53 protein-coding genes (1 of these 53 only partly in view) are annotated in these 56,013 nt (G+C 59.4%); 28 read left to right on the forward strand and 25 right to left on the reverse strand.

The features are described 5' to 3' along the window. Positions 1-79 precede the first annotated feature (79 nt). Positions 80-673: a nitroreductase family protein gene (locus KGB28_RS13625; RefSeq protein ID WP_223445823.1), complete on the reverse strand. Its 594-nt coding sequence runs from the start codon at positions 671-673 to the stop codon at positions 80-82. Between the two features lie 164 nt (positions 674-837). On the opposite strand from KGB28_RS13625, the gene KGB28_RS13630 reads away from it, so the two are divergent. Continuing rightward, on the forward strand, positions 838-1,287 hold the full coding sequence (locus tag KGB28_RS13630; RefSeq protein WP_095945369.1) for a YcgN family cysteine cluster protein: 450 nt from the start codon (positions 838-840) through the stop codon (positions 1,285-1,287). A gap of 35 nt (positions 1,288-1,322) precedes the next feature. Beyond that, a complete protein-coding gene (locus KGB28_RS13635) occupies positions 1,323-2,552 on the forward strand; it encodes a hypothetical protein (RefSeq protein WP_223445825.1) in 1,230 nt (409 codons plus the stop codon). Positions 2,553-2,665: 113 nt separating this feature from the next. Here the strand turns inward: KGB28_RS13635 and KGB28_RS13640 are convergent, their stop codons facing one another. From KGB28_RS13640 to KGB28_RS13655, 4 genes are all read right to left on the reverse strand, one after another. Next, positions 2,666-3,043, reverse strand: a complete 378-nt coding sequence (locus KGB28_RS13640) for a DUF2892 domain-containing protein (RefSeq protein ID WP_223445827.1) — start codon at positions 3,041-3,043, stop codon at positions 2,666-2,668. A 79-nt stretch (positions 3,044-3,122) separates the two neighbouring features. Continuing rightward, positions 3,123-3,593 carry an RNA methyltransferase gene (locus KGB28_RS13645; RefSeq protein ID WP_150724345.1) on the reverse strand — a complete coding sequence of 157 codons (471 nt, stop codon included), beginning with the start codon at positions 3,591-3,593 and terminating at the stop codon, positions 3,123-3,125. 222 nt (positions 3,594-3,815) lie between these two features. Then, positions 3,816-4,187 (reverse strand): YajD family HNH nuclease, encoded by a 372-nt coding sequence (locus tag KGB28_RS13650; protein WP_007898702.1) that lies wholly within the window; start codon positions 4,185-4,187, stop codon positions 3,816-3,818. Positions 4,188-4,237: 50 nt separating this feature from the next. Next, positions 4,238-4,924: a spermidine synthase gene (locus KGB28_RS13655; RefSeq protein WP_223445830.1), complete on the reverse strand. Its 687-nt coding sequence runs from the start codon at positions 4,922-4,924 to the stop codon at positions 4,238-4,240. A 95-nt stretch (positions 4,925-5,019) separates the two neighbouring features. Between KGB28_RS13655 and KGB28_RS13660 the strand changes: the two genes are divergently transcribed. Continuing rightward, positions 5,020-5,310, forward strand: coding sequence for a hypothetical protein (locus KGB28_RS13660; protein ID WP_150724347.1), 291 nt, complete (start codon positions 5,020-5,022; stop codon positions 5,308-5,310). Here the strand turns inward: KGB28_RS13660 and KGB28_RS13665 are convergent. Next, positions 5,307-5,780: a cyclic nucleotide-binding domain-containing protein gene (locus KGB28_RS13665; protein ID WP_150724348.1), complete on the reverse strand. Its 474-nt coding sequence runs from the start codon at positions 5,778-5,780 to the stop codon at positions 5,307-5,309. The genes KGB28_RS13660 and KGB28_RS13665 overlap by 4 nt on opposite strands. Before the next feature lie 201 nt (positions 5,781-5,981). After that, the gene (locus tag KGB28_RS13670) at positions 5,982-8,036 is read right to left on the reverse strand and encodes a S9 family peptidase (protein ID WP_223445831.1); all 2,055 of its coding nucleotides are present in this window, start codon (positions 8,034-8,036) and stop codon (positions 5,982-5,984) included. Between the two features lie 1,269 nt (positions 8,037-9,305). Between KGB28_RS13670 and ltrA the strand changes: the two genes are divergently transcribed. The 4 genes from ltrA to KGB28_RS13695 all read left to right on the forward strand — a co-directional run bounded on the left by ltrA (position 9,306) and on the right by KGB28_RS13695 (position 12,961). Next, positions 9,306-11,003: a group II intron reverse transcriptase/maturase gene (gene ltrA / locus KGB28_RS13680; RefSeq protein WP_223445833.1), complete on the forward strand. Its 1,698-nt coding sequence runs from the start codon at positions 9,306-9,308 to the stop codon at positions 11,001-11,003. 95 nt (positions 11,004-11,098) lie between these two features. Then, positions 11,099-11,596, forward strand: a complete 498-nt coding sequence (locus tag KGB28_RS13685) for an MFS transporter (RefSeq protein WP_223445835.1) — start codon at positions 11,099-11,101, stop codon at positions 11,594-11,596. Positions 11,597-11,628: 32 nt separating this feature from the next. After that, entirely contained in the window at positions 11,629-12,405 is a 777-nt protein-coding gene (locus KGB28_RS13690; protein WP_223445837.1) for a class II glutamine amidotransferase, read from the forward strand. A gap of 13 nt (positions 12,406-12,418) precedes the next feature. Further along, positions 12,419-12,961 (forward strand): DUF2937 family protein, encoded by a 543-nt coding sequence (locus KGB28_RS13695; RefSeq protein WP_150724352.1) that lies wholly within the window; start codon positions 12,419-12,421, stop codon positions 12,959-12,961. Between the two features lie 44 nt (positions 12,962-13,005). Here KGB28_RS13695 and KGB28_RS13700 read toward each other — a convergent pair whose 3' ends face one another. Beyond that, positions 13,006-15,117 (reverse strand): TonB-dependent receptor, encoded by a 2,112-nt coding sequence (locus KGB28_RS13700; RefSeq protein ID WP_223445839.1) that lies wholly within the window; start codon positions 15,115-15,117, stop codon positions 13,006-13,008. 220 nt (positions 15,118-15,337) lie between these two features. On the opposite strand from KGB28_RS13700, the gene KGB28_RS13705 reads away from it, so the two are divergent. Then, a complete protein-coding gene (locus KGB28_RS13705; RefSeq protein ID WP_223445841.1) occupies positions 15,338-15,574 on the forward strand; it encodes a hypothetical protein in 237 nt (78 codons plus the stop codon). A 16-nt stretch (positions 15,575-15,590) separates the two neighbouring features. Here the strand turns inward: KGB28_RS13705 and KGB28_RS13710 are convergent, their stop codons facing one another. Continuing rightward, complete coding sequence (locus KGB28_RS13710; RefSeq protein ID WP_223445843.1) at positions 15,591-16,520, reverse strand: LysR family transcriptional regulator; 930 nt, start codon at positions 16,518-16,520, stop codon at positions 15,591-15,593. A 146-nt stretch (positions 16,521-16,666) separates the two neighbouring features. On the opposite strand from KGB28_RS13710, the gene KGB28_RS13715 reads away from it, so the two are divergent. The 4 genes from KGB28_RS13715 (at position 16,667) to KGB28_RS13730 (ending at position 20,403) form a co-directional block, all read left to right on the forward strand. Beyond that, positions 16,667-17,953, forward strand: coding sequence for an MFS transporter (locus tag KGB28_RS13715; RefSeq protein ID WP_223445845.1), 1,287 nt, complete (start codon positions 16,667-16,669; stop codon positions 17,951-17,953). Between the two features lie 73 nt (positions 17,954-18,026). After that, positions 18,027-18,779: a 5-oxoprolinase subunit PxpA gene (locus tag KGB28_RS13720; protein ID WP_223445847.1), complete on the forward strand. Its 753-nt coding sequence runs from the start codon at positions 18,027-18,029 to the stop codon at positions 18,777-18,779. After that, positions 18,776-19,480 (forward strand): 5-oxoprolinase subunit B family protein, encoded by a 705-nt coding sequence (locus KGB28_RS13725; RefSeq protein ID WP_223445849.1) that lies wholly within the window; start codon positions 18,776-18,778, stop codon positions 19,478-19,480. The genes KGB28_RS13720 and KGB28_RS13725 overlap by 4 nt, the downstream gene beginning before the upstream one ends. Beyond that, positions 19,477-20,403 (forward strand): biotin-dependent carboxyltransferase family protein, encoded by a 927-nt coding sequence (locus tag KGB28_RS13730; RefSeq protein ID WP_223445851.1) that lies wholly within the window; start codon positions 19,477-19,479, stop codon positions 20,401-20,403. Before KGB28_RS13725 ends, KGB28_RS13730 begins: the two co-directional genes overlap by 4 nt. 117 nt (positions 20,404-20,520) lie before the next feature. Here the strand turns inward: KGB28_RS13730 and KGB28_RS13735 are convergent, their stop codons facing one another. Together KGB28_RS13735 and KGB28_RS13740 are read right to left on the reverse strand one after the other, a co-directional pair. After that, positions 20,521-21,699, reverse strand: a complete 1,179-nt coding sequence (locus tag KGB28_RS13735) for a vWA domain-containing protein (RefSeq protein ID WP_008049176.1) — start codon at positions 21,697-21,699, stop codon at positions 20,521-20,523. A gap of 12 nt (positions 21,700-21,711) precedes the next feature. Continuing rightward, positions 21,712-22,557 carry an AAA family ATPase gene (locus KGB28_RS13740; protein ID WP_007984829.1) on the reverse strand — a complete coding sequence of 282 codons (846 nt, stop codon included), beginning with the start codon at positions 22,555-22,557 and terminating at the stop codon, positions 21,712-21,714. A 206-nt stretch (positions 22,558-22,763) separates the two neighbouring features. On the opposite strand from KGB28_RS13740, the gene KGB28_RS13745 reads away from it, so the two are divergent. Both KGB28_RS13745 and KGB28_RS13750 read left to right on the forward strand, forming a co-directional pair. Continuing rightward, positions 22,764-22,994 (forward strand): DUF4160 domain-containing protein, encoded by a 231-nt coding sequence (locus KGB28_RS13745; RefSeq protein WP_191624905.1) that lies wholly within the window; start codon positions 22,764-22,766, stop codon positions 22,992-22,994. After that, the gene (locus tag KGB28_RS13750; RefSeq protein ID WP_223445853.1) at positions 22,982-23,482 is read left to right on the forward strand and encodes a DUF2442 domain-containing protein; all 501 of its coding nucleotides are present in this window, start codon (positions 22,982-22,984) and stop codon (positions 23,480-23,482) included. Before KGB28_RS13745 ends, KGB28_RS13750 begins: the two co-directional genes overlap by 13 nt. On the opposite strand, the gene KGB28_RS13755 is transcribed toward KGB28_RS13750, so the two are convergent. After that, complete coding sequence (locus tag KGB28_RS13755) at positions 23,479-24,555, reverse strand: DUF748 domain-containing protein (protein WP_223445855.1); 1,077 nt, start codon at positions 24,553-24,555, stop codon at positions 23,479-23,481. The genes KGB28_RS13750 and KGB28_RS13755 overlap by 4 nt on opposite strands. 130 nt (positions 24,556-24,685) lie before the next feature. Here KGB28_RS13755 and cysK point away from each other — a divergent pair, with 130 nt between their 5' ends. Beyond that, positions 24,686-25,660 (forward strand): cysteine synthase A, encoded by a 975-nt coding sequence (gene cysK, locus KGB28_RS13760; RefSeq protein WP_223445857.1) that lies wholly within the window; start codon positions 24,686-24,688, stop codon positions 25,658-25,660. A gap of 265 nt (positions 25,661-25,925) precedes the next feature. Next, entirely contained in the window at positions 25,926-26,864 is a 939-nt protein-coding gene (locus tag KGB28_RS13765) for an aspartyl/asparaginyl beta-hydroxylase domain-containing protein (protein WP_223445859.1), read from the forward strand. A gap of 314 nt (positions 26,865-27,178) precedes the next feature. Here KGB28_RS13765 and KGB28_RS13770 read toward each other — a convergent pair whose 3' ends face one another. After that, entirely contained in the window at positions 27,179-27,349 is a 171-nt protein-coding gene (locus KGB28_RS13770; RefSeq protein ID WP_191624906.1) for a hypothetical protein, read from the reverse strand. Here KGB28_RS13770 and KGB28_RS13775 point away from each other — a divergent pair. Next, positions 27,348-28,211, forward strand: coding sequence for a DMT family transporter (locus tag KGB28_RS13775; protein ID WP_223445861.1), 864 nt, complete (start codon positions 27,348-27,350; stop codon positions 28,209-28,211). The two genes, KGB28_RS13770 and KGB28_RS13775, sit on opposite strands and share 2 nt — an antisense overlap. Before the next feature lie 116 nt (positions 28,212-28,327). Here KGB28_RS13775 and KGB28_RS13780 read toward each other — a convergent pair whose 3' ends face one another. Continuing rightward, positions 28,328-29,236 carry a DMT family transporter gene (locus KGB28_RS13780; RefSeq protein WP_223445863.1) on the reverse strand — a complete coding sequence of 303 codons (909 nt, stop codon included), beginning with the start codon at positions 29,234-29,236 and terminating at the stop codon, positions 28,328-28,330. A gap of 159 nt (positions 29,237-29,395) precedes the next feature. Between KGB28_RS13780 and aceK the strand changes: the two genes are divergently transcribed. From aceK to KGB28_RS13795, 3 genes are all read left to right on the forward strand, one after another. Further along, on the forward strand, positions 29,396-31,114 hold the full coding sequence (gene aceK, locus KGB28_RS13785; RefSeq protein ID WP_223445865.1) for a bifunctional isocitrate dehydrogenase kinase/phosphatase: 1,719 nt from the start codon (positions 29,396-29,398) through the stop codon (positions 31,112-31,114). A 179-nt stretch (positions 31,115-31,293) separates the two neighbouring features. Then, positions 31,294-35,205 (forward strand): ATP-dependent RNA helicase HrpA, encoded by a 3,912-nt coding sequence (hrpA, locus tag KGB28_RS13790; RefSeq protein WP_223445867.1) that lies wholly within the window; start codon positions 31,294-31,296, stop codon positions 35,203-35,205. A gap of 357 nt (positions 35,206-35,562) precedes the next feature. After that, positions 35,563-36,684, forward strand: a complete 1,122-nt coding sequence (locus KGB28_RS13795; RefSeq protein WP_223445869.1) for a beta-ketoacyl-ACP synthase III — start codon at positions 35,563-35,565, stop codon at positions 36,682-36,684. A gap of 246 nt (positions 36,685-36,930) precedes the next feature. On the opposite strand, the gene KGB28_RS13800 is transcribed toward KGB28_RS13795, so the two are convergent. After that, positions 36,931-38,262 carry a putative porin gene (locus KGB28_RS13800; RefSeq protein ID WP_223445871.1) on the reverse strand — a complete coding sequence of 444 codons (1,332 nt, stop codon included), beginning with the start codon at positions 38,260-38,262 and terminating at the stop codon, positions 36,931-36,933. Positions 38,263-38,542: 280 nt separating this feature from the next. Here KGB28_RS13800 and KGB28_RS13805 point away from each other — a divergent pair, with 280 nt between their 5' ends. Further along, the gene (locus tag KGB28_RS13805; protein WP_223445873.1) at positions 38,543-39,667 is read left to right on the forward strand and encodes a GNAT family N-acetyltransferase; all 1,125 of its coding nucleotides are present in this window, start codon (positions 38,543-38,545) and stop codon (positions 39,665-39,667) included. A gap of 11 nt (positions 39,668-39,678) precedes the next feature. Here the strand turns inward: KGB28_RS13805 and aqpZ are convergent, their stop codons facing one another. The 5 genes from aqpZ to KGB28_RS13830 form a co-directional block, all read right to left on the reverse strand. Beyond that, positions 39,679-40,377 carry an aquaporin Z gene (gene aqpZ, locus KGB28_RS13810; protein ID WP_046043691.1) on the reverse strand — a complete coding sequence of 233 codons (699 nt, stop codon included), beginning with the start codon at positions 40,375-40,377 and terminating at the stop codon, positions 39,679-39,681. Positions 40,378-40,690: 313 nt separating this feature from the next. Continuing rightward, a complete protein-coding gene (locus KGB28_RS13815) occupies positions 40,691-42,523 on the reverse strand; it encodes an ABC transporter ATP-binding protein (RefSeq protein ID WP_223445875.1) in 1,833 nt (610 codons plus the stop codon). Between the two features lie 94 nt (positions 42,524-42,617). After that, the gene (locus KGB28_RS13820; RefSeq protein ID WP_223445877.1) at positions 42,618-43,181 is read right to left on the reverse strand and encodes a peptidylprolyl isomerase; all 564 of its coding nucleotides are present in this window, start codon (positions 43,179-43,181) and stop codon (positions 42,618-42,620) included. 3 nt (positions 43,182-43,184) lie between these two features. Next, positions 43,185-43,988 (reverse strand): alpha/beta fold hydrolase, encoded by an 804-nt coding sequence (locus tag KGB28_RS13825; RefSeq protein ID WP_223445879.1) that lies wholly within the window; start codon positions 43,986-43,988, stop codon positions 43,185-43,187. 14 nt (positions 43,989-44,002) lie between these two features. Then, positions 44,003-44,926: a LysR family transcriptional regulator gene (locus KGB28_RS13830; RefSeq protein WP_008018223.1), complete on the reverse strand. Its 924-nt coding sequence runs from the start codon at positions 44,924-44,926 to the stop codon at positions 44,003-44,005. Positions 44,927-44,975: 49 nt separating this feature from the next. On the opposite strand from KGB28_RS13830, the gene KGB28_RS13835 reads away from it, so the two are divergent. The 4 genes from KGB28_RS13835 to KGB28_RS13850 all read left to right on the forward strand — a co-directional run bounded on the left by KGB28_RS13835 (position 44,976) and on the right by KGB28_RS13850 (position 49,016). Continuing rightward, the gene (locus tag KGB28_RS13835; protein ID WP_150724377.1) at positions 44,976-45,290 is read left to right on the forward strand and encodes a 3-phosphoglycerate kinase; all 315 of its coding nucleotides are present in this window, start codon (positions 44,976-44,978) and stop codon (positions 45,288-45,290) included. Positions 45,291-45,520: 230 nt separating this feature from the next. Beyond that, positions 45,521-46,120, forward strand: coding sequence for an FMN-dependent NADH-azoreductase (locus tag KGB28_RS13840; protein ID WP_223445880.1), 600 nt, complete (start codon positions 45,521-45,523; stop codon positions 46,118-46,120). 353 nt (positions 46,121-46,473) lie between these two features. Further along, complete coding sequence (locus KGB28_RS13845; RefSeq protein WP_223445882.1) at positions 46,474-47,340, forward strand: carboxylate/amino acid/amine transporter; 867 nt, start codon at positions 46,474-46,476, stop codon at positions 47,338-47,340. A 197-nt stretch (positions 47,341-47,537) separates the two neighbouring features. Then, entirely contained in the window at positions 47,538-49,016 is a 1,479-nt protein-coding gene (locus KGB28_RS13850) for a S41 family peptidase (RefSeq protein ID WP_223445884.1), read from the forward strand. Between the two features lie 193 nt (positions 49,017-49,209). Here the strand turns inward: KGB28_RS13850 and KGB28_RS13855 are convergent, their stop codons facing one another. Then, positions 49,210-50,097: a LysR family transcriptional regulator gene (locus KGB28_RS13855; protein ID WP_223445885.1), complete on the reverse strand. Its 888-nt coding sequence runs from the start codon at positions 50,095-50,097 to the stop codon at positions 49,210-49,212. A gap of 158 nt (positions 50,098-50,255) precedes the next feature. Between KGB28_RS13855 and KGB28_RS13860 the strand changes: the two genes are divergently transcribed. Continuing rightward, a complete protein-coding gene (locus tag KGB28_RS13860) occupies positions 50,256-50,900 on the forward strand; it encodes a hydrolase (protein WP_008018228.1) in 645 nt (214 codons plus the stop codon). A gap of 146 nt (positions 50,901-51,046) precedes the next feature. On the opposite strand, the gene KGB28_RS13865 is transcribed toward KGB28_RS13860, so the two are convergent. Then, on the reverse strand, positions 51,047-52,345 hold the full coding sequence (locus KGB28_RS13865) for a mechanosensitive ion channel family protein (protein ID WP_223445887.1): 1,299 nt from the start codon (positions 52,343-52,345) through the stop codon (positions 51,047-51,049). Positions 52,346-52,536: 191 nt separating this feature from the next. Here KGB28_RS13865 and KGB28_RS13870 point away from each other — a divergent pair, with 191 nt between their 5' ends. Continuing rightward, complete coding sequence (locus KGB28_RS13870) at positions 52,537-53,877, forward strand: DEAD/DEAH box helicase (RefSeq protein ID WP_223445889.1); 1,341 nt, start codon at positions 52,537-52,539, stop codon at positions 53,875-53,877. A 62-nt stretch (positions 53,878-53,939) separates the two neighbouring features. On the opposite strand, the gene KGB28_RS13875 is transcribed toward KGB28_RS13870, so the two are convergent. Continuing rightward, entirely contained in the window at positions 53,940-54,218 is a 279-nt protein-coding gene (locus KGB28_RS13875; protein WP_223445891.1) for a hypothetical protein, read from the reverse strand. 176 nt (positions 54,219-54,394) lie between these two features. Continuing rightward, positions 54,395-55,129: a DUF899 domain-containing protein gene (locus tag KGB28_RS13880; protein ID WP_223445893.1), complete on the reverse strand. Its 735-nt coding sequence runs from the start codon at positions 55,127-55,129 to the stop codon at positions 54,395-54,397. 194 nt (positions 55,130-55,323) lie between these two features. On the opposite strand from KGB28_RS13880, the gene KGB28_RS13885 reads away from it, so the two are divergent. Further along, on the forward strand, positions 55,324-55,716 hold the full coding sequence (locus tag KGB28_RS13885; RefSeq protein ID WP_223445895.1) for a transcriptional regulator: 393 nt from the start codon (positions 55,324-55,326) through the stop codon (positions 55,714-55,716). 136 nt (positions 55,717-55,852) lie between these two features. On the opposite strand, the gene KGB28_RS13890 is transcribed toward KGB28_RS13885, so the two are convergent. Then, positions 55,853-56,013, reverse strand: the final stretch of a protein-coding gene (locus tag KGB28_RS13890; RefSeq protein WP_223445897.1) for a DUF6279 family lipoprotein. The gene runs 709 nt beyond the window's last position; only the last 161 of its 870 coding nucleotides appear in the window; the start codon falls outside the window, past its right edge; it ends in the stop codon at positions 55,853-55,855.

The raw sequence follows: 56,013 nt of genomic DNA on the forward strand, positions 1-56,013 counted from the left end.
GTGTATCAGTCGACAATTACAGTGACTGATACACCGCATTCGCGAGCAAGCCCGCTCCCACATTGGTATGTGTAGTGGCTTAGAGGGTGAAATCACCTTCAGCCGCCAACTCGCTCAATGGACGACGCGGGCTGGGTTCTTCACGGGCTTGCAGGTAATCCGCCAGGCTCGCCTTGTCCCCCAGCTTGCCCACCGCGACGGCCGCGTGCAGGGCGTAGCCTTCAGGAATGTTCAGCTCCTTGCGGGTCAGCTCCTGGTCAAAGCCGGCCATGCCGTGGGTATGCCAGCCGCTCAGGCTCGCTTGCAAGGCCAGGTGGCCCCAGGCGGAACCGGTGTCGAAGGTGTGCCACAGGGCCGGGGTTTCTTCGGTGGCGCCAGGCGCGGTGAAGGTGGTTTTCGAAATCACGATCACCAGGGCCGACGCATGTTGCGCCCAGCTGCGGTTGAATTCGTTCAGCAGACCCAGGTAACGCTCCCAGTTCGGCGTGTCGCGACGTGCGTAGAGGAAGCGCCAGGGTTGCGAGTTGTAGGCCGAGGGTGCCCAGCGGGCGGCTTCGAAGAAGCTCAGCAGGGTTTGCTCTGGAATCGTTTCGCCAGTGAAGGCGCGGGGCGACCAGCGATCGGTGAACTGAGGGTGAATGGCGTAATCGGCAACGCGTGGGTTGGCACTCATCAAGAGATTCCTGGCTACGTTTGAAAGTGGGAGCGACGCAAAACCCTACTTGGCAGCGCAAAAACTGACAAGCCCGTTCTACCGACAGTCGCCAATGCTTGGCCCAAAGGGCTTCGGGCACTAGACTGGCGGCCTTTTCACCACCTGATGTCGATACTCGAACCATGGCCGCCAAAGTAGAACCGTTCTGGATACGCAAGACCCTCGATCAACTCGATCAGGAGGAATGGGAGTCGCTGTGCGACGGCTGTGGATTGTGCTGCCTGCAAAAGCTTGAAGACGAAGACGACAACAGCGTCTATTACACGCGCATCGCCTGCAAGTTGCTGGACCTGAAAACCTGCCAGTGCAAGGACTATCCCAACCGTCGTGACTCCGTACCGGACTGTATCCAGCTCACGCCGGGCAAGGCCGACGAATTCAAATGGCTGCCACCGACCTGCGGCTATCGCCTGGTCAGCGAAGGCAAGGACCTGCCGTTGTGGCATCACCTGGTGTGCGGTGATCGCGATGCCGTTCATCACGAGCGGATCTCCCAGTCCGGGCGCATGCTCGCCGAAGGCAGCGTTCCGGAAGATGATTGGGAAGATCACCTGATTTTCCGCGCAGGCTGATTGCCTGGGGTTCAACATTTCACGAAGGAGTGTGTATGGCTGTGGGATGGCGGCAGGCGTGGATCCTTGGGTTACTGGCCGTGAATTCGCCCGCATGGGCTGCGAACAAGGTCAATCTGGATTACCACGTGCGCCTGTTGCCGCAGAGCGATCAGGCCGAAGTGCGCCTGACGCTCGCCCAGGGGGCGACGGTACGCAGCCTGGATTTCAACCTCGGTGACGGCAGCCGCTACAGCGACTTCAAGGCTGACGGCCAATGGCAGCTGACCCCCGGTAAAACGGCGCGTGGTGTCTGGCGTCCGGCCGCCGACAAGGCCAGCCTGACCTACCGAGTGAACATCAACCACGGGCGCAAGAGCGGCAGCTTCGACACGCGTATGACGCCACACTGGGCGTTGATGCGCGGCGACGATCTGGTGCCGGCTGCCATGCTCGATCAACAGGACGGCATCGAACTGGTTTCACGCCTGGAGTTCGAACTGCCCGGTGGCTGGAAAAGCGTTGAAACCGCGTGGCCACGAATCGGCCCGAATAGATTCCGTATCGACAACCCTTCCCGACTGTTCGACCGGCCCACGGGCTGGATGCTCGCCGGCCAGCTCGGCAGCCGCCGTACTCGTCTGGGCGAGACCGAAGTCACTGTCGCCTCGCCGCTGGGGCAGGGCATGCGTCGTATGGATGTGCTGACGCTGCTGACCTTCGTCTGGCCGCAAGTGCAGGCGCTGTATCCGCGACACCCGGGCAAACTGCTGATCGTCGGGGCCAATGATCCAATGTGGCGCGGCAGCCAGTCGGCGCATGAGTCGATCTACCTCAACAGTCACCTGCCGTTGGTCAGCGAAAGCGGCAGCAGTGCCTTGGTCCGTGAGTTGGCCCAGATGTTCGGGCGTGTCAACGGCACCCAGCGCAGTGACTGGATCCGCGAAGGCTTTGCCGAGTATTACGCCATCGAACTGGTGCGCCGGGCCGGCGGCATGAGCGATGAACGCTACGAGAGCCTGCACGGCAAACTGGTCAGGAACAGCCAGAAAGTCACCACGCTGCGCGGTGAGCAGATCAACCCGGCACAGGTGGCCAGGGCGGTGGCGTTGCTGCAGGAACTGGACCGCGAGATTCGCCTGAAAACCCATAACAAGCGGTCGCTGGACGACGTGTTGCGCGGGGCGATGCGGCTGGGGGATATCGATACCCAGGCGTTTGTTCAGCTCAGCGAGAGCGTGATCGGTGGTTCTTCAAAAGTGCTCAGTACCGAATTGATTCAGTAATACCGCCATTCGCGAGCAAGCCCGCTCCCACATTTGATCTGTGCCAGACACAAAACCAATGTGGGAGCGGGCTTGCTCGCGAAGAGGCCAGTGGCTTCAGCGCAAATCCCGATTCAAACCCCGGTCTTCGGCGACTCCAACGAATCATTGCCGGTAACGGTGGCGGTTTTGGTCGCCGCCTCGGCATTGGCCTTCAACTGGCTCAGTTCTTCACCCGCCCGCTGGATTTTCGCCCGCACGTTGTTCATGTCCTGACGGCCTTTCTCCAGCAGGCTTTTTGCCGAACTGTGACCGGTAATACCGCGCGCCAGCGCCACACCGCCGATGGCCATCTGGATCAGGCCAAAGACCCCGCCACGCCGCAGCCCCTTGCCCACCATCACCACGCCGCCAGCCAGGGAACCGATGCGCTCCCAGCCCTGCACGTTCTGCTCGGAAGAGCTCTGGAACGGGGTGGATTCGATACGCTCGACGCGTTTGAGTTCGCTCATGGTCTGTCTCCAGGCTTCAGGGATCGATAGTCAAGCTGACAGCCGTGGCGGGCAGCTCGTTCAATCGGATGTGCGGCGATTAGCGGAATTTTGGCCCGGAGCGGGTATTGAGCCCCTTGGACATGCGGTCGTAGAGCACGACGTTGACCGTGGCGGCCAGGTTCATGCAACCGGTGGTCGGAATGTAGACCACGTCTTCGCACCAGTCGCGAATCTCTTTATCCAGCGATCCGTCTTCCGGGCCAAAGATGTAGAGCGCGCGATCCGGGTGGGTGTATTCCGGCAACGGGCGGGCGCCGTCGACGAGTTCCACGGCGACGGGCACACAGTTGAGGGGCAGGATTTTCTTCAGGTCGTCGATGCCGATCAGCGGGATGTCGTAATGCACGCGCTTGGTATCGGTGACGAAGTCGGCGGCGCGCTCATAGCGCTTGCCGGTGTAGAACACCGACGCCACGCCGTAACAGCCAGCGGCGCGCATCACCGAACCGACGTTCTCCGGTGATTTGGGGTTATACAAACCAATGCAGCTGTACCGTTTGTCTGCCACGAGCGGGGTGCCTTTCGGAAAAAAAGCGCGATTATACGGGGATTGTGGCAGGGGTGCTCAGGTTGGAGATCTGTGGCGTCAGGGCTATTGCTATCGCGGGCAAGCCCGCTCCCACAGGTTCTCTGGTGTACACAAAATTTGTGAACGACAGAGACTTCTGTGGGAGCGGGCTTGGTCCGGGCGGCGATCCGACGAAGAGGCCAGATCAGGCTCTGAAGATTTCTAATCTTCCTTTTTCATCAACCCAGCCAACGCCGCAAACGGGTTGTGCGTGGCCTTGGCGATTTTCGGCGTGCTCAGCGAGCCTTCGTCGAAATACTGCTGGTCGGTGTAACGCGAGTGCTCGTTATCGTGGCAGTACAGGCACAACAGCTCCCAGTTCGAGCCGTCCTGCGGGTTGTTGTCGTGGTTGTGGTCGCGGTGGTGCACGGTCAGTTCGCTCAGGCGCTTGCCGGAGAACTCACGGGCGCAGCGGCCACAGACGTGCGGGTACATCTTCAGGGCCTTGTCGCGGTAGCCCATTTCCTTGTCGCGCTGGTTGTCGGCGAGGATGCGATCCAGCTTCGAAGTGTTGGTCGGGGTGGACGAACTCATGGGTTCACCTTTGTAAAAAGACTAATGACGGTTATAGGGTGAAGTTTAGCCTAGCCCTTGAGCTTCTCGGCAATCCAGATGGTGTGGCGGGTGCCCTTGTTGCCGTGGGCGAAGACCTGCACTTCCTCGGCCTTGAAACCCGCCTTCTTCAGTTTGTCGGAAAATTGCCGGTCGGCGCTGGCCGACCAGACGGCCAGCACGCCTTTTGGTCTCAGGGCCTTGGCGCAGGCGCTCAGGCCGCCGGCAGAATACAGCCAGCTGTTGGCTTTCTGGGTCAGGCCTTCGGGGCCGTTGTCGACGTCGAGCATGATCGCATCGAAGCCCTGGGGCTCGGCTTGCAGCACTTTGGCCACGTCTTCCATGCGAATCACGGTCCGCGGGTCTTGAATCGGGTTTCCGGCTTTCTCGCCGAGTGGCCCGCGATTCCATTCCACAACGCCAGGCACCAATTCAGCGACCACCACTTCGGCGGTCTTGCCCAGGTGCTTGAGCGCCGAAGCGAGGGTGAAACCCATGCCCAGGCCGCCGATGAGCACCCGTGAATTCGGTCGGCCGGCGACCTTGCGACACGGGATCTCGGCCAGGGCATCTTCGGAACCGTGCATGCGCGTGTTCATCAATTGTCCGCCATCGCCACCCTGGATCTTGATGACGAAATCCTCGCCGTATTCGAACAGGCACAGGGCACCGCCGTTTTCAGGAATGGGGGTGGTGTCCAGCAGAACGAAACGTTTCATGGGGCTCACTTGAAGAAAATTGGCAGAACTCGGGAGGGCAAACAGACGCAGTTGGGAGTAGCCTGTTTATGACGACAAGGTCAACGGAGCCATTGATGAAGCGCACCATTCTAACGGTCATTGCCCTGGCCGCGCTCTCGATAACTGCAGTGCAGGCTCAACAGCTGCAATCGATTCCCGTCAGCCCCGCGCCGATACCCGGTTCACCCGGCACCGCGACGCCCACGCCGTACCCGCAAATCAGCCCGGCACCATTGCCTAAAGTCGGCCCCGGCAGTAGCGGTCCGCCGTTGGTGCCGATTGAAATGCCGAGCCCGCCGACCAAAGACCAGCCCGTGCCGGGGATTGAGCCGAACCTGCCGAAACCCAAGTCGCCGGGCGGCTAGACCTGCTGCGAAAGCAGTTGGCCGTCGGCCATGCGCAGGCGTTTGGAGAGAGACACGGCGAGGGCGCGGATGATCTTGGCGGCGATTTTCGGTGCGTCGTTGAGCATCTTTTCCAGCGAGTCCTTGCCCAGGTTGAGCAACTGGCAGTTGCTCGCAGCCACGCAACTGGCCGAGCGCCGTTCGCCGTCGAGCACGGCCATTTCGCCGAAGGAGCGGCCGCTGCGCAAGGTGGCGATGGTGACTCGTTGCCCGTCAGCGGTGGTTTTCTGCACAGCCACCTGACCGGTGTGGATGATGCACATGAAACTGCCCGCATCGCCCTCCTGGAAGATCTCTTCGCCCTGGGCAATGGTGCTGATACTGAAGTAGCCCGAAGCCGCGGCGAAGTCCGCCGGCAGCAGTTGATTGAACAGGCCGCAATCCATCAGCCAGTCGCGAATTTCGTTGTTCAGAAAGGTTGGTTCAGACATGTCGTTACGGTCTTTTTTGTGATTGTTGCTGACTTGAATTCACCGCAAATCCCCTGTGGGAGCGGGCTTGCTCGCGAAGGCGGTGTGTCAGTCAACATCTCTGCTGAATGTTACGGCCCCTTCGCGAGCAAGCCCGCTCCCACAGGTGTTGTATCGGCTACCAGTGTCCGGAATTAAGACAGGCACGCCGCGCCAGGATCCTCAGGCAATGCCCAAAACCTTGAACAAAAATGCATATTCGAGTGCTACGTCACGCAATCCCTGATATCGACCGCTCATCCCGCCATGCCCGGCACCCAGCTCAGTCTTGAGCAGCAGGGGATTGCTGTCGGTCTTGGTCGCGCGCAATTTCGCCACCCACTTGGCCGCTTCCCAATACTGCACGCGGCTGTCGTTGTAGCCGGCGATCACCAGGGTCGCCGGATAAGCTTGTGCGGTGACGTTTTCGTACGGGGCGTAGGCCTTGATCCGATCATGGACGTCCGGTTCTTCAGGGTTGCCCCACTCGTCGTATTCCGTCACGGTCAATGGCAGGTCAGGGTCGAGCATGGTGTTGAGTACGTCGACGAACGGCACTTCGGCGATGGCGGCGCCAAACAGCTGCGGCCGTTGATTGAGCACTGCGCCGATCAGCAAGCCACCGGCGCTGCCGCCACTGATCGCCAATTGCGGTGCAGTGGTGAAGCCTTGGGCGATCAGGTGTTCGGCGCAGGCGATAAAGTCGCTGAAGGTGTTGTGCTTGTGCTCCTGCTTGCCGGCGCGATACCAGGCTTCCCCCAGTTCGCCGCCGCCACGCACGTGGGCAATGGCAAACGCCATGCCGCGATCCAGCAGGCTCAGGCGCGCATGGGAAAACCACGGGTCGAGGCTTTCGCCATAGGCACCATAACCGTAGAGGTACAGCGGCACGGGTTTGCCCAGGTCTGTGCGTTTGATCACCAGGCTGATGGGCACTTGCGTGCCGTCCGGCGCAGTGGCCCACAGGCGCTGGCTGACGTAGGCGTCGGCATCGAACGGGCCGAGCACCGGGGTTTGCTTGAGGACTTTCTGCGCACTGGTCGCCAGTTCAAGCTGGCGGATTTGCGCCGGACGGTTCAACGCTTCGTAGCGCAGGCGAATCCGGTCGCTTTCGAATTCCAGGCTGTTTTGCACGTGCAGGCTGTAGGCCGCATCCGGTAGTTGCACGCGATAAGGCGCCAGGCCTTGCGGGTGAACTTCAATGACCGGCAAGCCGCCTACCCGCAGGCTGAGGGTCATGGCCCCGGTGTTCAGGCTGATGCCGTCGATCATCACCGTGTCGCTGTGGGGGATCAGGTTCTGCCAGTCGGCTTCGGTCGGCGCGGCACCGGTATCGACGGCCGTGTACAAGGCGAAATTGATGCCGTCACGGTTGCTGCGAATGAACCAGGTCCATTGACCGTCGAGTACACCGTGGTCGACGTCGTACTCATGCTCCTCGACCCGTGGCGCGATGCAGGTAAAGGCTTGCAGCGGCTGGTTGGCGTCGAGGACCCAGGCTTCGCTGGTGGTCTTGCTGCCCACGGACAGCAGCAATTGCTGCTCGGAGCTTGAACGGTAGCAATGCATGAAGAAGCGTCCGTCCGGCTCATGGAACACTTCTTCGGCCGCCGTGCCGTCCAGTCGATAGCGATACAGCTTGTGTGGACGATGGGTATCATCCAGTTCGCCAAAGAACAGCGTCAGGCTGTCGTTGGCCCAGGTCATGCTGCCGTCGCAGTCCTGGAATTCCAGCTCGCTGACGCGGCCGTCGGACAATTCCTTCACGAACAGCGTGTAAATCTCGTCGCCACTGGAGTCGATGCTGTAGGCCAGACGCTGGTGGTCCGGGCTGATGCTGAACGCACCCAGGGAAAAGAAGCCGCCCTTGGCCAGTTCGTTAGGGTCCAGCAGCAACTGTTCGCGGCTTTCGTCGAGGGTCAGGCTGTCATCGGCCGGACGCGGGCAGCGGTAGTGCCGGGCGTACTCATCGCCCGCCGTGGTGCGGGTGTAATACAGATACGGTCCCCACGGCGAGGGCAGGGACAGATCGGTCTCGAGAATCCGGCCCTTGATCTCTTCGAACAGGGTTTCACGCAGCTCGGCCTGGTTGGCGGTTTGCGCTTCCTGATAGCTGTTTTCGGCCTTCAGGTAGTCGAGCACTGCCTTGGTGTCGCGCTCTTGCAGCCAGGCATACGGGTCGGAGCCATCAGCCATGTGGGCAATCGGAGCGTCGTGAATGTTGGCGGATAGGGGCATGAAGGGCTCTCGAACAGTGTACGGAATAGGGGCTGGCAACCTGTGGGAGCGGGCTTGCTCGCGAAGGCGTTGGGTCAGTCAATATCATTGTTGAATGATAAGCCGCATTCGCGAGCAAGCCCGCTCCCACATGGATAGCGCCCAACAGTCAGGCATTGATGCAGCCTGATGGGCGAAAAGCCGTTATCATAAGCGCCTCTGTGCGACACGCGTAGCGTGTCTCCAAGACTTCGAGGTGTAGAGTCATCTTGAAGGGCTTCCGAAAGGAAGCCAAGAGCTTGGGTACCCAACCCCAAGAAACAAAACCCTCCCAGAAGTCCAATGCCTTCAAGGACTTGCCGCAGCGGCGGTGGCAAACTCAAGGTCGATTAGCGCTCGGTAGCTCGACCGCAGTACCAGATTTTCCGGTACTGGAGTGCCTACTACACATCAGCCCTGTTCAGGGCTAAACCCATGCGGGAGAGAATCCCCGCTGGGGTTCCCTCCTGCTTTTGAAACAGGAGGTAACAATTTCTTTGGGCATGCTGCCTCGGCAGTCCCTGCTCACATCAAACCGGAGACATGAGCGAAAGCTCTGTCTGTCATTGTCCATCTACCTTGCTCGCAAGGTGGCAGCGGACTCGTTGTGCGACCAACGATAGCCTAGGAAGACATGCGTCACTGGTAACGGTGAGGTGTGAAGCTCTTCTCACAATGTAGTCCCCGTCAGGGTGTGCTTTTGCCGCGAGGTAAAGCATAGATACTCGGAGCAGTGCCGGGTTGAGACGCTAGGCTGGTTGGTATGGGTAACGTAAGTGAACTGCTGATAAACGCCGTAATTATGAACAAGCCAAAACTGCTGTCAGGCTTGAGCCAAAAGGCACGTGGTCGGATACCTCTGTAGAGGCTTGAGGTACGTCGTCATAGGACCATCGGTGAAAAGGCAGGCCCTAAACCAATCGTGTGATAGGCAGGGAACGTGGTAAGCCCGTATGGCCGCCTTCGGGCAGGTGAACCGCAAGGGGATCTGTTGGCTGTGCGGGTATGGGATCGCAGAGAAAGCGAAAGCCGGGCTGTAATGGCTCGGATAGGGGTTGGGACATTACCTCACGGGAAACCGGGCAGACTTCTGCGTGGTCTTTCGTCGCATGAACTCTGACTGAACCTGTCTCAATGATCTTAGAGACCCGCAGTATTGGGCCTCCTACTAATCCAACCCTGACGGGAGCGTCCATTCCCGTCAGGGGATGCGTACGTCTTCTGCTCGGGGAAACTTGAGAGGAAGGCAGCATGATAGAGCACAGCCAAATGGCCGTGCCTGCGCTTTCCGGCACTCCGCAACAATGGCATGACATCGATTGGTGTCGTGTTCAGCGGAATGTTCGGGCAATGCAGGTGCGGATTGCGAAGGCTTGTCGGGAAGGCAAATGGCGCAGGATGAAAGCCCTGCAACGGATGCTGACCCGCTCTCGATCGGCCAGATACTTGGCCGTACGGCGAGTCACTGAAAACCAGGGTAAGCGCACGGCGGGAGTCGACCGCGTGCTCTGGGATACACCCGACGCAAAATGGAAAGCGGCAAATGGGTTGAAGCGTCACGGATATAAGCCACGACCTTTACGGCGTGTGTTCATTCCGAAGTCGAATGGGAAGGAACGCCCTTTGGGTATCCCAACCATGACTGACAGGGCTATGCAGGCGCTGTATTTGCTGGCTCTGGCCCCCATTGCAGAAACCAAGGGCGATCCGAATAGCTACGGCTTCAGGATCGAACGCTCCACGGCGGATGCGATGGGTCAGTTGTTTGTTTGCCTGTCCAAGAAGGTCTCGGCCCAATGGATACTGGAGGCGGACATACAAGGCTGCTTTGATCACATTAATCATGACTGGATGCTCGCCAACGTCCCTACGGACAAAGCGATTCTTCGGAAATGGTTGAAGGCTGGCGTGATTCATAAAGGCCAGCTACAGGCAACGGATGCTGGTACGCCACAAGGCGGGATTATCTCGCCTACCTTGGCAAATATGGCGCTCGATGGTCTGGAAACACAGCTCAAGCAGTATCTGGGCGTGACAAGGGCCAGAAAGCTGAAGATCAACGTGGTGCGGTATGCGGATGATTTTGTGATTACTGGAAACTCGAAAGAGGTACTGGAAAGCGAAATCAGACCTTGGGTGGAGCAATTCCTGGCAGTACGCGGGTTGCAGTTATCCCCTGAGAAAACACATATCGTCCATACCGATCAAGGCTTCGACTTTCTGGGTTGGAATTTCCGTAAGTACGACGGGAAGCTTCTGATCAAACCGAGTAAGAAGAACGTCAAGGCGTTCTATCACAAGGTGAAGGAGGTCATCGACGCCAACAAGATGGCGAAGCAGGAGTATTTGATTCGATTGCTCAATCCCATCTTGAAAGGCTGGGCGCTGTATCACCAGCCTGTAGTAGCCAAGCAGGCCTACAGCCGCATGGATAATTTGTTGTTTTATGCTCTATGGCGTTGGGCAAAGCGGCGGCACCCGAACAAGTCACTGCAATGGATCGGGAAGAAGTATTTCCGAACTCAAGGAAGCAGAAGTTGGGTGTTTGCCACCACGATGTTGGAGGAAAACGGGACAAAAAAGGAGGTCGCTCTGTATTCGCTTGCGAGTACACCGATCGAACGACACAGGAAGGTTAGTGGGGAGTACAACCCCTTCGACCCTTCCATGGAGGAAATGGGCGAGAAGCTGCGGACGGCACAGATGCTGAAAAAGCTGAAGTATCGCAAACAGATTCTCAGTCTCTATCAAAGTCAGAAAGGACTGTGTCTGATGTGCAAACAACCGATTACGAAGGAAACGGGATGGCATGACCATCACATTATCCACCGCACTCATGGCGGTAGAGACACCCTGGATAACCGGGTACTATTGCATCCTATTTGTCACCAACAGCTTCACAGCCGTGGATTGACAGTGAACAAACCGGCTCCGCAAGGGGCTTTCTAAAGACTTGAGCCGTATGCGTTGAAAGGCGCACGTACGGTTCTTAGGGGGAGGCAGGCCAGTAATGGCCTGTCTCTACCCGACTTGCCTGCCTTGCCATGGACACCATGACCGAGAACGACTATCTGATCGCTTGGGGCCTCTACGCCTTCGCCGCTTTGGGCTGCCTGTTGGTGTGGATGCGCTTGACCCGCTGGATGTGGCGTTGGCTGCGTGAGCCATTGCGGCTGGCGATGGTCGTGCTGCTGTTCAGCCCGACCATCATCGACCCGGTCAAGGATAAAGTCGCACCGGCCATCGCCATTACCGCGCTCGACCTGCTGTTCAAGGTCGGCAATAACGCCTGGCGGGCGATTTCCGATCTGTTGATGTACGGCATGATCGCGTTCGGCCTCTATCTGGTGCTGGTGGCGATCCGTTTCCCCATCGAGCGCGCCTCGAAGGCCCGCAAGGAGCGTGAGGCTGTCACCCAAGCCGCCATGCGTGCCGACGAGCCTGAGGATGATCAACCGTTCGGCGGTGCCGGCGATGATCGTTACGGTCGTCCACCCGTGCCGAGCAGCCCTCAGCGGATGCGAGTCGAACCCCGTCTGTAACCTTGCCCCTGCGATTGAGCGAGAGTCCGAGCATGTGTGAGTTATTGGGCATGAGCGCCAATGTCCCGACCGATATCGTGTTCAGCTTCACCGGGCTGATGCAGCGCGGCGGACGCACCGGCCCGCACCGCGATGGCTGGGGCATTGCCTTCTATGAAGGCCGTGGGCTGCGGTTGTTCCAGGACCCGGCGGCGAGCTGCGAGTCGGAAGTCGCGAACCTGGTGCAGCGCTATCCGATCAAGAGCGAAGTGGTGATCGGGCACATCCGCCAGGCCAACGTCGGCAAGGTTTCCCTGTCCAACACGCATCCGTTCGTCCGTGAGTTGTGGGGACGCAACTGGTGTTTCGCCCATAACGGCCAGTTGGCGGACTTCCAGCCGGCGGCCAGTTTCTATCGCCCCGTGGGTGATACCGACAGCGAAGCGGCGTTCTGTGATTTGCTCAACCGTGTGCGTGCGGCGTTCCCCGAGCCGGTCGAGGTCGAAGCATTGCTGCCGGATCTGGTGGCCGCTTGCGCCGAATACCGCAGCAAAGGCGTATTCAACTGCCTGCTCAGCGACGGCGACTGGCTGTTCTGCTATTGCTCGACCAAGCTGGCGCAAATCACCCGTCGCGCACCGTTTGGCCCGGCGCGCTTGAAAGATGTCGACGTGATCGTCGACTTTCAGGCCGAAACCACGCCTAACGATGTGGTCACCGTCATCGCCACCGAACCCCTGACCGAAAACGAAACCTGGACCCGTTACGAACCGGGTCAATGGAGCCTGTGGCGACGCGGCGAATGCGTCAGCCAGGGCCAGACCTCATAAGGATTCAACCCCCATGTTGCTCAGTTATCTACGGCTGGTGTTGTTTGCGGCGGGCCTGTTGATCGGTGTCCAGGTGCCGGGCTTCATCAGCGATTACGCCAAGCGGGTAGAGGCGCATCTGATCGAGGCGCAAGCCGGGTTGAGTGGCTTTCAGAACACCGCCAATCAGTTCTTCAAGGGTGACATGCAGGCCCTGGTGGCCCACTACCGCGCCAGCGAAGACCCGATCTTTCGCAGCGATGCCGACAGCCTGAGCAACCTGCTGACCCGTCAGGTGGCGTTGGACAAGCAATTCCAGGCGATGCAGGGCCCGTGGTACATCCGCTTCCTGCAAGTGGTGCTGGCCGCCGATCCGGATATCCGCAAGGAAACCTGGAATGGCTACAGCTACCAGATCCTGTTGACGCCCGAGGCGATGGTCTGGGGCATGAGCGGCGCGTTGCTGCTGTCGTTCGGGATCGAGTGCCTGTTCCGTCTGATCGACTGGGTGGTGCTGGGCGGCAAGCGTCTGCGCCAGAGCCGGCCGATCGAAGAGCGGGATTTACGCGGCTTATAACACCGGCGAACGTCAAGGAGCCGGCAAGCCGGCTCCTTGCTTGATTACCAATCGATCGAATAGGTCATGCTCAAGGTACGGCCTTCGGCGTTGGGGAATGGCGCTCTGGCGTTGGCCTGGGCGAACAGGTTGACGTACGTGCGGTCGGTCAGGTTGTACACCCCGCCTTCCAGGCGACCGACCGGCAAGTACACGGAGCCGAGCAGGTCCACCAGCGTATAGCCTTCGATGTCGCGCCCGTTGTTGTCCTTGGCGGCAGCGTCGTAACTGGACAGGTGCATGCCTTGCAGACGCAGGGAGTAGTCGTCTTCGGTGTAGCCGACGAACAGCGTGGTTTTGGCCGGTGAAATGCGTGTCGCCGGCAGATCGATCCATTTCCCGTTCTGCTGGGTCTCGCCTTTGGCCCAGGCATAGGTGCCACCCACCGACCATTGATCGGTCGCGCGGTAGGTCAGGCTGTTTTCGATGCCGCGAACCCGCTCCTTCTGGTTGATCAGACGCAAGACACGGTCATTGGCATCGTAGAACTGAGTCACGTCCGAGGTGTTTTCATAGACGGTGACGTCGGCCTGCCACCGGTCCCAGTCACCGCGCCAGCCCAGCTCGTAGCTGTCGACCTTGATGGCCTGGGCGTTGAGGCTCTGGATGTCGAAAGTGCTGTTCACGTCACGCAAGAAGCGCTGGATGTCCGGCAGCGAAAACCCCTGGCTGTAATTGGCGAAGACGTCCTGATGTTCGCTCAGGTGATAGACCGCGCCCAGGTTATAGAGCGTGGCGTCGTATTTGAGGGTGTCACCGGGCAGGATGGCACGTACGCCGGTCTGGACGATCTGACCGTAGGCGATGCTGTCGGAAACCTCGCTTTCGATCCATTCGCGGCGCACACCGCCACGCAAGGTCCAGTCACCGATGTCCCAGGACATCTGCCCGAACAGCGCCTTGGTGGTGGTTTCGATATCCGGGCCCAGCTCGTAAGTGGTGCCAGTCTTGGTGTAGGTCAGCCCTTTGAGGGTGTATTGGTCACCGCGCTGGCGGGAGCGTTCGTGATCATAGTCGGCGCCCCAGACCAGGTTGCCCGTGGCACTGCCAATGGCCGGCAACGGCGTGTCGATAGCCGCACGCAGGCCATACACATCCTGCACGCTGTTGTTGTCGGCGATCCCGGCCTTGCCCCGCGACAGGTCCGGGAAGAACAGCGCGTCGGCCCGGCGCCAGTAGCTTTCCAGTTGCAGGCCCTGACCGTAGAAGTCGTTGTCGGTGTAGTTGAGGTTGGCCGCCTGGTTATGGGTGTAGGGCTGGTCGTCGAGTTTCAGTCCTTTGACCGCCTCGGCCTCTTGCAGGTTTTTCGGGTTTTTTGTGTAGTCAGTGTCCTGCTGGTCCTTGTAGTCCTGCAGCGACAGGCTGAGTTTTTTATCGGCATCCAGTTCGTAACCGAAACGACCTTGCAGGTCATAGGTGTCGGTGTCCATGTTGCTGCCCTGGGACGTGTCCTGAGGGATGCGATTGCCATTGCCGTCGTACTGATCGTTGCGCTGGGTCAGGTCGGCGGACACGTACCAGTCCAGGGCATCCTTGCGCCCGGTCGCACTCTGAAAGGCCTCGTAGGCGAAACCCTTGCTGTTGAGGTTGTTGCCAGTGGTCAAGCCCAGTTTGCTGCTGTAGGCAAGGTCCTGCCCCTGGTTGCGCTTGGTGATGATGTTGATGATGCCGCCCGAAGCACCGGCGCCATAAATGCTGCTGGCGCCGGAAACCACCTCGATGCGTTCGATACTGGCCGGTGCGATGCTGTTGAGCTGGCGGAAGTTGTCACGCGTGGCGTTCTGCGACACGCCGTCGATCAACACCAGCATGTTGCGCCCGCGCAGGGTCTGGCCGAAGTTGCTCATCCCGCCGCTGGACGGCGCCAGGCCGGGAACCAGTTGCCCCAGGATGTCGGAGACCCGACGCCCGGCGCCACTCTGTTGGCGGATCTGTTGTTCGTCGATCACCTGGACCGAGCCTGGAATCGAGGCAATGGTCGCTTCGCTGCGCGTCGCGGAAACGACGGTGGCCTGCATGTTCAATGTGCCCGGTTGCTGGTCGGTGTCCTCGGCCCAGGCCTGGGCGCTGACGGAGCCGAGCAACGGAATCAGCAAGGAAAGTTTGGTTCGGGTCATGAGTTGGTCTTTTTCTTAGTCGTGACAAGTGTGGGTAGACAAGATTGCGGGGGCTGGCGCGAAGGAGAATGAGCGCACCCAGCGGATCCCGATGGCGGCTAGAGCAACCGGCTGACGAGAAACCCCAGCCATTCGTTAGCCAGTGCCGTGGCCGCCAGCGTCAGGGCGCAGAGCCAGGCAACGCCCTCGATGAGGCGCAAGGTGTAAGCCGGATCAGGTGTTGGAAGCAGCGTGGCGCGGCGGGCGCCAGGGCATTGCTCAAATGGTCGAGGGTGATGCGGCGGGACTGGAAGGCAGGAGTGCCGAGGGCTTGGCTCCAGTAGGAGAGCAGTTGCTGCTGTCTTTGCGTGAAAGCGCGCATCAAGTCCGATTCCTTCTGGACAGTGGTTTAGCTGAATGCGCGCAGAGAATACATTTTCAAAATATTAATGCAAATGATAGTAATTGCTTCTTGTGATATAGGAAGCTCATTTTCAGAGTCTGGCCAGGGGTTTGCTCAAGACCATGTAGCGCTCTCCCACCTTCCGCGCATACTCCTCCAGCACCTGCTGACACAACGCCACAATCTCCTCGACCCACTCAACGCCTACCCGCCACGACACCACCACCTGCAAGTCGGGTGGTCGCTGATCGATGTCCAGCAGGGTCAACTCCCTCCGTGCCAGCTCTTCGGCCACCAGCACCGGCGGCAACGCGCCGATGCCAAAGCCATCGCGCAGCAGCCGGGTAATCGCCGACACCGAGTTCACGCAGTTCAGACGTGGCGTCGTCACGCCATTGGCCTGCATCAGGGCGAGCACTTCCTGATGCGGGTGAGAGTTTTTCGAGTAGGTAATGATCCGCTCTTTCGCCAGGTCGGCGACGCCTGAATACTCACGGTTGTACAGGGAATTGCTGGCGACAATCCAGCCCATGGGGTGGCTGGCCAGTTCCAGGCTGCGCACGCTTTCCTGGCGCAGCAGGTCGGTTTGCAGGATCACGTCGAGAAAGCCTTTTTGCAGCTGATCGCAGAGGTTGAGCGAGGTATCGGCCACCAGCTCGATTTCCACCAGCGGGTAGTGATCGGTCATCTGCGCCACCAGCGGGCTGAGCCAGGTATGGATCACCGTGTCCATCACGCCGATGCGCACCCGTCCGGCCTTGCTCGAACGGGTCTCGATCGACTGCTTGAGTGCCTGCATGGTGTCCATCATCTGCTCGGCGTAATCAAGCACTTTCAGGCCTTCCGGCGTCAGGCTCACACCGCGCGAATCGCGCAGAAACAGCTTTACCCCGAGCTCGCCTTCAAGCACTGCGATGCGGCTGGAAATCGAGGCCTGGGTGGTGAAGAGCTTGTCGGCGGTCAGGCGAAAGCTCTTGAGTCGGGCGACCCAGACGAAGGTCTCGAGAAACTTCAGGTTCATGGGATAAAGATTTCTTATGTCTAAGGCGGGTTTTTATTAGTTGGACGCAGCAGGGGCGCGCGTCCAAAAATCGACGCATCCGGTTCCCACGATAGGCGTCGTCGGGGCTCAGAACAATACCAATAAAATCAGCGCGGAGATTTGCCATGAGTGCGCCCGACACCACCGTCATTCCGAAAGCCTCGGCCCGTCCGGGACCTTTCGACTGGTATCGCAACATCAATCAGCAGGAACGCCGCACCTTCTGGAGCTGCAAGATCGGCTATGGCCTGGACGGCATGGACACCCAGATGCTCAGCTTCGTGGTGCCGACCCTGATTGCCATGTGGGGCATCACCACCGGACAGGCCGGGCTGATTCACACCAGCACGCTGATCGCTTCGGCCATCGGTGGCTGGGTGGCGGGGATTCTCTCCGACCGCATTGGTCGTGTGCGCACCTTGCAACTGACGGTGCTGTGGTTTGCCTTCTTCACCTTCCTCTGTGGCTTTGCCCAGAGCTACGAGCAACTGCTGATCGCACGGACCCTGATGGGCTTTGGTTTCGGCGGTGAGTGGACGGCCGGCGCGGTGCTGATCGGCGAAGTGATTCGTGCCCAGGACCGTGGTAAGGCTGTTGGCATGGTGCAATCCGGCTGGGCGCTGGGTTGGGGGCTGACGGCGATTCTGTATGCGCTGCTGTTCTCGGTGTTGCCACCGGAAGACGCCTGGCGCGCGCTGTTCATCCTTGGCATCGTGCCGGCGATTTTCGTGATCTTCGTTCGCCGGTTGGTGAAAGACCCGGAAATCTACCGTGAGGCCAAGGCTAAACAGGAGCCGAGCAATCCGTCCAAGTTCTATGAGATCTTCGCCCCCGGCATGCTCTTCACCACGATTCGCGCTTCGTTGCTGACCACCGGTGCGCTGGGCGGTTACTACGCGATCACGTCCTGGCTACCGACGTTTCTGAAAAACGAGCGCGGTTTGAGCGTACTCGGCACTGGCGGTTATCTGGCGATGGTGATCATCGGGTCCTACGTCGGTTATGTCATCAGCGCCTATTTGACCGACATCCTCGGACGTAAAAAGAACTTCATCCTGTTCGCCGTGGGCTCGTTCACCATTGTCTTGCTGTACACGCAACTGCCGGTCAGCAACGGCGTGATGCTGTGGCTGGGCTTTCCGCTGGGCTTCTTCGCCTCGGGGATCTTCAGTGGTATGGGCGCATTCCTGACCGAATTGTTCCCTACACGCATTCGCGGTTCGGGCCAGGGTTTTTGCTACAACATCGGCCGGGCGCTGGCGGCGTTGTTCCCGCTGCTGATCGGCCTGCTCAGCCAGACCGTGCCGCTGAGTGTAGGCATCGGTGCCTTTGCGGCGGTTTCCTACGGCGTGGTGATCCTCGCGGCCCTGAGTTTGCCGGAAACCCGTGGCAAGCAACTCGACGCCCAGTAACTGATAACCTGCGGGGCTGTCTTATAGATATGTCCCGCAGCTGAAAAGAATAAAGCCTACAGGAGTGTTCAGTGTGAGCCGCCTGCTATTGAACTGCGACATCGGCGAGAGTTTCGGCAGCTGGACCATGGGTCTGGACGCGGAAATCATGCCCTTCATCGATTGCGCCAACATCGCCTGCGGTTTTCACGCCGGCGACCCGAGTATCATGCGCAAGACCGTCAGCCTGGCCCTCAGCCACGGTGTGCAGGTTGGCGCGCATCCGGCCTATCAGGACCTGGTGGGGTTCGGCCGTCGCTCCATGGCCTATGCCACCCAGGAACTTCAAGACATTCTGCATTACCAGATCGGCGCCCTCGACGGCATCTGCCGGGCCCAGGGCGGACGGGTCAGTTACGTCAAACCCCATGGCGCGATGTACAACGACATGATGGCCAACCCGGCGCAATTACGCGCTGTGCTGCAAGCGGTAGCGTCCTATGACCGCAGCCTGCCGCTGATGTTGATGGCGACCCGTGACAACAGTGCGGCCCAACAACTTGGCGATGAATACGGCGTGACCCTGTGGTTCGAGGCCTTCGCCGACCGCGCTTACGACAGCGCCGGCAGGCTGGTGTCACGACAACTGCCGGGAGCGGTGCATCACGATCCGGACAAAATCATCGAGCAGGCGCTGACCATCGCCCGTGGCGATCCGCTCACCGCCAGCGACGGCAGCGCCCTGCATTTGCAGGCCAATACCCTGTGCGTGCACGGCGACAACGCCAGTTCGGTCGCTGCCGTGCAACGCATCCGTGAAGCCTTGAACCGGCAGAGCGCGTCATGAAGCTGCGGGTAGAAGTGGTGGCGCTGGATTGCCTGATGGTGCGTCTGTTCGATGAAATTGCCGAATCCAACATGCCGTGGATGCTGGCAGCCAGTGAAAGTCTGCGCACGGCATTCGCCGGGCATCTGATCGATCTGGTGCCGTCCTACACCACCTTGATGGTGCATTACGACTTGACCGCGCTGAGTCCCGCCCAGGCCCGGGAATTGATTGCCCAGGCGCTGATCGATCTGACGCCCAATGCGCGTACGCGCGGTACCTGCCATGTGTTGCCGGTGTGGTACGACTTGAGCGTCGGCCCGGAACTGAGGCTGTTGTCGCAACGCAGCGGGTTGGCGGTGGAGGAGGTGATCCGTCGTCACTGCGAGCGTGAATATCAGGTGTTCGCCTTGGGCTTTGCGCCGGGCTTCGCCTTCATGGGACTGGTAGAAGAGGTGCTCGCCGCGCCGCGTCTGAACACGCCCCGCAAGAAAGTCGCGGCCGGCAGTGTCGGCATCGCCGAACGGCAGACGGCGGCTTACCCAGTGGTGTCGCCGGGGGGCTGGAATTTGATCGGCCGCACGCCGGCCAAATTGTTCGATCGCAATCGTGATGGCTACAGCCTGATGCAACCCGGTGACACCGTACGGTTTGAAGCAGTCGGCCATGCCGAATTCATTACCCTGGGCGGTGACGACACGCCTCTGGAGGCCCAGGCATGAGCCGTCTGATGATTGAAGCAAGTACGCCGCTGTGCTTGTTGCAGGATGCCGGTCGATTCGGTGTGCGGCATCTGGGCGTGACCCAGGGTGGAGCCGCCGATTGGCGCTCGATGTCGTGGGCCAACTGGCTGTTGGGCAACGGGCTGGATGCGCCGGTGATCGAAATCACCCTCGGCGGGTTCACTGTCGTGGCCGAGGATGATTGCGTGTTGGCGCTGGCCGGAGCGGATTTGGGTGCGCAGGTGGATGGCGAGGCGTTGGCCCCGTGGCGCAGTTTCAGGCTGCACAAAGGTCAGCGTTTGCAATTCACCCGGCCGTTGCTCGGGGCCAGGGCTTATCTGGCGGCGCCGGGTGGGTTCGATGCACCGAAAGTGCTGGGCAGCAGCGCGACGGTGGTCCGTGAGGAACTCGGCGGCCTGGACGGAATGGGTCATGCGCTGGGTAAAGGCGCGTCCTTGAGCTACTCGGGGAGCTCGCTGGTATTGCTGCGCGAGTTGCCGAGCCAATGCGTACCGGATTTCACCGGCGACCCAGTGCTGGATCTGGTGCTCGGTGCACAGATTGGAGAGTTCAGCGGGCAGAGCCTGTTCGACGCGTTCAACAGCGTGTGGAGCCTCGACAGCCGAGCCGACCGGATGGGGATTCGCCTGTTGGGTACGGCGCTGCAGTACCAGGGCAAACCGATGATTTCCGAAGGTATCCCGCTGGGGGCTGTTCAGGTACCGCCCGACGGGCAGCCGATTGTGTTGCTCAATGATCGACAGACCATCGGTGGTTATCCGCGATTGGGGGCGTTGACACCGTTGGCGCTGGCGCGATTGGCGCAGTGCTTGCCGGGGGCGCGGGTGCGGTTGAGACCGGTGGTGCAGGATGTCGCTCATCGCGAACAAATCGAGTATTTGCAGCGCTTCACTCACCGCTAAAAGCTTCGTCGGATCGCCGCCCGGAGCAAGCCCGCTCCCACATTTGATCTGTGTCGTGCACAAAACCAATGTGGGAGCGGGCTTGCTCGCGAAGAGGCCTTCACAGGCGACGAATTTCTACTTGGAAAGAAACCGCATCCCTTCTTCCAATCCCCGCAAGGTCAGTGGATACATCTGGTCCTCGATCAAATCCCGCACGATGTTGGTCGACGAGGTATAGCCCCACGTGTCCTTCGGATACGGGTTGATCCAGATGAGCTTCTTGTACTTCTCCTTGAACCGCTGCATCCACACGTACCCGGCTTCTTCGTTCCAGTGCTCGACGCTGCCGCCCGCCTGGGTGATTTCGTAGGGCGCCATGGCGGCGTCACCGATGAAGATCACTTTGTAGTCGGCGCCGTACTTGTGCAGCAGGTCCATGGTCGAGGTGCGCTCGGAGGTGCGGCGCATGTTGTTCTTCCACACCGATTCATAAATGAAGTTGTGGAAGTAGAAGTACTCCAGATGCTTGAATTCGGTCTTGCACGCCGAGAACAGCTCCTCGCAAATCTTCACGTGGGCGTCCATCGAGCCGCCGATGTCGAACAGCAGCAACAGCTTGACGGTGTTGCGCCGCTCCGGCCGCATCTGGATGTTCAGCAGGCCGGCATCCTTGGCGGTGTGGTCGATGGTGCCATCGATGTCCAGTTCTTCCGCCGCACCCTGCCGGGCAAACTTGCGCAAGCGCCGCAGGGCGACCTTGATATTGCGGGTGCCCAGTTCAACGGAATCGTCGAGGTTCTTGTATTCGCGCTGGTCCCAGACCTTGGCCGCCTTGCCCTGGCGTTTGCCAGCGTCGCCGACCCGAATGCCTTCCGGGTTGAAACCGCCTGAGCCGAACGGGCTGGTGCCACCGGTACCGATCCACTTGTTGCCGCCGGCGTGGCGTTCCTTCTGCTCTTCGAGGCGTTTCTTGAACTCTTCGATCAGCTTGTCCAGGCCGCCTAGGGACTGGATCGCCGCCCGCTCTTCATCGGTCAGCGAGCGTTCGAACTCCTTGCGCAGCCAGTCTTCGGGAATCAGCGCTTGCAGGTGGTCGTCGAGCTTTTCCAGACCGTTGAAGTAGGCACCGAAGGCTCGGTCGAACTTGTCGAAATGCTTTTCGTCCTTCACCAGAATCGCCCGGGACAGGTAGTAAAACTCGTCCATGTCGGCGAAGGTCACGCGCTGTTTCAACGCGTTGATCAGGTCCAGAAGCTCGCGTACCGAAACCGGCACCTTGGCTGCACGCATTTCATTGAACAGGTTGAGCAACATGGCATCAGCCTCTTAGCGGGTGCCGCGACGGCTCATGAACGCCAGACGCTCCAGCAGTTGCACGTCCTGTTCGTTTTTCACCAGCGCCCCGGCCAGCGGCGGGATGGCCTTGGTCGGATCGCGTTCACGCAGCACCGCTTCGCCGATGTTGTCGGCCATCAGCAGCTTCAGCCAGTCCACCAGTTCGGAGGTCGATGGCTTTTTCTTCAGGCCCGGCACCTTGCGCACGTCGAAGAACACGTCCAGCGCTTCGCTGACCAGGTCTTTCTTGATGTCCGGGTAATGCACGTCGACGATCCGCTGCATCGTGACGCGATCCGGGAAGGCGATGTAGTGGAAGAAGCAGCGGCGCAGGAACGCGTCCGGCAGCTCTTTCTCGTTGTTGGAAGTAATGATGATGATCGGGCGTTTCTTGGCCTTGATGGTCTCGTCGATCTCGTAAACGTAGAACTCCATCTTGTCGAGTTCTTGCAGCAGGTCGTTGGGGAATTCGATATCGGCCTTGTCGATTTCGTCGATCAGCAGGATGACCCGCTCCTCGGACTCGAAAGCTTCCCAGAGCTTGCCTTTTTTCAGGTAGTTGCGAACGTCGTGGACCTTCTCCGTACCCAGCTGCGAATCGCGCAGGCGGCTGACCGCGTCGTACTCGTACAGGCCTTGATGGGCCTTGGTGGTGGATTTGATGTGCCAGGTAATCAGCTTGGCGCCAAAGGATTCGGCCAGTTGCTCGGCGAGCATGGTCTTGCCGGTGCCCGGTTCGCCCTTGACCAGCAACGGCCGCTCCAGGGTGATGGCGGCGTTGACCGCCAGCTTCAGGTCATCGGTGGCGACGTAGGCCTGGGTGCCTTCGAACTTCATCTGCTAATCCTCGAACGGTAACGCCGACCTGAACGAGGCAGGGCGGGGGGCGCAATAAAAGAGTCAGCCCCGACTATAACGCGGTGCCCGGTCGACTGTGAACGCAGACGGCTTATTCAGTCTCTGAATGGGGCGTCACATCTTGACTCAGTCTCGGCTGCTGGCCAGTATTGAGCTATCGCCATTTTGGCGATAGCTTGCCGGGCATGTCTACTAAATACCGATTTCGAGATACATATCGCATTCAATTGCGCGAAAAGGATCATCCACCGCCTCACGTTCATCTAACTGGTGGCGGGCTGGACGTCATGCTCAGCCTGGAAACCGTCGAGGTAATGGTAGGCAGGGCTCCGCCCCTGATCATCAGGGAAGCACTGGATTGGGTCAGGGCCCATCAGGCGCAACTGCTCGAGGACTGGAAACGATGTTACCCATGAAACGACCACGACTGCTGGCCGTACAGGCACTGCCGGAGTATCGCCTGGCGTTGACCTTTATTGACGGCCAGCAACTGACTCTCGACCTGAGCCGGGATTTGCTGGCCTTACCAGGCTTGCAACCACTGCAGGGACGCGCGTTCGATGGCGCGGCTCTGGCTGATGATGGCTGGTGCGTCGAGTGGCCTGAGCAGGACATCCAGATTGGTGCAGACACGTTGTACCTGGATGCGATCGCACAAAATGCCTGCGACGAAAATACCCGGATCTTCATCGACTGGCGCGCTCGCACCGGGCTGTCACTCACACAGGCCGCCGAGGCACTGGGGATCAGTACCCGCAGCATCAGTCGTTACAGCCGTGGCAAGGAAGCGGTGCCGCGGTCCCTGGCACTGGCCTGTCTTGGGTGGGATTTCTTGCAGTTGCAAGCGAACGCGCCGCGGGCGGCCGAGGAAACAGGCCGCTACATCATCACGCGCAAAAATTAACCGGCATCCGGCTTGGGCCGTTCATACCGCGCATTGAACGCCTGGATGAATCCATTGCGTAAAATCTGCAAAAAAGCCTGAAACGCGCTGATATCTTGCTGATGCACGTTGCCGTGCAGTTCGACTTTTGTCGCAAACTGGTTTTTGCCCTGGTTTTTCAACACGGTCTCGGTGCCGCCGACGAGGGCTTCCCAAATCGAGCGGAACAGCCCTTTGTCCTCGCTTTGCACATCCTGCTGCCAATTGAACACATCAACATCGCGCAGCAGTGGCTTGATATAGCCGGTCAGTCGTCCCTTGTTGGCTGAGGCTTCGATCACCACGTCGCCATGGCCGGCATTGAAGTCGAACTTGCCGTAGGCTGCGGCGAAGTCGTTCAAGCGCTTGAGCTCGATATCCGTGGTGCGCAAGCGAAACTCGAAGTCTTCGAAGTCGCTCAAGGGATCGAAAGTGGCCGTGGTTTCCAGTGGCGCGTGCCCCAGCAGCAGGGCTTTGCCTTCGAAGCGCGCATCACGCTTGCCTTTGGTGTCGACCACGTTGGTCAGGTTGTAGAGGTTGGCATCCACGTTTGTGGCATTCATGTTCACAGGTGGTTTGGAGTTGAAGTTGCGAAAACTGATCTTGCCGTCGTGGATCCGCACTTCGTTCAGGGTAATGGGCAGCAGCTTGCCTAATTGTGCACGCCAGTCGGTACCCTCGCCGGTCTGGGAATTTTGCTTGTTGGCCCCGCCATCGACGAAGTTGACCTCGGGATTGATGAATTGCACCTCGGCTACTACCGCCCGGTCGTACCACAGCGAATGCCAACTGACCGAGAGGTCGATCAACGGCGCGTTGACGAAAGGCACCGGAACCTTGCCATCGATCTTGACGATTTTCAGTCCGTTGATTTTGTAGGCCCCGCGCCACAGGGCCAGGTCCACGTCGGTGATTTGGCCGCGGTAGTCGCCCATGTTCGTCAGTCGCTCATTGAGGTAGTCGCGCACCAGATAGGGCAAGGCGATGTGGAGCGCTATCAGCAACAGAACGAGGCCGATGAGGGTCCGCAGGGGCCAACTGTATCGACGTTTCATGGCGGCAAATCTCTGACGATCTAAAGCCATTGACTGCACTGATAAGCGGACGTTCGACCTGACTGGACGCCTGCGGGCAAGAGGGCTTACCTTGATGCCCTATTTCAATGCTGTCGTTAAGGACCCAGCCATGAGCCGCATTTTCGCTGACAACGCCCACTCCATCGGCAACACGCCGCTGGTGCAGATCAATCGCATTGCGCCGCGTGGTGTGACCATTCTGGCCAAGATCGAAGGGCGCAACCCGGGTTACTCGGTCAAGTGCCGGATCGGCGCGAACATGATCTGGGATGCCGAGGGTAGTGGCAAACTCAAGCCGGGCATGACCATCGTCGAACCCACCTCCGGCAATACCGGCATCGGCCTGGCCTTTGTGGCCGCCGCCCGTGGCTACAAACTGATGCTGACCATGCCGGCGTCCATGAGTATCGAACGCCGTAAGGTGCTCAAGGCACTGGGTGCCGAGCTGGTGTTGACCGAGCCGGCCAAAGGCATGAAGGGCGCCATCGAGAAAGCCAGTGAAATCGTTGCCGGCGACCCGTCGAAGTACTTCATGCCGGCGCAATTCGACAACCCGGCCAACCCGGCCATCCACGAAAAAACCACCGGCCCGGAAATCTGGAACGATACCGACGGCGCGGTCGACGTGCTGGTGGCAGGCGTCGGAACCGGTGGAACCATCACCGGGGTTTCACGCTATATCAAGAATACCCAGGGCAAGCCGATACTCTCGGTAGCGGTGGAGCCGGCGGTGTCGCCGGTGATCACCCAGGCCCTGGCCGGTGAAGAAATCAAGCCGAGCCCGCACAAGATCCAGGGCATTGGTGCCGGTTTTGTGCCGAAGAACCTCGATTTGTCGATCGTCGATCGGGTGGAACTGGTCAGCGACGAAGAGTCCAAGGCCATGGCCTTGCGCTTGATGCAGGAAGAAGGAATTTTGTGCGGGATTTCCTGCGGCGCTGCCATGGCAGTGGCCGTTCGGCTGGCCGAGACCCCGGAAATGCAGGGCAAGACCATCGTCGTGATCCTGCCGGATTCCGGTGAACGTTATCTGTCGAGCATGCTGTTCAGTGATTTGTTTACCGAACAGGAAAATCAGCAGTAAGCGCTAAACCATTGGCGGATCGTGGCTGGCGGTGATGGCTGAGGCGTTGTCGCGGGTTGCGATCCATTGATCTGGTCCGGTTGATGATGGATTTGCATCAGCCGGCGTTCAGGCACCTTTTGTTAAGAAAAGCTTTGTTGCACATTCATTAACATTGAATGTTGAAAAGTGCAGGTTTTCACCGGGTCGGTAGTGTTTATCATGCTGGCAGCCATGTCGGGCAATGGACGTGGTGGCATATCGTTTATCTTCAAAGGAGTTGTTGATGACCTTATCGTTTGCCGCGAAGGCCTCGTTGTTGTTGCTGTTTCTCGGCAGCACCCTCTATGTGCATTTGCGCGGCAATGCGCGTCTGCCGGTTTTGCGCCAGTTCGTTAACCATTCGGCACTGTTCGCACCCTATAACGCCTTGATGTACCTGTTTTCCAGTGTGCCTTCGAAACCGTATCTGGATCGCAGCAAGTTCCCGGAACTGGATGTGCTCAAGGACAACTGGGAGGTGATTCGCGACGAAGCGATGCACTTGTTCGACGAGGGGTATATCCGCGCGGCGGCAAAGAACAACGACGCCGGTTTTGGCTCGTTTTTCAAGAAGGGCTGGAAGCGTTTCTATCTCAAGTGGTATGACAAACCGCTGCCTTCCGCCGAAGCCTTGTGCCCGAGAACCGTGGAACTGGTCAGTAGCATTCCCAGTGTCAAAGGCGCCATGTTCGCGCTGCTGCCGGGCGGCAGCCACCTCAACCCGCATCGCGATCCGTTTGGCGGCTCCCTGCGTTATCACTTGGGACTGTCCACCCCCAATTCCGATGATTGCCGCATCTTTGTCGACGGGCAGGTTTACGCCTGGCGCGATGGTGACGATGTGATGTTCGACGAGACCTACGTGCACTGGGTCAAGAATGAAACACAAAAGCCCCGAGTCATCCTGTTCTGCGATATCGAGCGTCCGCTGAGCAATCGCTTCATGACCTGCATCAATCGTAGTATCAGCGCCTGGCTGGGTCGCGCCACCGCCCCTCAGAACCTGGACGACGAGCATGTGGGCGGGATCAACCAGGCCTACGCCTGGAGCAAGAGCTCCAGCGATAAATTCAGTGGTGTGATCAAGCAATGGAAGCGGCGCAACCCCAAAGCCTACCGTGTACTACGTCCAGTGCTGGCGGTGGTGGTGCTGACGTTGTTGGGGTATTGGTTGTTTGGCTGAAGCCGGTTTCAGAATAAAAGAACCGCTCGTTGTGAGCGGTTTTTTTTTGGTTCTTCACGGAATCCCTGAATGCCCCTCCAACCGCACGATGCGAACTCTGTGCCTACTGTCGTTACTGGCCTTTTGACCAAGTCGTTGCAATCCATGTCGTACGCTGGTTATAGTCGGCGCACAGTGAGTTTCAGGACTCACTTTTTCATCCCTCGATCAAAGATCAGCCCAATGCCTGCATCCCTCATCAACGCGGTAGTCGATTCAGCGGTCAACGCTGGCGTCGTGCCGTGCGGGAATCAGCAGCCCGGGCAGATCAGTCATTACCCCCCACCTGTCAGCAGCACGCCGGTGTGCGCAGTCGTATCACCGCCAGGCGTTGGCATCTCGGGCTGATCAGCTGCCTTCTGCTGTTCCCCATGCCTGCCTGAAAAACGACTGGATTTCAGCTTTTTGCTGAGTTGGCTTTTTGCCTGACTACAGGTGGTATCCATGCTTGTCCTTTCAAAAAATTCCGCACTCGCGGCGGCGTCCACGAGCTTGTTCGTTCTGCTGTGGAGCAGCGGGGCGATTTTCTCCAAGTGGGGGTTGGCCCACGCGTCACCCTTCGCCTTCCTGATGTTTCGTTTCGTCATTGCGCTATGCGGTCTGGTGTTGCTGGTGCCGTTGCTCAAGCTGAAATTGCCCAGGGGCGGCAAACCGATGCTGTATGCGATGACTACCGGTGTGGTGTTGTTGGGGGCTTATCAGATTTTCTATCTGCTGGCCCTCGACCTTAAAGTCACCCCCGGGGTGATGGCGACCATCATGGGCGTGCAGCCGATCCTTACCGTGGTGCTGATGGAGCGCCAGCGTTCGTGGAGTCGGATGTTCGGCCTGGCCCTGGGGCTGGCCGGGTTGATCATGGTGGTCTATCAGGGCATCGGTCTGGCCGGGATGTCGTTGGCCGGGATGCTGTACGGGTTGCTGGCGCTGGCGAGCATGACGTTCGGTTCGATCATGCAGAAACGCATCACCGACAATCCCCTCGGCACATTGCCGGTGCAGTATCTGGCCGGACTGCTGTTGTGCGGGATTTTCGTACCCTTCCAGCCGTTTCACTTCGAACGCAGCAGCGGTTTCATCCTGCCGGTGCTGTGGATGGGGCTGGTGGTGTCGGTGCTGGCGACGCTGTTGCTGTACCGCTTGATCGCCCGGGGCAATCTGGTGAATGTCACCAGCCTGTTTTACCTGGTGCCGGCAGTCACGGCGGTGATGGACTATCTGATCTTCGGCAATCGCCTGGCGCTGTTGAGCCTGTTCGGCATGCTGTTGATCATCGTCGGTCTGGTATTCGTCTTCCGTAAAACCGCGTAATTGCGAGGAAACCCGACAAGGCCTGGAGCAATGCTCCGGGTCTTTGTGATTTTTGGCGTCTGATCAGCCGCCTTCGCGGGCTTGCTCGCGAAGGCGTCATCCGCAACGCAACAGTTCTATCGGTCAGCCACCAAGCCCGGTTTCACAGCAGCCGGCTTCAACACCAACCACAACGCCAGCGCAATCAACAACCCGCCATAGATATGCGCCATCGACAGCGGCTCATCGAGAAACAATGCCCCCCACAACACACCGAACAGCGGGATCAAAAAGGTCGTAGTCATCGATTTCACCGGACCAATCGAGCTCAGGAGCCGGAAGTAAATAATGTACGCAAATGCCGTGCATCCCAGGCCCAACCCCAGCAACGAGAGCCAGACACTCCAGCCGCCCCAGGTCGCGGGTGGTTGGTTGATCACGCTGTAGCCGAACAGCGGCAGCAGGAACAACGTCGCGCCGAGCATGCTGCCCACTGCCGACAAACGGCTGTCGAGACCACCGGCCTGATCGAGCCAGCGGCGGGCCAGAAACCCCGCAAATCCGTAGCAAGTGGTCGCGAGCAGGCAGGCGACGGCACCCATCAGCAGTTCCAGATCGAACGCCACCGGACCGGCTCGGGTCAGCACGCCCACGCCGAACAGCCCCAGGAACACGCCGCCGAGTTTGGCGCCAGTGAGCCTTTCATGGAAAAACAGGCCGCCAATCAGCACGCCCATCAAGGGGGTCGTGGCATTGAAAATCGACGAGTAACCGGCCGGCAGCACCTGCGCGGCCACCGAATAGAGCGTCGCCGGAATCCCGGAGTTGATCACCCCGAGCAGCATCACGGTCTTGAGTTTGCCCTTGAAATCCCAACTGATGCGCATCAGGCCGAGAATCACCAGCAGTCCGGCAGCGGCTATCGATACACGGAAAAAAGCGGTAGGAATGCTGCCGATCACCGGGGCGATGATGCGCATGAACAGAAAACTCGCACCCCAAATGGCCGCCAGGGACAGTAAACGGAAAATATCGACGGGGTTCACAGCGAGGTCCTTCCTTGGGGGAGGGGCGAAAGTGTTGCTGAGTGTGTGATCGATGGCAACCGAAAACCGGGCATTTAATTCACCCGGAAAATTACGCTTCTCCTGCACCCGGTTCACTGGCTAAGCTCAAGCCTCCCGAATTCCCGCAGAGGTCTCACCATGCCGCAGCAGTGGCCAGCCGCCGACATCGCCCGCTTGATCCTCGATGGCTTTGACGATTACCGCGAGCATTTTCGCCAGATCACCGACGGCGCCCGGGCCCGCTTCGAACAGGCCCGGTGGCAAGAGACGCAGTCGGCGTCGGCGGCGCGGATCAATCTGTACGAAGACAAGGTCGGTGAAACGGTGGAGCGACTGCGCACCGCGTTTGACCCAGGCACGCTGGACGTCAGCTGCTGGCCGCTGGTCAAAAGCGCCTACATCAGCCTGATCGACCTGCGCTTCGACGATGAACTGTCCGAGACCTGGTACAACTCGATCTTCTGCGGGCTGTTCAGCCATGACCTGATCAGCGACGGCTGCATGTTCATCCACACCACCCGGCCGAGTCTGCGCCGTGCCCGGGCCGCGCAAACCCGCACCTACAAACCGCAAGGCCAATTGTCGGCGATGCTCGCCAGCATCTTCGCCGACTACCGCTTCAGCGAGGATTACGCCGACCTGTCCGGTGACCTGAAGCGCCTCGAAGCGCAACTGCGCGAGAACCTGCCGGATTGGGTGTGCAAGGACCCGGAGCTAAGCGTCGAGCTGTTTTCCTCGGTGCTGTACCGCAACAAAGGCGCGTACCTGGTGGGGCGCATCTACACCGCCGACGAGCAATGGCCGCTGGCGATTCCATTGCTGCACCTCGAGGGGCGCGGGATCCAGATCGATGCGCTGATCACCGATGAGGCGGACGTGTCGATCATCTTCTCGTTCACCCGCTCGTATTTCATGGTGGATGTGCCGGTGCCGGCAGAGTTCATCGGCTTCCTGCGGCGTATCCTGCCGGGCAAGCACATTGCTGAGCTGTACACCTCGATTGGCTTCTACAAACACGGCAAGTCGGAGTTCTACCGGGCGCTGATCAATCACCTGGCCAACACCGACGACCAGTTCATCATGGCCCCCGGTGTGCGCGGCATGGTCATGAGCGTGTTCACCCTGCCGGGTTTCAACACCGTGTTCAAAATCATCAAGGACCGTTTCTCGCCGTCGAAAAACGTCGACCGCGCCACGGTGATCGAAAAGTACCGCCTGGTGAAAAGCGTCGACCGGGTCGGGCGCATGGCCGATACCCAGGAGTTCGCCGATTTCCGTTTTCCCCTGAGCAAGTTTGATCCGGCTTGTCTGGAGGAACTGCTGGAAGTCGCGCCGTCGACGGTGTCGGTGGAAGGCGACACGGTGCTGATCCGCCACTGCTGGACCGAGCGCCGCATGACCCCGCTGAACCTGTATCTGGAAAACGCCAACGAGGCGCAGGTACGCGAAGCCCTGGAAGACTACGGGTTGGCGATCAAGCAACTGGCGGCGGCCAACATCTTTCCCGGCGATATGCTGCTGAAGAACTTCGGCGTCACCCGTCACGGTCGTGTGGTGTTCTACGACTACGACGAGATCTGCTTCCTCACCGAGGCCAACTTTCGCCATATCCCGCTGCCTCGCACCCCGGAAGATGAAATGGCGTCCGAACCGTGGTACTCGATCGGGCCGCTGGACGTGTTCCCGGAAGAGTTTCCGCCATTCCTGTTTGCCGATTTCGGGCAACGCAAGTTGTTCGATCAGTTGCATGGCGAGCTGTACAACGCCGACTACTGGAAAAGCCTGCAGGAAGCGATTCGGGCGGGGAAGGTGATTGATGTGTTTCCGTATCGGCGTAAAGGCCTGGACAACGAGTAGTTCTCACCGACGCCATCGCGAGCAAGCTCGCTCCCACATTTGACTGCAGAGTGCCCCGATTTTGTGGTCGCCATAGATCCAGTGTGGGAGCGAGCTTGCTCGCGATCGGCCGCGCAGCGGTCGTAAAATCTGCGACAATCGCCCCCCTTGCGCCACTAGACGACTGAATTGCGTACCCGATGACCGACGAATCGCCCTCCATCGACAAACTGCTGAAAAACCTCGATCACGCCATGCTCGCCGACCGCCACCGGCTACGGCGGCAGTTGCTTGAGCTGCGCAAGAAACCTGATGAGGCCAGGCTGGGCCAGTGGGTGACGCGGATGCAGGCGTCTTGTGAGCAGGTGCTGGCGCGCAAGGCCAGCCTGCCGGTGATTCGTTACGACGACAGTCTGCCGATTGCCGCCAAGCGCGACGAAATCAAGAAAGCGCTGGAAAAACATCAGGTGCTGATCATCGCCGGTGAGACCGGCTCGGGCAAAACCACCCAGTTGCCGAAGATCTGCCTGGAAATCGGTCGCGGCCAGCATGGCCTGATCGGCCATACCCAGCCGCGGCGGATCGCTGCGCGCAGCGTCGCCAGCCGGGTCGCCGAAGAACTTGGCACGCCGCTGGGCGCGCTGGTCGGCTATCAGGTGCGCTTCGAGGATCAGAGCGATTCCAGCACCCTGATCAAGCTGATGACCGACGGTATCCTGCTGGCGGAAACCCAGAACGACCGCTATCTGGAACGCTACGACACGATCATCGTCGACGAAGCCCACGAACGCAGCCTCAACATCGACTTCCTGCTCGGCTACCTGAAAACCCTGCTGCCGCGCCGCCCCGACCTGAAAGTCATCATCACTTCGGCGACCATCGACCTGGAGCGCTTCTCCAAGCATTTCGATGACGCGCCGATTGTCGAGGTGTCCGGCCGCACCTACCCGGTGGACACCTGGTATCGCCCGCTGACGCTTGAGCAGGACGAAGAGGGCAACCGCGTCGAGGACGACCTGACGGTGGATCAGGCGATCCTCGCCACCCTCGACGAAATCGCCGCTTATGAGCGCAGTGAACGTCGTAGTCCCGGTGACGTGCTGGTGTTCCTGCCCGGTGAACGCGAGATTCGTGACGCTGCCGACATGCTGCGCAAGGCCCAGCTCAAACACACTGAAATCCTGCCGTTGTACGCGCGCTTGTCGCCGGCCGAGCAGCAGCGGATTTTCCAGTCGCACCCGGGACGTCGCGTGGTGCTGGCGACCAACGTCGCGGAAACCTCGCTGACCGTGCCGGGCATTCGTTATGTGATCGACAGCGGCACCGCGCGTATCAGTCGCTACAGCTATCGCGCCAAGGTCCAGCGCCTGCCGATCGAAGCGGTTTCCCAAGCCAGCGCCAACCAGCGTAAAGGTCGATGCGGGCGGGTCGAGCCGGGTATCTGTATCCGCCTCTACAGCGAAGAAGATTTTCTTGGGCGCCCGGAATTTACCGATCCAGAAATCCTGCGCACCAACCTCGCGGCGGTCATTTTGCAGATGCTGCATCTGCGCCTTGGCGAGGTCAGCGCGTTCCCGTTCATCGAGCCGCCGGATGGCAAGGCCATCAGCGACGGGTACAACCTGCTGCAAGAACTCTCGGCGGTGGACCGCAACAGTGAGCTGACCCCGCTCGGTCGCCAATTGGCGCGGCTGCCGGTGGACCCGCGCATGGGCCGCATGTTGCTCGAAGCGGCCAAGCTCGGCAGCTTGCAGGAAGTGCTGATCGTCGCCAGCGCCATGTCGATCCAGGACCCGCGCGAGCGTCCGCCGGAACGTCAGCAAGCGGCGGATCAGGCCCACGCCCAGTGGAAAGACGCCGATTCGGACTTCGCCGGGCTGGTCAATCTGTGGCGCGGTTTCGAAGAGCAGCGCCAGGCGCTGACCGCCAGTCCGCTGCGCAACTGGTGCCGCAAGAATTTCCTCAATTACCTGCGCCTGCGCGAGTGGCGCGACTCCCATCGCCAATTGAGCCTGATCTGCCGCGACATGCAGCTGAGCCTCAACAAAGAGCCGGCGGACTACCCGAAACTGCACAAAGCGGTGCTGGTGGGGTTGCTGAGCCAGATCGGGCAGAAAACCGAAGACGGCGATTACCTCGGCGCGCGTCAGCGGCGTTTCTGGATTCACCCATCGTCGGGCATCGGCAAGAAGCGCCCGCAATGGCTGATGACCGCCGAACTGGTGGAAACCACCAAGCTTTATGCGCGCATGGTGGCGAAGATCGATGCCGACTGGATCGAGCCGCTGGCCGGGCACCTGATCAAGAAAAACCACTTCGAACCCCATTGGGAGAAGAAGCGCGGCCAGGTCGTGGCGTTCGAACAGATCACCCTGTTCGGGTTGATCGTGGTTGGGCGTCGGCCGGTGCATTACGGCCCGGTCGACCCCGTGGTGTCCCGCGAATTGTTCATCCGCGAAGCACTGGTGCGTGGCGAGATTCAGTCCAAGGCCAAGTGCCTGACGGCCAACAAGCAATTGCTGGAACAGCTCGACGAACTGGAAGCCAAGGCCCGCCGTCGCGACATCCTCGCCGACGAAGAAACCCTGTACGCCTTCTATGACGCGCGATTGCCAGCGGAGATCCATCAGACGGCGACCTTCGACAGCTGGTATCGGATCAACAGCCAGAAAGACCCGCAGCTGCTGATCATGCGCGAAGAAGACGTGCTGGCCCGTGAAGCCAGTGAAGTCACCGCCCAGCATTACCCGGATACGCTGCATATCGGTGATCTGGAATTGGCCCTCAGCTACCACTTCGAACCGAATCACCCGCGCGACGGCGTGACCCTGCGTGTGCCGGCACCGCTGTTGCCGATGCTGCCGCCGGAACGCCTGGAGTGGCTGGTGCCGGGTGTCATCGAGGCCAAGTGCATTGCCCTGGTGCGCAACCTGCCCAAGGCTCTGCGCAAGAATTTCGTACCCGTGCCGGACTTCGTCAAAGCGGCCTTGCAACGCATGACATTTGCCGAGGGCTCACTGCCTCAGGCCCTGGGTCGCGAGCTGCTGCGCATGACCGGCGCGCGGGTCAGCGACGAAGCCTGGGCCGAAGCGGCGCAGCAGGTCGAAAGCCATCTGCGCATGAACCTGGAAATCGTCGACGCCCAGGGCAAGTTCCTCGGCGAAGGTCGCGATCTGGCCGAACTCACTGCGCGTTTCGCCGAGGCCAGCCAAGCCGCATTGGCGGTGCCGCAAACCGCCAAGAGCCAGCAGCCGGTGGAGCCGAAAGTGTTTGCCGCCGTGGCCGAGAAAACCCAGCAGAAGATCGCCGGGCTGTCGATGACGGTCTACCCGGCGCTGGTGGAAGAGGGCGGCACGGTCAAGGAAGGGCGGTTCTCGACCCCGGCCGAGGCCGAGTTCCAGCATCGCCGCGCGTTGCAACGCTTGCTGATGCAGCAACTGGCCGAACCTGCCAAGTTCCTCCGTGGCAAGTTGCCGGGCCTGACTGAATTGGGCCTGCTGTACCGCGACATGGGCCGCGTCGATGCGCTGGTGGAAGACATTCTGCTGGCCAGTCTCGACAGCTGCATTCTTGAGGGCGAAGACCCGTTGCCCCGTGATGGCGCTGGTCTGGCGTCCCTGGCCGAGCGCAAGCGTGGCGCCTGGACCGAGCACGCCGAGCGTGTGGCGAAGCTGACCCTGGAAATCCTCAAGCTTTGGCATGGCCTGCAAAAACGCTTCAAGGGCAAGATCGACCTGGCGCAAGCCGTGGCCTTGAACGACATCAAGCAGCAGCTCAGTCACCTGGTGTATCCGGGGTTTGTCCGGGAAACGCCGATGCAGTGGCTCAAGGAGTTACCGCGTTACCTCAAGGCGATTGAACAGCGCTTTGAAAAAATCGGTACCCAGGTGCAGCGCGACCGGGTCTGGAGCGGCGAGTTGAGCGGGTTGTGGACGCAATACCAGACCCGCGCCAACAAACACGCCCAGGAAGGCAAGCGCGATCCGCAGCTGGAGTTGTATCGCTGGTGGCTGGAGGAATACCGGGTTTCGCTGTTTGCGCAACAGTTGGGGACCAAGGTGCCGATCTCCGACAAGCGCCTGAACAAGCAGTGGAGCCAGGTCGAACCGTAAACCCGAGGCTGGTGTAATACCCTGTGGGAGCGGGCTTGCTCGCGAAGGCGTCGTGTCAGTCGATATCACTGTTGCCTGACACACCGCCTTCGCGAGCAAGTCGGATCGCCGCACCGCCGCTCCCACAGGTCAGGTGGTGTATCAGTGGGAGTTTGATCCAGCAAAAGGGGCGAAATGCCCACGTTTATGGCAAACTTCGCGCCTATAAACGCCGGCCCCGCGGTTTTGAGCCTTCGCGCTGCGGGCAGGTCGGAATAAAGCGATGCCAGGTTTGCGTCCCCCGGATGGAAATAGACCCTTTGTGTATTGGTACGACGGTGCCAATGCTTTCTGCCTGAACAGATTAGAGACACGACCATGCATAACGTCGTCATCAGTGGCACCGGCCTGTACACCCCGGCCAACAGCATTTCCAATGAAGAGCTGGTGCAGTCTTTCAATACTTACGTCGCGCAATTCAACGCCGACAACGCCGAGGCCATTGCGCGCGGTGAAGTGGAAGCATTGACCGAATCCAGCGCCGCGTTCATCGAAAAAGCCTCGGGCATCAAGAGCCGCTTTGTCATGGACAAGGAAGGCATCCTCGACCCGCAACGCATGGCCCCATGCCTGCCGGAGCGTTCCAACGACGAGTGGTCGGTACTTTGCCAAATGGCCATCGGTGCGGCCGAACAAGCCTTGCAGCGCGCCGGTAAGACCGCAGCCGACATCGACGGCGTGATCGTCGCCTGTTCCAACCTGCAACGCGCCTACCCGGCCATTGCCATCGAAGTCCAGGAAGCGCTGGGTATCCAGGGTTTCGGCTTCGACATGAACGTGGCGTGCTCGTCCGCAACCTTCGGCATCCAGACCGCTGCCAACAGCGTGCAACTGGGCCAGGCCCGGGCGGTCCTGATGGTCAACCCGGAAGTCTGCACCGGTCACCTGAACTTCCGTGACCGCGACAGCCACTTCATCTTCGGCGATGCCGCCACTGCGGTGATCATCGAGCGTGCTGACCTGGCGACGTCCAAGTACCAGTTCGACATCGTCAGCACCAAGCTGCTGACCAAGTTCTCCAACAACATCCGCAACAACTTCGGCTTCCTCAACCGCGCGGCGGAAGAGGGCATCGGCGCCAGGGACAAACTGTTCGTGCAGGAAGGCCGCAAGGTGTTCAAGGAAGTCTGCCCGTTGGTTGCCGAACTGATCAGTGAGCATCTGCAAGAGAACCAGCTCAACGTCAGCGATGTGAAGCGCTTCTGGTTGCACCAGGCCAACCTCAGCATGAACCACTTGATCGTCAGGAAACTGCTGGGTCGCGACGCCACCGAACAGGAAGCGCCGGTGATTCTCGACACCTACGCCAACACCAGTTCCGCCGGTTCCGTGATTGCGTTCCACAAGAACCAGGACGATCTGGCCGCCGGTTCGCTGGCCGTGCTCAGTTCGTTCGGTGCCGGTTATTCGATTGGTAGCGTGTTGCTGCGCAAGTTGTAGGATGTAGGAGCGAGCTTGCTCCGGGCGGCGTTCCGACGAAGAACTCAAAGACGCTGCGTTTATCCAGATTGCACGCGTTATCGTTGACAACCTTCGCGAGCGAGCTCGCTCCTACATTCAGGTTGGATTAGCAGAAATAGAAACAGCCCGGCGTTGATGCATCGGAGGATGATGGGGACCGATACACCAACGCCAGGCTGTAAAAGGAGCCCGGGCATCCTTGCCCGAGTCGTGTAGCGGGGTGAATCAGAACTTCGCTTCGGCATCCAGTTGCAGGGTGTTGATGTCCGAATCCTTCTTGTTGATGTTGGCGTTGGTCTGGTCCGAGGTCGCCATGTAGTAGGTCGCGCCCAGGGCAAAGTTCTTGTCCAGGTCGTAGCTCACTTTCAGCTTGCTGCCGCGCGAACCGGTGAAGCCGTTGGCGAAGTCGGAGTCGGTGAAGGCGCCAACCACAGCGTTACGCTGCACGTCGCGATAGTTGTAGTCCACGTTGAAGCCGTAGAGCTTGGACTTCACACCGGCCAACCAGCCAGTGTCCTGGTCGTTGCTGGCATCGGTGTTGTTGACGTACTGACCGTAGATCGACAGCGGAACCGGCAGGTTGCTGAAGTCCAGCTGACCAAAGCCTTCGTACAGTTTGAACTGCTCGCCCGGGCTGTTGCCGTTGACAGCCAGTGCGCATGGCGTAGTAACGGTACCCGAGGTAGGGCAAGCGCTGCTGTCGTCGTTGTCGTAGGCGTAGAGACTGCCGCCCAAGGTCATTTTCATGCTGTCGGTGATGGCGAAGCGCGCACCCAACTGGCCAGCGTACAGACGCAGGTCGTGCTTGAACTGCACGCCTTCGCCGTCGACGTTGTCCTTGAGGGTGTAGTGACCGGCGCTACCGAACAGCTCGGTGCTGCCGCTCAGCGGGTACTTGTAGGTAACGGCCAGACCTTCCGGGCTGATGTCGCTATCCCAGATGATGTCGCCCATGCTCACCCATTGTTGCGGCATCTTGCCGCCAACCAGGTGCAGGTTCTTGATCGCATCCGGGTGGTAGTCGATGTAACCCTGGTCCAGCCAGATCTGCTTCTTGTCGAAGTAGTTGTTCAGGTCCTGGTTGGTCGAGCGAGCGTCGTCGTTGCTGCCGGTGGCGATACGGATACCGGTGTCGACTTGCGGGTTGATTTCGCTGTAGGCACCCAGGCGGGCACGAATGCGCTGACGGTCCTGGTCCTTGTTGTTCGGCACGCCATCGTTGTGGACGTTTTCCTGACGGAAGCGCACGTCGCCCTTGAACTGGGTCTTTGCCGCCCATGCAAGCTTCTGGTCGAAAGCGCTCAGTGTGTCGGTTTTCTTCGCGGTGGCCGCGATTTGCTCGTTGGTCTCTTGCTGAGCCTGACGGGCGATCTGCTGGTCTTTCTGATCCCTGGCCAGCTCGGCTTGCAGTTCGCTGTACTGCGCGTTGGTGATCGAGCCGTTAGCCTTGAGCATGTCGAGCAGTTTGGCGTCGACTGCGGCACTGGCCGGAACACTCATGGCCAGCAACAGGCCAGCGCACAAGGCCGCCGCAGTTTTCGTGGAAGCAAGACGCATATCAATCTCCGAAGATGAGAGGGGATGACAGAGCCATCCGGGACACAACCGACCGTTAGGGACGGAAAACAGTGACCGGGTATAACCCGGCGCTCTAAAAACAGGCGCCAGTATCGCGATGGTTTATGACAGAGCAGTGGCAATGTGATGTCATGTCGGTGACGATACAAAGTCGCCGTGAACTATTGAGTTAGAGCACTGTCGTCGTTTTGCCCGTGTGCATTGCGGAGCGATAGGTGATACTCGCGGGGCTTTCACGCCATGAAGAGTGAGGATGGTGATGCCGTTGCAACGCCTGCAAAAACTGTCAGAAATCGCCCCGCAGATATGGGACGCACTGGTGCCCGAGACTCAGCCTTTTCTGCGTCACGCTTTTTTGAGCGCGCTGGAAGACAGCGGCAGCGTCGGACCCCATACCGGCTGGCAGCCTGAGCATTTGTTGCATGTTGAAGGTGAGCGCTTGATCGCCGCGCTGCCCGGTTATCGCAAGTGGCATTCCTACGGCGAGTATGTGTTCGATCACGCCTGGGCCGATGCCTGTGAGCGTGCCGGCATCGACTACTACCCCAAGCTGTTGACCGCGGTGCCGTTCAGTCCGGTCACCGGACCACGGCTGTTGGCGGCCACGGTCGAAGACGGTTTCGAGTTATTGAAAAGCCTGCCGGGCTACCTTGAGCTTGAAGGGCTCTCCAGCGCGCACATCAACTTCACCGATCCGTTCACTGACGCGGCATTGAGTGAGCAGCCCGGCTGGCTGCAGCGCGTTGGCTGTCAATACCACTGGCAGAATCGCGGCTACCGGGATTTCCAGGACTTCCTCGATGTGCTCAGTTCGCGCAAGCGCAAACAGATGCGCAAGGAGCGCGAGCAGGTGGCGGGGCAGGGCTTCGATTTCGAATGGCTGGAGGGGCGGGAACTGAGCGAGGCGCAATGGGATTTCGTCTATGCCTGCTACGCCAATACCTACGCGGTGCGCCGGCAAGCGCCGTATCTGACGCGGGAGTTTTTCAGCCTTTTGGCCGAACGCATGCCGGAGTCGATTCGCGTGGTGCTGGCCAAACAAGGTTCACGGCCGGTGGCGATGGCGTTCAGCCTGGTGGGGGGCGACAGCTTTTATGGCCGTTACTGGGGATGCCTGGCGGAGTTCGATCGCCTGCATTTCGAGACCTGTTTCTACCAAGGCATGGACTATGCCATTGCCAACGGTTTCCAGCGTTTTGATGCCGGAGCCCAGGGCGAGCACAAACTGATTCGCGGATTCGAACCAGTCATTACCCATTCCTGGCACTACTTGCGGCATCCGGGATTGAAAGCGGCGGTGAAAGACTTCCTGGAGCAGGAGCGGTTGGGGGTGCTGGCTTATGCAGAGGAGGCGAAGTCAGCCTTGCCTTATCGACAAGGCTGATCTTCAGCGTTTCAGCTTTCTTCTTTACCCAGCCAGCGATACAGCACGCCGCCGACTACTGCACCGAGTAGCGGTGCGACCCAGAACATCCACAGTTGTTGAATCGCCCAGCCGCCGACGATCAGCGCCGGGCCGGTGCTGCGCGCCGGGTTGACCGAGGTGTTGGTGACCGGGATCGAGATAAGGTGGATCAGCGTCAACCCCAGGCCGATGGCAATCGGTGCCAGGCCTGCCGGTGCTCGTTTGTCGGTGGCGCCAAGGATGATCAGGATGAACATCGCGGTCATCACCAGTTCACAGACAAACCCCGCCGCCATCGAATAGCCGCCAGGCGAGTGTTCGCCGTAGCCGTTGGACGCCAGGCCTCCCGCCAGTTCGAAACCGGGTTTGCCGCTGGCAATGAAGTACAGCAGGGCGGCTGCAATCACGCCGCCAATGACCTGGGCAACGATGTAGGCCGGCAATTCATTGGCTGGAAACCGCCCACCCACCACCAGGCCGAGGGATACCGCGGGGTTGAGATGACAGCCGGAAATATGGCCGATGGCGAAAGCCATGGTCAGCACTGTCAGGCCAAACGCGAAGGACACCCCGAGCAGACCGATCCCCACCTCCGGAAAAGCCGCGGCCAACACCGCACTGCCGCAACCACCCAACACCAGCCAGAACGTACCTACCAACTCTGTAGCCGAACGTTTTAACAGAGACATGAGAGTGAGCCCTTTCGAGATTATGCTGCCTTTAGCATCCAGCCGATGGACTGCAGAACCACCTCCAGAACGTTGAAGTGAGTACAGCACGGTTTTTTCAGAATTCCAGCAGGCATAAAAAACCGCCAGGCCCCGTTGTTGGCGGGGTCTGGCGGTTTTTTGTGATCGATCAGCTTCACTGGGGACCCTGTGGGAGCGAGCTTGCTCGCGATAGCGGTGGACCAGACGACATTACTGTCGACTGACACTCCGCCATCGTCGGAACGCCGCCCGGAGCAAGCTCGCTCCCACAGGTTTTGTGGCCGCCGCAAACTCAATCAATCCCGACAAACCCACCGGTCTGGTGTTGCCACAACCGTGCATACAAACCGCCATGGGCGAGCAGCTCGGCATGGCTTCCGGTTTCGGCGATCTTGCCGTCTTCCAGCACCACCAGCCGGTCCATCCGGGCGATGGTCGAGAGCCGGTGAGCGATGGCGATCACGGTTTTGCCCTGCATCAGGGTTTCGAGACTTTCCTGGATCGCCGCTTCGACTTCCGAATCCAGTGCCGAGGTGGCCTCGTCCATGATCAGGATCGGCGCGTCCTTGAGCAGTACCCGGGCGATGGCGATGCGCTGGCGCTGGCCGCCGGAGAGTTTCACCCCACGCTCACCGACGTGGGCATCGAAACCGGTGCGGCCTTCAGCGTCCGACAGCGAAGGAATGAATCCGTCAGCCCGGGCCTTGTGCACCGCTTCCCAGAGTTGCGCGTCGGTGGCGTCGGGTTTGCCATACAGCAGGTTGTCGCGGATCGAGCGGTGCAGCAGCGAGGTGTCCTGGGTGATCATGCCGATGCGTTCGCGCAGGCTTTCCTGGCTGACGTCGGCGATGTTCTGGCCGTCGATCAGGATGCGTCCGCCTTCGACGTCGTACAGGCGCAACAGCAGGTTCACCAGGGTCGACTTGCCGGCACCGGACGGGCCGATCAGGCCGATTTTCTCGCCAGCCTTGATGGTCAGGTTGAGGCCGCCGATGATCCCGCTCTGCTTGCCGTAGTGGAAATCCACCTGTTCGAAGCGCACTTCGCCACGGGCCACTGCCAGGGGTTTGGCCTGGTCGCGGTCGGTGACGCTGACCGGTTGCGAAATGGTCTGCAGACCGTCCTGGACCATGCCGATGTTTTCGAAGATGCCGGTCACCACCCACATGATCCAGCCGGACATGTTGACGATGCGGATCACCAGGCCGGTGGCCAGGGCAATCGCTCCCACGCTGATCAACGACTGCGTCCACAACCACAGGGCCAGGCCGGTGGTGCAGACGATCAGCAAGCCGTTCATGCTGGTGATGACCACGTCCATGCTGGTGACCACGCGGCCGGCCAGTTGCGCCTTCTCGGTCTGTTCCTTGATGGCTTCGCGGGCGTATTGCTGCTCGAAGTTGGTGTGCGCGAACAGTTTCAGGGTGGTGATGTTGGTGTAGCCGTCGACAATCCGCCCCATGAGTTTTGAGCGCGCATCGGACGCCACCACCGAGCGATCCTTGACCCGTGGCACGAAGTAACAGAGGGCGCCGATGAAGGCGAAGATCCAGGTCAGCAGCGGGATGATCAGGCGCCAATCCGCTTCGGCGAATAGCACCAGCGAACTGATGGCGTAGATCAGCACATGCCACAACGCATCCACGGCCTGCACGGCGGAATCGCGCAGTGAGTTGCCGGTTTGCATGATGCGTTGGGCGATGCGCCCGGCGAAGTCGTTCTGGAAGAAGTTCAGGCTCTGCTTGAGCACGTAGCTGTGGTTCTGCCAGCGGATCATGCTGGTCATGCTGGGGCTCAGGGTCTGGTGCACCAGCAGATCATGCAGGCCTACGAATATGGGGCGCAGCACCAGCGCAACCACCACCATCCAGGTCAGTTCGAGGGCATGATCCTGGAACAGACTGACGTTCGGCGTGCCTTGGGCCAGGTCGATGATGCGGCTCAGGTAGCTGAACAACGCCACCTCGATCAAAGCACCAATCAGGCCGACGATCAGCAGGGCGGCGAAGCTCGGCCAGACCTGCTTGAGGTAATAAGTGTAGAAAGGGAAAACCCGGTCCGGCGGAGACGCCGTCGGTGCTTCACGGAAAACATCGATCAGTTTTTCAAAGCGGCGATAAAGCATTGGTTGTTCGCCCGCGAGCGGGCTCTCCTTTTAACGGTTTGAGCGTTGCCGGCAAGCACCGGCAACGGCTCGGACATCCTTGTCCAGCTTAGTCTCAGTCGATGCGCTTGGCCGACTTGATGAACACCGGATCGGCCGGCACGTCGCGCATACCGTTTTTGGTGGTGGTCGGTGCATTGACGATGATATCGACCACATCCATGCCCTTGACCACTTTGGCGAACACGGCGTAACCGGCATCGCGGCCCGGATCAAGGAAGTCGTTGTCCTTGACGTTGATGAAGAACTGGCTGGTGGCCGAGTCAGGATCGGAGGTGCGTGCCATCGACAGCGTGCCGCGTACGTTATGCAGGCCGTTGCTGGCTTCGTTCTTGATCGGGTCCTTGGTTGGTTTCTGCTGCATCGAGGAGCTGAAACCACCGCCCTGGGCCATGAAACCCGGAATCACCCGGTGGAAAATCGTGTTGTTGTAGAAGCCACTGTCGACGTACGCAAGGAAGTTCTTGGTACTGATCGGAGCCTTGACCGGGTCCAGTTCGATTTCGATCTGGCCGTTGGTGGTGTCCAGCAGCACATGCGGTGCCTTTTCCGGCGTCGCGGCCATCAGGTTGGCGGCAAACAGGACGGAGCCTGCGGCGAGGGCGATTTTTTTCAGCATGGGTCAGTGATCCTGAGTGGTGGTGTCGACTGCGGTCAGAAACTCCAGCAGTGTTTGGTTGAAGTGTTCCGGCTGGTCCAGCGGCGTGGCGTGGCGTGAATCGGCGATCACCACCAGCCGCGCGTCAGGCAGCAGTTTTACGTAGTTTTCCTTCAGCGCCACCGGTGTGTAGTCCCGGTCGGCGCTGACGATGAGGGTTGGACAGGTGACCTTCGAAAGTCGTTCCTGGACTCCCCAGCCGACAATGGCATTGAAGCTGGCGAGATAAGCATGTTTGTCGTTTTTTGCCCAGCGCTCGGCCATCTTTTGTCGCAAGTCGGCCTGCTCGGGTTTCGGGAACAACTTGCCGCCCAGCGCCTTGCCGATGGTACCCAGGCTAAGGGCGCGCATCAGGCTCCAGCGCTTGAACCACTGCCAGTAGTCATCGCGGCTGCGCAGTTTGACCTCGGGCGCGCTGTTGACGATGCACAGGCTCTTGAGCAGTTGCGGCTGATCCACGCCCAACTGGAAGCCGATCATGCCGCCCATGGACAGGCCGACATAGTGTGCCGGACCGAGATTGAGGTGCTCGATCAGTGCAATCAGGTCAGCGCTGAATCCGGCAATGCTGTAGCGCTCCCGGGGTTTGTCGGAACGGCCGTGACCGCGCACATCCGGGACGATCACCCGGTAGCGGGTGGCAAGTGTCGGGATCTGTTTTTCCCAGTCCAGCGTGCTGGAGCCCAGGCCATGGACCAGCAGCAGCGGTATGCCGTGGCCATATTCCTCATAGTGCAGGTTGCAACCTTCGTGTTCGAAATAGGCCATGCATACACTCCGTGTCAGGCTTGTTCGGGGGCGGCGAACGGTGCGTCCAGTGGTGCGGTGTCAAACGTACGCAGCAGTTCGATGAGAATCTGCGTGGCCGGCCCCAGCGGTTTGTCCTTGTTCGAATACAGGTAGAAGCTCGGGTTACGGCTGCCGCCCTGATCCAACGGTAGCAGCTTGAGCGTACCTTCCTTGAGTTCCCGTTCGATCATGTGCCTGGGCAGCCACGCAAACCCCAGGCCGCTGCTGACGAAGGTCGCGGCGGTGGCCAGGCTGCCGACGGTCCAGCGCTGCTCGGCACCGAGCCAGCCGACATCCCGTGGCTGCTGGCGGCCCGAGTCGCGGATCACCACTTGCATCTGGCTTTCCAGGTCCTGGAAGCTCAGTTCGCGGTTGAGGCGGTGCAGGGGATGCTCCGGGTGGGCGACCGCGACGAATTCGACGTCGCTCAACTCCGCGCCCAGGTAACCGGGAATACTGAAACCCGTGATGGCCAGGTCGGCCACGCCTTCGAGCAGGACTTCCTCCACACCCGACAACACTTCCTCACGCAGACGCACCCGGCAGCCACGGCTTTGCGGCATGAACGCGGTCAAGGCGCGGACGAGGCGGGCGCTTGGGTAAGCGGCATCGACCACCAGGCGCACTTCGGCTTCCCAGCCCTGCTCCATGTGATGGGCCAGGTCTTCGAGTTGACTGGCCTGTTTCACCAGTTGCCGCGAGCGGCGCAACAGCACGCCGCCGGCTTCGGTCAGCACGGCTTTGCGTCCGTCGATGCGCAGCAACGGCACACCGAGTTGATCCTGCATGCGGGCCACGGTGTAGCTGACTGACGATTGCGAGCGGTGCAGCGCCTCGGCGGCCTGGGCGAAACCACCGTGATCGACCACGGCCTGCAGCGTTCGCCATTGATCAAGGGTCACGCGGGGCGCTTTCATGTTGAGCTCCTCTTGTCCTAAGCTGGCAGCCCTTACTGGAGGCTGCTGAATGAAAAAATTCTGTTGTGTGCTGCTGGCGCTTCTGCCGCTGACGGCGATGGCTTACCCGATCGATGTGAAAAAAGACCTCAACGGCATGAAGATCGATTACCAGACCTACGACACGGATAGCGACATCGGCTCCATTCAGGTGGCCAACTACGGCGACGTCGATGCGAGCTGCAAGGCCGTTTTCATCAATGGCCCGGAAGCCCCCCGCACTCGCAAGCTCGATGTACCGGCCGGCAAACACAAAAACGCCACGGCCAAATTCAGCCGCAACATCATCAAATTGCGCATCGAGCTGACCTGCACCCCGAAATGACATCCAACCCCTGTGGGAGCGGGCTTGCTCGCGAAGAGGCCGTGTCAGTCGATATCAACGTTGAATGACACACCGCCTTCGCGAGCAAGCCCGCTCCCACAGGGGCATGGGTTGCTTATAAACGAATTTATTGATGGGTTATAGCAGTTATTTGCGCTTTTTCATCGATATGACTCTGTTTAACCTTCGCTCCATCGACCTGAAGCATTCTCAGATGGAGGCTACATCCCATGTCCCGCGTTCTGATCATCGAAAGCAGTGCCCGTCAGCAAGACTCGGTTTCCCGTCAGCTGACCCAGACCTTCATCAGCCAGTGGAAAGCCGCTCACCCGAATGACCAGGTCACCGTCCGGGACCTGGCCGCCAAGCCGGTGCCGCACCTGGACATCAACTTGCTGGGTGGCTGGATGAAACCCGCCGAGCAGCGCAGCGACATCGAGCAGGCGTCCCTGGAACGCTCCAACCAGTTGACCGATGAATTGCTCGCCGCCGATGTACTGGTCATGGCCGCGCCCATGTACAACTTTGCGATCCCCAGCACCCTGAAAGCCTGGCTCGACCATGTGCTGCGGGCCGGCGTGACCTTCAAGTACACCGAGACCGGCCCGCAAGGCCTGCTCAGCGGCAAGCGTGCCTATGTGTTGACGGCTCGCGGCGGCATCTATGCCGGCAGCACCGCCGATCACCAGGAACCGTACCTGCGTCAGGTCATGGGCTTCATCGGCATCCACGACGTGACGTTCATCCACGCCGAAGGCATGAACCTGGGCGGTGACTTCCAGGAGAAAGGCCTGAACCAGGCAAACGCCAAGCTCTCGCAAGTGGCCTGACCGGTTAATCGCCAGATAATCGCTGGATGGTCTAGTGACCTGGCGCAACCCTTCAAGCCTGTACGCGCATCGAACCTCCCTTCGCACTGGTTGCTCCTGAGTGCCCTGGCCCGATTGAACGCTTTAGCGAGATCGGGCTTTTTTTTGCCTGTGAATCAGCCATCACCCAAGAACCCTGTGGGAGCGGGCTTGCTCGCGAAAGCGGTATGTCATCCCACATTTATGTCGACTGACACTCCCTCTTCGCGAGCAAGCCCGCTCCCACAGGTTTTAGCGTGTTTTCCGACAGCTTTCGGGGATCGCGATTCAAAGCAAAAACCGCTATCGTCGCCGCCATTCGAAATGAGGCGAGCATGGGCTATCTACTTTTTGTCACGCTGATCCAGGCGTTTTCCTTCAGTTTGATCGGCGAATACCTGGCCGGTCATGTCGACAGTTACTTCGCGGTGCTGGTACGGGTACTGCTGGCAGGGCTGGTGTTCATCCCGCTGACCCGCTGGCGCTCGGTTGAGCCGGCATTCATGCGCGGCATGCTGCTGATCGGCGCGTTGCAGTTCGGCGTGACCTACGTCTGCCTGTACCTGAGCTTTCGCGTACTGACGGTGCCGGAAGTGTTGCTGTTCACCATCCTCACGCCGCTGCACGTGACCCTGATCGAAGATGCGCTCAATCGTCGCTTCAATTCCTGGGCCCTGGTCGCGGCGCTGGTGGCGGTGGCGGGGGCGGCGGTGATTCGCCTTGACCGGATCAACCCGGACTTCTTCATGGGCTTCCTGTTGCTGCAACTGGCCAACTTCACCTACGCCGCCGGGCAGGTGCTCTATAAACACCTGGTTGCGCGCCACCCGAGCGATCTGCCGCATTACCGTCGCTTTGGCTACTTCTACCTAGGCGCACTGGCCGTGGCGTTGCCGGCGTTTCTGTTGTTCGGCAAGCAGAACTTCCTGCCCGAAGCGCCTTTGCAATGGGGCGTGCTGTTGTTCCTCGGCCTGGTCTCGACCGCTTTGGGCCTCTACTGGTGGAACAAGGGCGCGTGCCTGGTCAATGGCGGGACGCTGGCGGTGATGAACAACCTGCATGTACCGGTGGGGTTGCTGATCAACCTGCTGATCTGGAACCAGCATGAAGAACTGGGGCGGTTGTTGCTCGGCGGTTCGGTGATTTTGCTGGCGGTGTGGATCAGTCGGTTGGGCATCAGACCCGTCACGAGATCTGTGTAGGAGCTGGCGCAGCCTGCGATCTTTTGATGTTAAAAATCAAAAGATCACAGCTACGGCGGATGGGCTAGCAGGCAGATGCCTTGCCTGAGGGGCGGCTTGGCTGGTATTGGCTAGCAGCGAGCGTTGGCGTATTGGTGCGCAATGATCAGATGACATCTATGTGACCATCATTTGTCTGGTTTTTTTTGGTGTTTTAAATGACTTGTAATGCTGATGTGTTTCTCTTAAGGCGTTTATTCTTAACACTTTTTATGCTTGTTGTTTTACCGCCTTTCGTGTTGGCTGATGAAGCGAATGCAAAGCATTGGAGAGATCTAACTGTCAATGACCTTTCTGTTATTCGACAACTGATAATTACTTCTCACCCAGGCGCTATAGATAGTGATAATGAGTCTTTTATAGAGTGGGTTGAGCGGGGTTATTTGGAAGCGAGTCAGTTGTCCAAACGCGTCAGCTCAAGGAAAGACTCGCAAGCCGTGCTTAATTTTTACATCGCGGGCTTCAAGGATGGACACGTAAGGTTGAGTCAACCTGATAAAGGAAAATCATCCTGGGCAGGTTTCATTTTGGATATGCGAGGTCAGAGTTTCGTTGTAAAGCAGGTTGCTAAAAATTGGCCCATACCGCTACCGCCGATAGATTCCGAGGTTATATCGTGTGGTAACAAATCGGTCCGCGAAGAACTAGAGAGTGAAATATCTCCATATATTGATCGTAGACTTAATCTACAATCCACTTGGTTGCATTTGGCTCAGCAGTTAACTGTCGATGATGCCAACTATCCCGTACTGGCGAGAGACTTATCAAAAAGTTGTTTAGTTGCGCTTCCAAATGGAGTAAGACAAAACTTTACTCTGTTATGGCAAGAAGACTCCGGCCAATTGGAGGCTTTCATGCGCCAACCTCAACCACCTCAAACGCTCCAGAATTTGGGAGACGGGCGATACTGGATACATGTATCAAATTTCATGCCGTCAGCAGCCGATAACGCTTCCCTCGATAAAATGCTCGAGGCCATCAAGAGTATCAATGATGCCAAGCTGGTTGTACTTGATACACGAGGCAATCGCGGTGGTAACAGTTTAGTTGGGGCTGAAATACTTTCTGCTCTGTTAGGTTCGCAATGGGCAAAAAGCTTGGACAGGCCATCTCGTGCGTATGCTATGTGGCGGGTTTCTCCTTTTGCACTCTCAACGCTCAATAAAGCTCTAACTGCCATGGGAAACGACTATGGAAAAGATAGTGAGGCTTATAAATTTGTTTTTGGTTTGACTAATTCGATGGAGTTCGCGCTTCACGAGAAGACGGACTGGTTACGACAGCCGAACACTTCCTCGGTCGATCAAGAGGGTTCGAGAGGATTAAATGCTCAAGGTTTTAAAGGTAAGCTTGCGCTGGTTACTGACTCATTTTGCACGAGTGCCTGTCTAGACTTTGCGGACGTCGTTCTTGCAATTCCGGGGGTTGTCCATTTGGGATTATCAACGAGCGGCGATACACTTTATATTGACGTGGGCTCTCAAACATTGCCGAGTGGTGCCCAGTTCTGGCTACCGTTAAAGGTTTGGAGAGATCGAACGCGAGGAAATAATAAAAGTTATGATCCGCAATTTGTTTTTAATGGCGATATAAATGATACAGCGGCAGTTCAAAAGTGGGTTCTTGATCACTTGTGATCGGATCAACGCCATTCCCAGTGCACAAGGTACCGCAGCGGCAACTCAAGTAATTTGCAGCGCCGCAATAGACGCAAACCTTGTGGGAGCGAGCCTGCTCGCGATGACGGAGTGTCAGTCGACTATGATGTTGCCTGTCCCACCGCTTTCGCGAGCAGGCTCGCTCCTACAAGGGATTGTGTGATCTCGAAAATCACTTCGGCGCCAGTTGCCCCACCAGAAACTCGATAAACGCCCGGGTCTTCTGCGGTACCCGCCGCGCCGACGAATACACCGCATTGATGGTGATCGCCGGGGCCTGCCATTCGCACAGCACTGGCACCAGTCGCCCGGCCGCCAGCGCATCCTCGACGATGAAGTCGGGCAGCAGGGCGATGCCCATGCCGGCTTCGGCGGCCTGGGCCAGCAGGTCGCCGTTGTTGGCGTGCAGTGGGCCGGTGACGTTCACCCGCTGGGTTTCCTTGCCATTGCACAGTTGCAGGCTGACACCGCTCTGCAGATACCCGTAGTTCAGGCATTGATGGGCGCGCAGATCTTGCGGAGTCTGCGGAGCGCCCGCGCGCTGGAGATAAGCCGGGGATGCCACCATGATGCGCGGCGCGGGTGCCAGTTGCCGGGCGATCATCGTCGAGTCAGGCATGCTGGCGATACGGATGGTCACGTCAAAGCCGCCCCGCACAGGGTCGACCTGCTGGTCGCTGAGCACCAGTTGCAGCTCGATGTTCGGATTCTGCTCATGAAACAGCGGAATCAATGGCCCCAGCCGCCGAAGACCGAACGACATCGGCGCATTGACCCGCAACACACCGCGTAACTCGCCGATGCCGTCACGGGCGCGTTGCTCGGCCTCGTCCAGTGCCGCCAACACCTCCCGTGCTGCATCGAAATACTCGGCTCCGGCCTCGGTCAGGTGCAGGCTGCGGGTGGTGCGTTGCAGCAATTGCACGCCGATGGCTTCTTCCAGCGCCTGAATCTGTTTGCTGACTTTCGAGCGCGGCACGTCCATGGCCCGGGCGGCTGCGGCGAAGCCGTTCTCGCCGACCGTGACGACGAAGGCGCGCATGCATTCGATGCGATCCATATTGTCCCTATTTTAGAATCAATTATTCTCGATTTTAGGTAATTGTCCCTTTTATCGCCAGCCCCTAAAGTGACATCCAAGCCGACAACAACGCCGCTGAAGGCAAGGTCGACTAACCCCTTACCCATTCGAAGTATCGACATCAAAAGGAACGCGCCATGTCTATTCGTGAACTGCTCAACCCAACCAACTCCGCCCTGATCCTGATCGACCACCAGCCGCAAATGGCTTTCGGCGTGCAGTCCATTGACCGCCAGACTCTGAAGAACAACACCGTGGGCCTGGCCAAGGCGGCGAAGATCTTCAACGTGCCGACCATCTACACCTCGGTCGAAACTGAAAGCTTCAGCGGTTACATCTGGCCCGAATTGCTGGCCGTGCACCCGGATCAAAAACCGATCGAGCGCACTTCGATGAACTCCTGGGAAGACAAGGCATTGGTCGACGCGGTGAAAGCCACCGGTCGCAAGAAGCTGATCATTGCTGCGCTGTGGACCGAGGTCTGCCTGACTTTCCCGGCACTGGAGGCCCTGGCTGAAGGTTACGAGGTGTACATCGTCACCGACGCTTCCGGCGGCACCAGCAAGGAAGCCCACGACATGTCGGTGCAACGGATGATTCAGGCCGGCGCGGTACCGGTGACCTGGCAACAAGTGTTACTCGAATACCAGCGTGACTGGGCGCACAAGGACACTTACGAGGCGGTGATGGAACTGGTGCTGGAGCACAGCGGCGCGTACGGCATGGGCGTGGATTACGCCTACACCATGGTGCACAAGGCACCGCAGCGGCAGGTCAAGTAACCCGCAAATTCTGAAAACGATGTAACCCTTGTGGGAGCGAGCTTGCTCGCGATTGCGGACTGTCAGACGACACATATGTTGACTGACACGCCCTCATCGTCGGAGCGCCGCCCGGAGCAAGCTCGCTCCCACAGGTTATTTAGGTGTTACATCCTGCGCTTTTCAGCTTCGGGAATATGGCTCGCGCCCAGTACCGCCGGCAATATCCCCGCACGCAAATCCGATCCGCTCGGCTGCTGATAAAGACTCAACCCAAACTCCGGCAGCACCGCCAGCAGGTAGTCGAAAATATCCCCCTGGATCCGCTCGTAATCGGCCCACGCCGTGGTGCCAGTAAAGCAGTAGATTTCCAGCGGAATGCCTTGGGCCGTGGTCTGCATCTGGCGCACCATGCAGGTCATGTTCGGCTGGATCCCCGGGTGACTCTTCAGGTAGGCCAGCGCATAGGCGCGGAAAGTGCCGATGTTGGTCATCCGCCGGCGGTTGGCCGACATGGCCGCGACGTTGCCCTGGGCTTCGTTCCAGGCCTTGAGTTCGGCCTGTTTGCGGGTCATGTAGTCGGTCAGCAAGTGCACCTGGGACAGCTTCTGCTCTTCGTCGTCACGCAGGAAGCGTACGCCGCTGGCGTCGATGAACAGGCTGCGTTTGATCCGGCGGCCACCGGAGGCCTGCATGCCGCGCCAGTTCTTGAACGACTCGGACATCAGGCGCCAGGTCGGGATCGAGACGATGGTCTTGTCGAAGTTCTGCACCTTGACCGTGTGCAGCGTGATGTCCACCACATCGCCGTCGGCGCCCACCTGTGGCATTTCGATCCAGTCGCCGACCCGCAGCATGTCGTTGCTGGTCAACTGCACGCTGGCGACGAACGACAGCAGCGTGTCCTTGTAGACCAACAGAATCACCGCCGACATGGCACCCAGGCCCGACAGCAGTAACAGCGGCGAGCGGTCGATCAGCGTGGCGACGATGACGATCGCGCCAAATACGTACAACACCATTTTCGCCAGTTGCACATAGCCCTTGATCGAGCGGGTGCGGGCGTGCTCGGTGCGGGCGTAGATGTCCAGCAGGGCGTTGAGCAGGGCGCTGACCGCCAGCAGCAGAAACAGGAAGGTGAAGGACAGGGCGACGTTGCCGAGGAAATTCAGGCTGGTTTTGCTCAGGTCCGGCACCAGATTGAGACCGAACTGGAGCACCAGCGAAGGTGTGATCTGCGCCAGGCGATGAAACACCTTGTTCTGCAGAAAATCATTGACCCAGTGCAGGGCCGGCTGGCGGCCGAGCATTTTGGCCGCGTGCAGAATGAGGTAACGCGCCACCCGTCCGAGGAACAGCGCAATTGCCAGCAGCAACAACAGCGACAGGCTGGAGTGCACGAGCGGGTGCTGGTCGAGGGCACCCCAAAGGTCCAGGACGTTGGTCCAGAGCTGTTTGATATCCATGGTCAAAACGATTCTTCTGTAAGGCGCGAGAGGGGATTAGAGCATTTAAGACGCTTTGTATTACGTTTCGGGAAAAATCAGGCAACAAAAAACCAACTGTTTACCGCCATTTGTATAAAGAAACTCGGCCTGAGCGCTCGAAACCGTTACCCTATGCAGCTGTTTTTTTGCATTTCTTCGAGGTAGCACCCGTGTTTTCCCAATTCGCCCTGCACGAACGCCTGCTCAAAGCCGTGGCCGAGCTGAAATTTGTCGAGCCAACGCCTGTGCAAGCCGCGGCCATCCCGCTGGCGCTCCAGGGGCGTGACCTGCGGGTGACGGCGCAAACCGGTAGCGGCAAAACCGCTGCATTCGTTTTGCCGATCCTCAACCGTCTGATCGGCCCGGCGAAAATCCGCGTCAGCATCAAGACCCTGATCCTGCTGCCGACCCGCGAACTGGCTCAGCAGACCATCAAGGAAGTCGAGCGCTTCGCGCAGTTCACGTTCATCAAGTCCGGTCTGATCACCGGCGGTGAAGACTTCAAGGTCCAGGCTGCGATGCTGCGCAAGGTGCCGGACATCCTGATCGGTACGCCGGGCCGGATGATCGAGCAACTGAACGCCGGTAACCTCGACTTGAAAGAAGTTGAAGTACTGGTACTCGACGAAGCCGACCGCATGCTCGACATGGGCTTCGCCGAAGACGTTCAGCGCCTGGTGGACGAGTGCACCAACCGTCAGCAGACCATGCTGTTCTCCGCCACCACCGGCGGTTCGGGCCTGCGCGAGATGATCGCCAAGGTCTTGAACAACCCTGAGCACTTGCAGCTCAACGCGGTCAGCCAGCTGAACGACACCACCCGCCAGCAAATCATTACCGCTGACCACAACCAGCACAAAGAACAGATCGTCAACTGGCTGCTGGCCAACGAAACTTACCAGAAGGCTATCGTCTTCACCAATACCCGGGCCATGGCCGACCGTATCTACGGCCGCCTGGTGGCGCAGGAATACAAAGCGTTCGTGCTGCACGGCGAGAAAGACCAGAAGGATCGCAAACTGGCGATCGACCGTCTGAAGCAGGGCGGCGTGAAAATCCTCGTGGCCACTGACGTCGCCGCTCGCGGTCTGGACGTGGACGGCCTGGATCTGGTAATCAACTTCGACATGCCGCGCAGTGGCGACGAGTACGTGCACCGCATCGGTCGTACCGGTCGCGCCGGTAACGATGGCCTGGCCATCTCGCTGATCTGCCACGGCGACTGGAACCTGATGTCGAGCATCGAGCGCTACCTCAAGCAGAGCTTCGAGCGCCGCACCATCAAGGAAGTCAAAGGCACCTACGGCGGACCGAAAAAGGTCAAGGCCTCGGGCAAGGCCGTCGGCGTGAAGAAGAAAAAGACCGACGCCAAGGGCGACAAGAAGAAAACCGCCGCCAAGACCCCGACCAAGCGCAAGAGCGCCAACCGGCCGAAGAGCGATTCGCTGGTCAGCAAGGACGGCATGGCCCCGCTCAAGCGCCGCAAGCCGGAAGCGCCGGCGGCTGAGTAAGTCGTTGTAGAGGGCCTGTGAAAAACCCGGACAGTGTCCGGGTTTTTTATGCCTGGCGTTTATCAGCCTTCGGCTTTCTTCTCGGCGGACTCCAATTCCTTCAAGCGCTGATCGATCAACTGGCATTTATCCGGCAAGTCCTTGGCCGCCGTCCCCAAGTCCATTTTCTGCAATTCGTCATTGATCTCCTTGGCCTTGGCCGGGTTCTGCTCGGTGAGCCTGGCCACTTCCCGGGCCAGTTGTTCGCGCTTGGCAGTGGCTTCATCGAGGGTGCAGGCCCAGGCGGGCAGGGCACAGGCGAGGGCAGCGGCGAGAGTGAGCTTCTTCAGCAGTGGTTTCATGGGGGCGGGCCTCAGCTTCGGTCAAGGCGGGTTAACCGGTTGAGCGCTGGCCGCAGAGGAAAGTTCAGTCTGTAATTGTCAGAACTCCGTCGCGGGCAAGCCCACAGGTTTTGTGAACACCACCGAAACTGTGGGAGCGTGGCTTGCCCGCGAAGGCCGCGCCTCGGTGCCTGGGGCTAACCACCATGACAGCAGCTCGACTTCTCCTGTTCCCCATATTTGTCGTGATGCCGCACCCATTCCATGATCTCCTCCTCGTTGCGGCCCTTGGGCGTCAGGTCGAGGTAGTTGTAGGCGCCGACCAGCAAGTCCAGGCCCCGGGCGTAGGTGGAGTAGGTGTGGAAGATGTCGCCAGCTTCGTTGCGATAAAACACGCTGAGACCGGGGAGTTCTTCCTCGGCGCCGTCGGTTTTTTCGTAGTTGTATGTAGCCTTTCCGGCGGCGACGTCTTCGGCTCGGGCGGTGACGCCAAAGTCGTAGTTGAAATCGCAGCCTTCGGACGATACCCAGTCGAACTTCCAGCCCATGCGCCGTTTGAAGGCCTGGAATTCGGCGAACGGTGCGTGGGAAACCGCCACCACGGCCACGTCATGGTGGGCAAGGTGTTGGTTGGCGCCGTCGATGTGATCGCTCAGGTACGAGCAACCGGGGCAGCCCTCATCCCAGCCCTCGGCGAACATGAAGTGGTAGATGACCAACTGGCTGCGCCCCCCGAACAGGTCCGCCAGTTTCAGTTCGCCGTTGGGCCCCTGGAAGTGGTAGTCCTTGTCGATTTTCACCCAGGGCAGGTCGCGGCGTTCGGCGCTGAGTTTGTCCCTTTCCTTGGTGAAGGCTTTCTCGCGGGCCAGGTGCTGTTTGCGGGCGGCGAGCCATTCTTCCCGCGATACGACGGGATGGTTCTGAATATTCATGTTGTTTTCTCCTGCGTGGGGCGGGGAGGTGACTTACATAGCCTAGTCGTTTGGCTTGCATGGATTTCGACATGCCGCCGGTCGGTCGTCAGCAAATGCCCGGCTGAACGGCGGCCGGGTGTACCGGTCACAACCTGTAAGGCCCGTTCAATTGCACGGGCATCAATCGAACGGGCACCGGAGGTTGAATCAGGATGACGACTTACAACTGGGATTTGATTGAGCGCTTGCTGCATGAAGTGCAAAACAGTGCGGGCCACAGTTTCACGCCGCGGCCTTACGCCGAACAGCATGCCGCGCAGAAGGCCGCGGAAGGCGAGCCGATTGAAAATCTTGATCACTTGAAAACGGTGGCTGGAGAGTACGAAAAGTTACTGCTGGCGCGTGGCTATATCGAGCCGCGACCGGAGGACGAAGGTGGCACGGGCACCAACTACATTTTGACGGCGCGGGGTTCGCGCTTGTTGAGCCTGATCGACAGCAGTATTCCCGGCAATGATCATCCGCGGCAGGTACTGGACGAGCAGGAGGATGCGCTGGATGAGATGACATTCGATGAGGTCGCGTCGAGGGCGCAGATTGCCTGAAATGCCGTTGTACCCTTGTGGGAGCGGGCTTGGTCCGGGCGGCGTTCCGACGAAAGCGGTCTGTCAGTCACATCCATGTTGGATGTGCCGGCGTCTTCGCGAGCAAGCCCGCTCCCACATGTGACTTGTGTTGCAGTCAGCTTTGTTTCGCCGCTTTCAGGCACTTCAAGTCGCTGAAGTCCTTCCTCACACCTTCAATTTTCTTCAGTAATCGTGCGCGTTGGTTCGGTGTGCTGTCAGCCATCAGATCCACGAACAGCGCACGTGCCTGGGCCTCAGTGTTGGCAAAGGCCTGAC

Origin of the sequence: Pseudomonas sp. BF-R-19 (assembly GCF_019956445.1) — a bacterium.
Classification (GTDB): domain Bacteria; phylum Pseudomonadota; class Gammaproteobacteria; order Pseudomonadales; family Pseudomonadaceae; genus Aquipseudomonas; species Aquipseudomonas fluorescens_BH.

Bases quoted from the DNA above. Each gene is read 5' to 3' on its own strand.
- KGB28_RS13625 (WP_223445823.1), bottom strand. From the start codon at position 673: ATGAGTGCCAACCCACGCGTTGCCGATTACGCCATTCACCCTCAGTTC.
- KGB28_RS13630 (WP_095945369.1), top strand. From the start codon at position 838: ATGGCCGCCAAAGTAGAACCGTTCTGGATACGCAAGACCCTCGATCAA.
- KGB28_RS13635 (WP_223445825.1), top strand. From the start codon at position 1,323: ATGGCTGTGGGATGGCGGCAGGCGTGGATCCTTGGGTTACTGGCCGTG.
- KGB28_RS13640 (WP_223445827.1), bottom strand. From the start codon at position 3,043: ATGAGCGAACTCAAACGCGTCGAGCGTATCGAATCCACCCCGTTCCAG.
- KGB28_RS13650 (WP_007898702.1), bottom strand. From the start codon at position 4,187: ATGAGTTCGTCCACCCCGACCAACACTTCGAAGCTGGATCGCATCCTC.
- KGB28_RS13655 (WP_223445830.1), bottom strand. From the start codon at position 4,924: ATGAAACGTTTCGTTCTGCTGGACACCACCCCCATTCCTGAAAACGGC.
- KGB28_RS13660 (WP_150724347.1), top strand. From the start codon at position 5,020: ATGAAGCGCACCATTCTAACGGTCATTGCCCTGGCCGCGCTCTCGATA.
- KGB28_RS13665 (WP_150724348.1), bottom strand. From the start codon at position 5,780: ATGTCTGAACCAACCTTTCTGAACAACGAAATTCGCGACTGGCTGATG.
- KGB28_RS13670 (WP_223445831.1), bottom strand. From the start codon at position 8,036: ATGCCCCTATCCGCCAACATTCACGACGCTCCGATTGCCCACATGGCT.
- ltrA (WP_223445833.1), top strand. From the start codon at position 9,306: ATGATAGAGCACAGCCAAATGGCCGTGCCTGCGCTTTCCGGCACTCCG.
- KGB28_RS13685 (WP_223445835.1), top strand. From the start codon at position 11,099: ATGGACACCATGACCGAGAACGACTATCTGATCGCTTGGGGCCTCTAC.
- KGB28_RS13690 (WP_223445837.1), top strand. From the start codon at position 11,629: ATGTGTGAGTTATTGGGCATGAGCGCCAATGTCCCGACCGATATCGTG.
- KGB28_RS13695 (WP_150724352.1), top strand. From the start codon at position 12,419: ATGTTGCTCAGTTATCTACGGCTGGTGTTGTTTGCGGCGGGCCTGTTG.
- KGB28_RS13700 (WP_223445839.1), bottom strand. From the start codon at position 15,117: ATGACCCGAACCAAACTTTCCTTGCTGATTCCGTTGCTCGGCTCCGTC.
- KGB28_RS13710 (WP_223445843.1), bottom strand. From the start codon at position 16,520: ATGAACCTGAAGTTTCTCGAGACCTTCGTCTGGGTCGCCCGACTCAAG.
- KGB28_RS13715 (WP_223445845.1), top strand. From the start codon at position 16,667: ATGAGTGCGCCCGACACCACCGTCATTCCGAAAGCCTCGGCCCGTCCG.
- KGB28_RS13725 (WP_223445849.1), top strand. From the start codon at position 18,776: ATGAAGCTGCGGGTAGAAGTGGTGGCGCTGGATTGCCTGATGGTGCGT.
- KGB28_RS13730 (WP_223445851.1), top strand. From the start codon at position 19,477: ATGAGCCGTCTGATGATTGAAGCAAGTACGCCGCTGTGCTTGTTGCAG.
- KGB28_RS13735 (WP_008049176.1), bottom strand. From the start codon at position 21,699: ATGTTGCTCAACCTGTTCAATGAAATGCGTGCAGCCAAGGTGCCGGTT.
- KGB28_RS13740 (WP_007984829.1), bottom strand. From the start codon at position 22,557: ATGAAGTTCGAAGGCACCCAGGCCTACGTCGCCACCGATGACCTGAAG.
- KGB28_RS13745 (WP_191624905.1), top strand. From the start codon at position 22,764: ATGTCTACTAAATACCGATTTCGAGATACATATCGCATTCAATTGCGC.
- KGB28_RS13750 (WP_223445853.1), top strand. From the start codon at position 22,982: ATGTTACCCATGAAACGACCACGACTGCTGGCCGTACAGGCACTGCCG.
- KGB28_RS13755 (WP_223445855.1), bottom strand. From the start codon at position 24,555: ATGAAACGTCGATACAGTTGGCCCCTGCGGACCCTCATCGGCCTCGTT.
- cysK (WP_223445857.1), top strand. From the start codon at position 24,686: ATGAGCCGCATTTTCGCTGACAACGCCCACTCCATCGGCAACACGCCG.
- KGB28_RS13765 (WP_223445859.1), top strand. From the start codon at position 25,926: ATGACCTTATCGTTTGCCGCGAAGGCCTCGTTGTTGTTGCTGTTTCTC.
- KGB28_RS13775 (WP_223445861.1), top strand. From the start codon at position 27,348: ATGCTTGTCCTTTCAAAAAATTCCGCACTCGCGGCGGCGTCCACGAGC.
- KGB28_RS13770 (WP_191624906.1), bottom strand. From the start codon at position 27,349: ATGGATACCACCTGTAGTCAGGCAAAAAGCCAACTCAGCAAAAAGCTG.
- aceK (WP_223445865.1), top strand. From the start codon at position 29,396: ATGCCGCAGCAGTGGCCAGCCGCCGACATCGCCCGCTTGATCCTCGAT.
- hrpA (WP_223445867.1), top strand. From the start codon at position 31,294: ATGACCGACGAATCGCCCTCCATCGACAAACTGCTGAAAAACCTCGAT.
- KGB28_RS13795 (WP_223445869.1), top strand. From the start codon at position 35,563: ATGCATAACGTCGTCATCAGTGGCACCGGCCTGTACACCCCGGCCAAC.
- KGB28_RS13800 (WP_223445871.1), bottom strand. From the start codon at position 38,262: ATGCGTCTTGCTTCCACGAAAACTGCGGCGGCCTTGTGCGCTGGCCTG.
- KGB28_RS13805 (WP_223445873.1), top strand. From the start codon at position 38,543: ATGCCGTTGCAACGCCTGCAAAAACTGTCAGAAATCGCCCCGCAGATA.
- aqpZ (WP_046043691.1), bottom strand. From the start codon at position 40,377: ATGTCTCTGTTAAAACGTTCGGCTACAGAGTTGGTAGGTACGTTCTGG.
- KGB28_RS13815 (WP_223445875.1), bottom strand. From the start codon at position 42,523: ATGCTTTATCGCCGCTTTGAAAAACTGATCGATGTTTTCCGTGAAGCA.
- KGB28_RS13820 (WP_223445877.1), bottom strand. From the start codon at position 43,181: ATGCTGAAAAAAATCGCCCTCGCCGCAGGCTCCGTCCTGTTTGCCGCC.
- KGB28_RS13825 (WP_223445879.1), bottom strand. From the start codon at position 43,988: ATGGCCTATTTCGAACACGAAGGTTGCAACCTGCACTATGAGGAATAT.
- KGB28_RS13830 (WP_008018223.1), bottom strand. From the start codon at position 44,926: ATGAAAGCGCCCCGCGTGACCCTTGATCAATGGCGAACGCTGCAGGCC.
- KGB28_RS13835 (WP_150724377.1), top strand. From the start codon at position 44,976: ATGAAAAAATTCTGTTGTGTGCTGCTGGCGCTTCTGCCGCTGACGGCG.
- KGB28_RS13840 (WP_223445880.1), top strand. From the start codon at position 45,521: ATGTCCCGCGTTCTGATCATCGAAAGCAGTGCCCGTCAGCAAGACTCG.
- KGB28_RS13845 (WP_223445882.1), top strand. From the start codon at position 46,474: ATGGGCTATCTACTTTTTGTCACGCTGATCCAGGCGTTTTCCTTCAGT.
- KGB28_RS13850 (WP_223445884.1), top strand. From the start codon at position 47,538: ATGACTTGTAATGCTGATGTGTTTCTCTTAAGGCGTTTATTCTTAACA.
- KGB28_RS13855 (WP_223445885.1), bottom strand. From the start codon at position 50,097: ATGGATCGCATCGAATGCATGCGCGCCTTCGTCGTCACGGTCGGCGAG.
- KGB28_RS13860 (WP_008018228.1), top strand. From the start codon at position 50,256: ATGTCTATTCGTGAACTGCTCAACCCAACCAACTCCGCCCTGATCCTG.
- KGB28_RS13865 (WP_223445887.1), bottom strand. From the start codon at position 52,345: ATGGATATCAAACAGCTCTGGACCAACGTCCTGGACCTTTGGGGTGCC.
- KGB28_RS13875 (WP_223445891.1), bottom strand. From the start codon at position 54,218: ATGAAACCACTGCTGAAGAAGCTCACTCTCGCCGCTGCCCTCGCCTGT.
- KGB28_RS13880 (WP_223445893.1), bottom strand. From the start codon at position 55,129: ATGAATATTCAGAACCATCCCGTCGTATCGCGGGAAGAATGGCTCGCC.
- KGB28_RS13885 (WP_223445895.1), top strand. From the start codon at position 55,324: ATGACGACTTACAACTGGGATTTGATTGAGCGCTTGCTGCATGAAGTG.